The sequence below is a fragment of the Caenispirillum salinarum AK4 genome (assembly GCF_000315795.1).
GTDB lineage: Bacteria > Pseudomonadota > Alphaproteobacteria > Rhodospirillales > Rhodospirillaceae > Caenispirillum > Caenispirillum salinarum.
The window spans coordinates 1-55,575 of sequence record NZ_ANHY01000009.1; the positions used below are offsets into that span (position 1 = coordinate 1).

The 55,575-nt window shown below is 69.0% G+C and carries 54 protein-coding genes (1 of these 54 only partly in view); 21 read left to right on the plus strand and 33 right to left on the minus strand.

The window, feature by feature from the left end; translation table 11 throughout:
• From C882_RS10825 to C882_RS10835, 3 genes are all read left to right on the plus strand, one after another.
• Positions 1-756, plus strand: a 756-nt coding sequence (locus tag C882_RS10825; RefSeq protein ID WP_043645023.1) for a UDP-glucose dehydrogenase family protein, incomplete at its 5' end; no start/stop codon positions are given.
• A 113-nt stretch (positions 757-869) separates the two neighbouring features.
• Positions 870-2,501 (plus strand): alpha-D-glucose phosphate-specific phosphoglucomutase, encoded by a 1,632-nt coding sequence (locus tag C882_RS10830; RefSeq protein ID WP_009540637.1) that lies wholly within the window; start codon positions 870-872, stop codon positions 2,499-2,501.
• Positions 2,502-2,885: 384 nt separating this feature from the next.
• Entirely contained in the window at positions 2,886-3,083 is a 198-nt protein-coding gene (locus tag C882_RS10835) for a hypothetical protein (protein WP_009540638.1), read from the plus strand.
• Between the two features lie 121 nt (positions 3,084-3,204).
• Here the strand turns inward: C882_RS10835 and C882_RS10840 are convergent, their stop codons facing one another.
• The 9 genes from C882_RS10840 to C882_RS10880 all read right to left on the minus strand — a co-directional run bounded on the left by C882_RS10840 (position 3,205) and on the right by C882_RS10880 (position 11,212).
• Positions 3,205-4,248, minus strand: coding sequence for an Acg family FMN-binding oxidoreductase (locus C882_RS10840; RefSeq protein WP_009540639.1), 1,044 nt, complete (start codon positions 4,246-4,248; stop codon positions 3,205-3,207).
• Between the two features lie 182 nt (positions 4,249-4,430).
• Positions 4,431-4,718 carry a hypothetical protein gene (locus C882_RS10845; RefSeq protein WP_009540640.1) on the minus strand — a complete coding sequence of 96 codons (288 nt, stop codon included), beginning with the start codon at positions 4,716-4,718 and terminating at the stop codon, positions 4,431-4,433.
• 146 nt (positions 4,719-4,864) lie between these two features.
• Positions 4,865-5,203, minus strand: coding sequence for a HesB/IscA family protein (locus C882_RS10850; RefSeq protein WP_009540641.1), 339 nt, complete (start codon positions 5,201-5,203; stop codon positions 4,865-4,867).
• Between the two features lie 57 nt (positions 5,204-5,260).
• Entirely contained in the window at positions 5,261-5,731 is a 471-nt protein-coding gene (locus C882_RS10855; RefSeq protein WP_009540642.1) for an SUF system Fe-S cluster assembly protein, read from the minus strand.
• Positions 5,728-7,005, minus strand: a complete 1,278-nt coding sequence (locus C882_RS10860) for a cysteine desulfurase (protein ID WP_009540643.1) — start codon at positions 7,003-7,005, stop codon at positions 5,728-5,730. Before C882_RS10860 ends, C882_RS10855 begins: the two co-directional genes overlap by 4 nt.
• Before the next feature lie 24 nt (positions 7,006-7,029).
• Entirely contained in the window at positions 7,030-8,382 is a 1,353-nt protein-coding gene (gene sufD / locus C882_RS10865) for a Fe-S cluster assembly protein SufD (RefSeq protein ID WP_009540644.1), read from the minus strand.
• A 43-nt stretch (positions 8,383-8,425) separates the two neighbouring features.
• Positions 8,426-9,193, minus strand: coding sequence for a Fe-S cluster assembly ATPase SufC (gene sufC, locus C882_RS10870; RefSeq protein ID WP_009540645.1), 768 nt, complete (start codon positions 9,191-9,193; stop codon positions 8,426-8,428).
• A 14-nt stretch (positions 9,194-9,207) separates the two neighbouring features.
• Positions 9,208-10,701 carry a Fe-S cluster assembly protein SufB gene (gene sufB / locus C882_RS10875; protein ID WP_009540646.1) on the minus strand — a complete coding sequence of 498 codons (1,494 nt, stop codon included), beginning with the start codon at positions 10,699-10,701 and terminating at the stop codon, positions 9,208-9,210.
• Between the two features lie 82 nt (positions 10,702-10,783).
• Positions 10,784-11,212, minus strand: a complete 429-nt coding sequence (locus C882_RS10880) for an SUF system Fe-S cluster assembly regulator (protein WP_009540647.1) — start codon at positions 11,210-11,212, stop codon at positions 10,784-10,786.
• 182 nt (positions 11,213-11,394) lie between these two features.
• Between C882_RS10880 and C882_RS10885 the strand changes: the two genes are divergently transcribed.
• The gene (locus C882_RS10885; protein WP_009540648.1) at positions 11,395-11,838 is read left to right on the plus strand and encodes a SufE family protein; all 444 of its coding nucleotides are present in this window, start codon (positions 11,395-11,397) and stop codon (positions 11,836-11,838) included.
• A gap of 226 nt (positions 11,839-12,064) precedes the next feature.
• Here C882_RS10885 and C882_RS10890 read toward each other — a convergent pair whose 3' ends face one another.
• From C882_RS10890 to C882_RS10925, 8 genes are all read right to left on the minus strand, one after another.
• Positions 12,065-13,744 (minus strand): methyl-accepting chemotaxis protein, encoded by a 1,680-nt coding sequence (locus tag C882_RS10890; protein WP_009540649.1) that lies wholly within the window; start codon positions 13,742-13,744, stop codon positions 12,065-12,067.
• Between the two features lie 239 nt (positions 13,745-13,983).
• Positions 13,984-14,493 carry a chemotaxis protein CheW gene (locus C882_RS10895; protein WP_009540650.1) on the minus strand — a complete coding sequence of 170 codons (510 nt, stop codon included), beginning with the start codon at positions 14,491-14,493 and terminating at the stop codon, positions 13,984-13,986.
• Between the two features lie 205 nt (positions 14,494-14,698).
• Entirely contained in the window at positions 14,699-15,625 is a 927-nt protein-coding gene (locus tag C882_RS10900) for a hypothetical protein (RefSeq protein ID WP_009540651.1), read from the minus strand.
• Positions 15,626-15,654: 29 nt separating this feature from the next.
• Positions 15,655-16,821, minus strand: coding sequence for a transglutaminase family protein (locus tag C882_RS10905; protein ID WP_009540652.1), 1,167 nt, complete (start codon positions 16,819-16,821; stop codon positions 15,655-15,657).
• Positions 16,818-19,427, minus strand: a complete 2,610-nt coding sequence (locus C882_RS10910; RefSeq protein WP_009540653.1) for a circularly permuted type 2 ATP-grasp protein — start codon at positions 19,425-19,427, stop codon at positions 16,818-16,820. The genes C882_RS10905 and C882_RS10910 overlap by 4 nt, the downstream gene beginning before the upstream one ends.
• Before the next feature lie 72 nt (positions 19,428-19,499).
• Positions 19,500-22,820 carry a transglutaminase family protein gene (locus C882_RS10915; protein ID WP_009540654.1) on the minus strand — a complete coding sequence of 1,107 codons (3,321 nt, stop codon included), beginning with the start codon at positions 22,818-22,820 and terminating at the stop codon, positions 19,500-19,502.
• 52 nt (positions 22,821-22,872) lie between these two features.
• The gene (locus C882_RS10920) at positions 22,873-24,144 is read right to left on the minus strand and encodes an alpha-hydroxy-acid oxidizing protein (RefSeq protein ID WP_009540655.1); all 1,272 of its coding nucleotides are present in this window, start codon (positions 24,142-24,144) and stop codon (positions 22,873-22,875) included.
• Between the two features lie 106 nt (positions 24,145-24,250).
• The gene (locus C882_RS10925) at positions 24,251-25,816 is read right to left on the minus strand and encodes a malonate--CoA ligase (protein WP_009540656.1); all 1,566 of its coding nucleotides are present in this window, start codon (positions 25,814-25,816) and stop codon (positions 24,251-24,253) included.
• 508 nt (positions 25,817-26,324) lie between these two features.
• Between C882_RS10925 and C882_RS10930 the strand changes: the two genes are divergently transcribed.
• From C882_RS10930 to C882_RS10950, 5 genes are all read left to right on the plus strand, one after another.
• Entirely contained in the window at positions 26,325-26,525 is a 201-nt protein-coding gene (locus C882_RS10930; protein ID WP_009540657.1) for a (2Fe-2S)-binding protein, read from the plus strand.
• Positions 26,526-26,670: 145 nt separating this feature from the next.
• Positions 26,671-27,153: a bacterioferritin gene (gene bfr / locus C882_RS10935; protein WP_009540658.1), complete on the plus strand. Its 483-nt coding sequence runs from the start codon at positions 26,671-26,673 to the stop codon at positions 27,151-27,153.
• 124 nt (positions 27,154-27,277) lie between these two features.
• A complete protein-coding gene (gene dgcN / locus C882_RS10940) occupies positions 27,278-28,276 on the plus strand; it encodes an N-acetyltransferase DgcN (protein WP_009540659.1) in 999 nt (332 codons plus the stop codon).
• Between the two features lie 4 nt (positions 28,277-28,280).
• Positions 28,281-29,264, plus strand: a complete 984-nt coding sequence (dgcA, locus tag C882_RS10945; protein ID WP_009540660.1) for an N-acetyl-D-Glu racemase DgcA — start codon at positions 28,281-28,283, stop codon at positions 29,262-29,264.
• Between the two features lie 74 nt (positions 29,265-29,338).
• Entirely contained in the window at positions 29,339-30,559 is a 1,221-nt protein-coding gene (locus C882_RS10950; RefSeq protein WP_009540661.1) for a GGDEF domain-containing protein, read from the plus strand.
• 55 nt (positions 30,560-30,614) lie between these two features.
• Here C882_RS10950 and C882_RS10955 read toward each other — a convergent pair whose 3' ends face one another.
• From C882_RS10955 to rpsF, 6 genes are all read right to left on the minus strand, one after another.
• Positions 30,615-31,772: an iron-containing alcohol dehydrogenase gene (locus C882_RS10955; protein WP_009540662.1), complete on the minus strand. Its 1,158-nt coding sequence runs from the start codon at positions 31,770-31,772 to the stop codon at positions 30,615-30,617.
• 346 nt (positions 31,773-32,118) lie between these two features.
• Complete coding sequence (locus C882_RS10960; RefSeq protein ID WP_236262635.1) at positions 32,119-32,490, minus strand: HigA family addiction module antitoxin; 372 nt, start codon at positions 32,488-32,490, stop codon at positions 32,119-32,121.
• A complete protein-coding gene (locus C882_RS10965) occupies positions 32,474-32,749 on the minus strand; it encodes a type II toxin-antitoxin system RelE/ParE family toxin (RefSeq protein WP_009540664.1) in 276 nt (91 codons plus the stop codon). Before C882_RS10965 ends, C882_RS10960 begins: the two co-directional genes overlap by 17 nt.
• Positions 32,750-32,939: 190 nt before the next feature.
• Positions 32,940-33,545, minus strand: coding sequence for a 50S ribosomal protein L9 (rplI, locus tag C882_RS10970; RefSeq protein WP_009540665.1), 606 nt, complete (start codon positions 33,543-33,545; stop codon positions 32,940-32,942).
• 22 nt (positions 33,546-33,567) lie between these two features.
• The gene (gene rpsR, locus C882_RS10975; protein WP_009540666.1) at positions 33,568-33,798 is read right to left on the minus strand and encodes a 30S ribosomal protein S18; all 231 of its coding nucleotides are present in this window, start codon (positions 33,796-33,798) and stop codon (positions 33,568-33,570) included.
• Positions 33,799-33,800: 2 nt separating this feature from the next.
• Positions 33,801-34,271, minus strand: coding sequence for a 30S ribosomal protein S6 (rpsF, locus tag C882_RS10980; protein WP_009540667.1), 471 nt, complete (start codon positions 34,269-34,271; stop codon positions 33,801-33,803).
• 288 nt (positions 34,272-34,559) lie between these two features.
• Here rpsF and fabD point away from each other — a divergent pair, with 288 nt between their 5' ends.
• From fabD to C882_RS11010, 6 genes are all read left to right on the plus strand, one after another.
• Positions 34,560-35,504, plus strand: coding sequence for an ACP S-malonyltransferase (gene fabD / locus C882_RS10985; RefSeq protein ID WP_009540669.1), 945 nt, complete (start codon positions 34,560-34,562; stop codon positions 35,502-35,504).
• Positions 35,505-35,552: 48 nt separating this feature from the next.
• Positions 35,553-36,290, plus strand: coding sequence for a 3-oxoacyl-[acyl-carrier-protein] reductase (gene fabG / locus C882_RS10990; protein WP_009540670.1), 738 nt, complete (start codon positions 35,553-35,555; stop codon positions 36,288-36,290).
• Positions 36,291-36,456: 166 nt separating this feature from the next.
• Positions 36,457-36,693 carry an acyl carrier protein gene (locus C882_RS10995; protein WP_009540671.1) on the plus strand — a complete coding sequence of 79 codons (237 nt, stop codon included), beginning with the start codon at positions 36,457-36,459 and terminating at the stop codon, positions 36,691-36,693.
• Between the two features lie 99 nt (positions 36,694-36,792).
• The gene (gene fabF / locus C882_RS11000) at positions 36,793-38,058 is read left to right on the plus strand and encodes a beta-ketoacyl-ACP synthase II (RefSeq protein ID WP_009540672.1); all 1,266 of its coding nucleotides are present in this window, start codon (positions 36,793-36,795) and stop codon (positions 38,056-38,058) included.
• Positions 38,059-38,172: 114 nt separating this feature from the next.
• A complete protein-coding gene (gene mltG, locus C882_RS11005) occupies positions 38,173-39,177 on the plus strand; it encodes an endolytic transglycosylase MltG (RefSeq protein WP_009540673.1) in 1,005 nt (334 codons plus the stop codon).
• A gap of 124 nt (positions 39,178-39,301) precedes the next feature.
• On the plus strand, positions 39,302-39,670 hold the full coding sequence (locus C882_RS11010) for a hypothetical protein (protein ID WP_009540674.1): 369 nt from the start codon (positions 39,302-39,304) through the stop codon (positions 39,668-39,670).
• Positions 39,671-39,773: 103 nt separating this feature from the next.
• On the opposite strand, the gene C882_RS11015 is transcribed toward C882_RS11010, so the two are convergent.
• The 3 genes from C882_RS11015 to C882_RS11025 are packed head-to-tail and all read right to left on the minus strand — an operon-like array spanning position 39,774 to position 41,408.
• On the minus strand, positions 39,774-40,565 hold the full coding sequence (locus tag C882_RS11015; protein ID WP_009540675.1) for an SDR family NAD(P)-dependent oxidoreductase: 792 nt from the start codon (positions 40,563-40,565) through the stop codon (positions 39,774-39,776).
• Positions 40,562-40,942, minus strand: coding sequence for a HepT-like ribonuclease domain-containing protein (locus C882_RS11020; protein ID WP_009540676.1), 381 nt, complete (start codon positions 40,940-40,942; stop codon positions 40,562-40,564). Before C882_RS11020 ends, C882_RS11015 begins: the two co-directional genes overlap by 4 nt.
• 1 nt (position 40,943) lies before the next feature.
• Positions 40,944-41,408, minus strand: a complete 465-nt coding sequence (locus C882_RS11025) for a nucleotidyltransferase family protein (protein ID WP_236262637.1) — start codon at positions 41,406-41,408, stop codon at positions 40,944-40,946.
• A 113-nt stretch (positions 41,409-41,521) separates the two neighbouring features.
• Between C882_RS11025 and C882_RS11030 the strand changes: the two genes are divergently transcribed.
• The 3 genes from C882_RS11030 (at position 41,522) to C882_RS11040 (ending at position 43,948) form a co-directional block, all read left to right on the plus strand.
• Positions 41,522-42,436, plus strand: a complete 915-nt coding sequence (locus C882_RS11030; protein WP_009540678.1) for a YicC/YloC family endoribonuclease — start codon at positions 41,522-41,524, stop codon at positions 42,434-42,436.
• A 154-nt stretch (positions 42,437-42,590) separates the two neighbouring features.
• On the plus strand, positions 42,591-43,202 hold the full coding sequence (gmk, locus tag C882_RS11035; RefSeq protein WP_236262641.1) for a guanylate kinase: 612 nt from the start codon (positions 42,591-42,593) through the stop codon (positions 43,200-43,202).
• 266 nt (positions 43,203-43,468) lie between these two features.
• Positions 43,469-43,948, plus strand: coding sequence for a VOC family protein (locus C882_RS11040; RefSeq protein WP_009540681.1), 480 nt, complete (start codon positions 43,469-43,471; stop codon positions 43,946-43,948).
• 47 nt (positions 43,949-43,995) lie between these two features.
• Here the strand turns inward: C882_RS11040 and C882_RS23200 are convergent, their stop codons facing one another.
• The 6 genes from C882_RS23200 to lptF form a co-directional block, all read right to left on the minus strand.
• Positions 43,996-44,955 carry a response regulator gene (locus tag C882_RS23200; protein ID WP_009540682.1) on the minus strand — a complete coding sequence of 320 codons (960 nt, stop codon included), beginning with the start codon at positions 44,953-44,955 and terminating at the stop codon, positions 43,996-43,998.
• A 162-nt stretch (positions 44,956-45,117) separates the two neighbouring features.
• Entirely contained in the window at positions 45,118-45,990 is an 873-nt protein-coding gene (rsmA, locus tag C882_RS11050) for a 16S rRNA (adenine(1518)-N(6)/adenine(1519)-N(6))-dimethyltransferase RsmA (RefSeq protein WP_009540683.1), read from the minus strand.
• Entirely contained in the window at positions 45,987-47,027 is a 1,041-nt protein-coding gene (gene pdxA / locus C882_RS11055) for a 4-hydroxythreonine-4-phosphate dehydrogenase PdxA (RefSeq protein ID WP_009540684.1), read from the minus strand. Before pdxA ends, rsmA begins: the two co-directional genes overlap by 4 nt.
• 49 nt (positions 47,028-47,076) lie before the next feature.
• Entirely contained in the window at positions 47,077-48,417 is a 1,341-nt protein-coding gene (locus C882_RS11060) for a peptidylprolyl isomerase (protein WP_009540685.1), read from the minus strand.
• Positions 48,418-48,489: 72 nt separating this feature from the next.
• A complete protein-coding gene (gene lptD / locus C882_RS11065; protein ID WP_009540686.1) occupies positions 48,490-50,964 on the minus strand; it encodes an LPS-assembly protein LptD in 2,475 nt (824 codons plus the stop codon).
• Complete coding sequence (gene lptF, locus C882_RS11070) at positions 50,961-52,091, minus strand: LPS export ABC transporter permease LptF (RefSeq protein WP_236262639.1); 1,131 nt, start codon at positions 52,089-52,091, stop codon at positions 50,961-50,963. The genes lptD and lptF overlap by 4 nt, the downstream gene beginning before the upstream one ends.
• Before the next feature lie 523 nt (positions 52,092-52,614).
• On the opposite strand from lptF, the gene C882_RS11075 reads away from it, so the two are divergent.
• The gene (locus C882_RS11075) at positions 52,615-52,992 is read left to right on the plus strand and encodes a hypothetical protein (RefSeq protein ID WP_009540689.1); all 378 of its coding nucleotides are present in this window, start codon (positions 52,615-52,617) and stop codon (positions 52,990-52,992) included.
• Here the strand turns inward: C882_RS11075 and C882_RS11080 are convergent.
• On the minus strand, positions 52,971-54,107 hold the full coding sequence (locus C882_RS11080) for a COX15/CtaA family protein (RefSeq protein WP_043645035.1): 1,137 nt from the start codon (positions 54,105-54,107) through the stop codon (positions 52,971-52,973). The two genes, C882_RS11075 and C882_RS11080, sit on opposite strands and share 22 nt — an antisense overlap.
• A 208-nt stretch (positions 54,108-54,315) precedes the next feature.
• Here C882_RS11080 and C882_RS11085 point away from each other — a divergent pair, with 208 nt between their 5' ends.
• A complete protein-coding gene (locus C882_RS11085; protein WP_009540691.1) occupies positions 54,316-55,104 on the plus strand; it encodes a glycosyltransferase family 2 protein in 789 nt (262 codons plus the stop codon).
• 10 nt (positions 55,105-55,114) lie between these two features.
• Positions 55,115-55,575: the 5' portion of a TVP38/TMEM64 family protein gene (locus C882_RS11090; protein ID WP_009540692.1), read on the plus strand. Its footprint extends 295 nt past the window's final position; the window shows 461 of its 756 coding nt (coding positions 1-461); its start codon is at positions 55,115-55,117; the stop codon falls past the right edge of the window.

A 55,575-nucleotide genomic window follows, 5' to 3' on the forward strand; every position in this document is an offset into this window, starting at 1 on the left:
ACGCCGATCCTGTTCACCAACCTGGAAACGTCGGAGATGATCAAATACGCCGCCAATACCTTCCTGGCGGCGAAGATCACCTTCATCAACGAGGTCGCCGATCTGTGCGAGAAGGCCGGCGCCGACGTCCACGACGTCGCCAAGGGCATCGGTCTGGACAACCGCATCGGGCGCAAGTTCCTGCACCCCGGCCCGGGCTACGGCGGATCGTGCTTCCCCAAGGACACGCTGGCCCTGGTGCGCACCGCACGCGACCTCGACAGCCCGCTGCGCATCATCGAGACGGTGGTCGACATCAACGCCAAGCGCAAGAAGGCCATGGCCGAGCGCATCATCGCCGCCGCCGGCGGCAGCCTCGCGGGCAAGACGGTCGCCATTCTGGGCCTGGCCTTCAAGCCCAACACCGACGACATGCGCGACGCCCCGGCGCTGGACATCGTCCCCGCGCTTCTGGAGGCCGGCGCGGAAGTGCGGGCCTTCGACCCCGAGAGCATGGACGAGGCGAAAAAGCTGCTGGACGGTATCACCTACTGCGACAATGCCTACGACACCATGGAAGGGGCCGACGTGCTGGCGATCCTGACCGAGTGGAACGAGTTCCGCTCGCTGGACCTGGCGCGGGTGAAGCGCCTGATGGCGGCGCCGGTGATGGTCGACCTGCGCAACATCTACGAGCCCGAGATGATGGCCGACGCCGGCTTCACCTATTCGTCCGTCGGCCGCCCCTGGCCCTACGGCCGCAAGGGCGAGGCCTGATCCTGCCTTGCGGGGCCGCGTCCTGCGGCCCCTTTTCGCGCGTTGAACGAACGGGCGGCGGGCTGTCTGCCGCCGCGCCACCCTTCATCCACCCCGACCGTGGAGGATGTTCCATGTCCGTCAAGACCGTCGCCACCACGCCCTTCGACGGCCAGAAGCCCGGCACCTCGGGCCTGCGCAAGAAGGTGTCCGTCTTCCGGCAGCCGAATTACCTGGAGAATTTCGTCCAGTCCATTTTCGACAGCCTGGAGGGGTTTGCGGGCAAGACGCTGGTGGTCGGCGGGGACGGCCGCTTCTACAACCGCACCGCCGTGCAGACCATCCTGAAGATGGCCGCCGCCAACGGGTTCGGCCGGGCGAAGGTGGGGCAGGGGGGCATCCTGTCCACGCCGGCGGTGTCCTGCGTCATCCGCGAACACCAGGCCTTCGGCGGCATCGTCCTCTCGGCCAGCCACAATCCTGGCGGGCCGGACGAGGACTTCGGGATCAAGTACAACGTCTCCGCCGGCGGGCCGGCGCCCGAGAAGGTGACCAACGCCATCCACGCCCGCACTCAGGAGATCAGCGCGTACCGCATCCTGGACGCCGGCGACGTGGACCTGGACGTGCCAGGCGAGCAGACGCTCGGCGACATGGTGGTGGAGGTCATCGACCCCGTGGCGGACTATGCGGCGCTGATGGAAAAGCTGTTCGACTTCGATGCCATCCGCGCGATGTTCCAGGGCGGCTTCCGCATGCGCTTCGACGCCATGCACGCGGTCACTGGTCCCTATGCCCGCGAGATCCTGGAAAACCGCCTGGGCGCCCCGGCCGGCACGGTGATGAACGGCGAGCCGCTGGAGGACTTCGGCGGTGGTCACCCGGACCCCAACCTGGTCCACGCCAAGGAACTGGTGGAGATCATGTACGGCCCCGACGCGCCCGACCTGGGCGCTGCGTCCGACGGTGACGGCGACCGCAACATGATCCTGGGGCCGCACACCTACGTCACGCCGTCCGACAGCCTGGCGATCCTGACCGCCAATGCGCATCTGGCGCCGGGCTACGCCAAGGGCGTGGCGGGTGTGGCGCGCTCCATGCCCACCAGCCGCGCCGCCGACCGGGTGGCGGAAAAGATGGGCATCGCGGCCTACGAAACGCCGACGGGCTGGAAGTTCTTCGGCAACCTGCTGGACGCCGGCAAGGTGACGCTGTGCGGCGAGGAGAGCTTCGGCACGGGCTCCGACCACGTGCGCGAGAAGGACGGCCTGTGGGCGGTGCTGATGTGGCTCAACGTCCTGGCCGCGCGGAAGGAGGGTGTCGCCGACATCCTGCGGGCCCACTGGGCGGAATACGGCCGCACGTTCTATTCCCGCCACGATTACGAGGGCCTTGAGGGCGCGGCGGCGGAAGACCTGATGAATGCCCTGCGCGGCAAGCTGTCGGGGCTGTCGGGCACCACGCTGGGCGGCCGCACCGTCGCGCTGGCCGACGATTTCGCCTACACCGATCCGGTGGACGGCTCGGTGGCCGAGAAGCAGGGCATTCGCATCGGGTTCGAGGACGGCGCGCGCATCGTCTACCGCCTGTCCGGCACGGGCACCGCCGGCGCGACCCTGCGGGTCTACATCGAGCGGTACGAGCCCGATCCCGCGAAGCACGAGGGTGACACGCAGGAGGCCCTGGCTGACCTGATCGGCCTGTCCAAGGAAATCGCCGACATTCCCGGCAAGGTCGGCCGCGACGCGCCCACCGTCATCACCTGAGCCGCCACAATCCTTCTGCCCGAGTCGAAGCGACTCGCAAAACACCCCCGCCGGCTTCCGGCGGGGGTGTTTTCGGTGCGACTCGGCTTAATCCGGGGCGTTGGAGCGCATCGCCGGATGGCGTGCGACCAAGGCTCTACGACAACCCTTTTCGCGCCCGCCGGCCCAATATTTTGCGATCTGTGGATAAAACTGTGCAAGAACCTGTGCAGAGGGGTCAGGTTTAAGCAAGAGGAGGTAGGCTGGATCGGTGGTAGAGACATATCGAAGGAGGTAAAACCACCGCCTAGACCAAAGAATGCCCCAATGAACTCACTTTTTTGTCACGGCGATGGAACCCACCGTGTTATCAAGGCCTCAGTCACGTTCTTGGGGTTTCGTGTCATGCCGTTCGACTCAGTTCTCTATACAGCCGCCGACATCATGGTCGCCCCCGCCACCGGTCCCGACGGGGCGATCCTTGGATACCGCGTCACCACCATGGGCGGAGACGTCATCGCGGTCGTTCGCCACCGTGAGATCGCCATCGCCATCGCCGATGCGCAGCACCAGGAAGAGCGCCTTTCGCGCCATTTGCACTGAAACTTTTCAGTGACCGCGTCGCGACTGTCGTAGCAGCCGCGGAGCTGCGATCCAAGCCGGACTCGCACTCTTACCACGCATGAACTGCCCTCTCGGGGCTCCTCAACGCCACAGCGCCGACTCACTCCGCCCTTCGCACGAAGGCGGGGACGGGCAGTCGCGGCCCCGGCGGAGGGGCGGCAGGGCGGGCGTACCCGGTTCTCAGCACCATCTGCACCGTGTCCCGCGGCGCCTTCAGAAGGGCCGCCACGCGATCGCGCACGGCTGGTTCCTCCAGCATCTGGCTCATGGGATGCAGGCCGATGCCGTGACGCACGCCCCGCAGGCCAAGCCGCTGATACCGTTGCCCGGCATCGATGAGCGCGGGCGCCGAGGCATCGGGCGTGAACACGACGAACCATCCGGCCCCCTCCTGCGCCTGTCGGGTGGCCAGCGCCGTGCCCTGTTTGCGGAAGCCGGACGACAGCACCGTCGCTGGGGTGAAGACGGCGTGGGCGAGCCATCGAAGCGGCGCCGGCATCTCCATGCTCTCCGGCGTCAGACCCGTGGGCCTGCGGGCTTCCTCGGAGCGGCGCCAGCGGATCCAGTGCGACAGTTCCTCCTGCGCATCGTCCCGGGCGGTCTGGTGGCGCGCGCCCTCGGCCGCCGCCTCGGCCAGCCCGTCGGCCTCGTGGGTGCCGCGGCCGATGAAGCGCACGTCGGGCATGTCGTCGAGCAGGTCCGCGACCACATCATCGGGCAGCGGGTCCGGCCGCAGGCCACGGCGCCGGGTGCGCCGCGCCCAAATGGCTTCAAGGCCTGCCGGGTCGTCGGCGCGCGGGCCGTCCACCACGGAAAGGCGCACCTCGGGCCCGGGCGCGACCTCCACCTCGCGGACCGCCAGCCCCAGCGCCGGTGCGGCGGTTTCCAGCGTTTCGAGAAAGGCGCCGAGCGAAATGACGGCCTCCCGATCCTCGGGGTCCACGGCAGGCAGGCGGCGGTCCGGCGCGATGTCGAGCGTCCAGTGCCGCGCATCCCGCAAGGTGACACGCCAGGGCTGGGCGTTGTGCCCGCTGGGCGCGCGGGCGGCGGTTTCCAGCAGGGACAGACGGGCGTCGTCGAGCCCCAGGGCCCCGGCGTCGGTCGCGGAAGGGGAGGCGGTGGGGAGGCGGGAAGTTGACGGCATGGCGGGCCTCGTCTCGCGGGGTGGCACTGCGTCCGCTCGGTCACGATGCCATCCCTGACCGCGTCCGCCAACAGCGGCGCACGAAAAAGGCCGGCACCCATGAGTGCCGGCCCTGGCCGCGTCGCTCCCGCGGAGCCGAAGGCGTGTGCCGAGCACACGGTACGGCCCCGCGCGTATTCCCGTCAGGCGGCGAGCGCCCGCCGGTCGATCGACTTGTTCCGCCCCGCAACGGACATGGCCGTCCAGATCAGGCAGACCGGCCATGTGATCAGAAGCCCGAATCCCAGGGTGAACGTGCCGACGGCGAGGGTGACGACCAGCATGATGATCGCGCCGAGGATCGTCGCATAGATCATGCCCAGCGGGCCGAACAGCAGGGTCAGCAGCAGCGCCATGCCCATGCTCTTTTTCTGGGACAGCAGGACCTGGGCCCGGATGGCGCGATCGCTCGCGCCCGCATCATTCGACATATCTTCTTTCCCTTCTTCCGCTGTCCCGCGACAGCGTCACGATCTCGTGCCCGCCTTTTCCAGGCGGGCACCAGTAGTGATAAAGGGACAAGAAGAAAAGGGGAATAGGCCGAAGGGCATAAGCGCCTTCGAAGAAAGGACTCCGCTCAGCCGACCGAGAAGCTTTCGCCGCAACCGCAGCGCGCGGTCTCGTTCGGATTGGTGAAGGTGAAGCCGGACCGCAGTTTCCCTTCCTCGTAGTCCATGGTGGAGCCCAGCAGAAACATGAAGGCAGCGGGGTCGATGAAGATCTTCACACCCTTGTCTTCGATCATGTCCTCGAACGGCTTCTTCTCCTCGGCGTATTCCACCACATAGGACATGCCGGAACATCCGGTGGTCTTGACGCCCACGCGCAGGCCCTCCACGGGCTTGTCCGACTTGGCGATCAGGGTCTTCACGCGATCGGCGGCGGCGTCGGTCAGGGTGAGGACCGGAGCGCTCATGCCAACTCTCCTAAAACCAGGGTTCGTTCTCTCGTTGCCCACGATATGGGCCGCAAATCAGAACATATCCAGGGCGATCTTGGCCTCGTCGCTCATGCGCTCGGGCGTCCAGGGCGGCTCCCAGGTCAGTTCGACGTGGACCTTGCCCACGTTGTCGACGGCGGCCACGGCCTCGGCCACCTCGCCCGGCATCTCGCCGGCGACGGGGCAGGCCGGGGCGGTCAGGGTCATGACCACCGAGACGTCGCCGTCGGGCTTGATGTCGACGTTGTAGATCAGGCCCAGGTCATAGATGTTGACCGGGATTTCCGGGTCGTAAACGGTGCGCAGGGCCTCGACGATCTGGTCGTCGGTGGCCGGCTGCGTGCCCTCGGGCAGCTTCTCGCCGGCGTCGGCCGACAGGTCGCCTTCCGGCGGCGGCGGCTCGGGAGCCATCATCGGGGGACGCATCACGCTCATGTCGCTTGCCTCGTTGTCCTGCTGCGGGTCCTGCGGTCGGTTCGGGGTCAGAATGAAGTCGCGGGTCATCCGAAAATCTTGCGCACGCTGCCAAGGCCCTTGATGAGCCGGTCGATGTCGTCACGGGTGTTGTACATGCCCAGCGACGCGCGGCCCATGGCCGGTACGCCGAAGCGCTCCATCACCGGCTGCGCACAGTGGTGGCCGGCGCGGATGCACACGCCGGACTGATCCAGGATGGTGGCGATGTCGTGCGGATGGGCGCAGTCCATGGTGAAGCTCATCACCGCGCACTTGCCCGGCGTGGTGCCGTAGAGCGTCAGCCCCTCCACGCTGGCGAGCTGCTGCTGGGCGTAGTTGAGCAGGGCGTGCTCGTGCGCGGCGATCTTTTCCAGGCCCAGGGCCGAGACGTAGTCCATGGCCGCGCCCAGCGCAATGGCGGCGGAAATGGGCGGGGTGCCGGCCTCGAACTTGGCCGGCAGTTCGGCCCAGGTGGATTTCTCGAAGGTGACGGTGGCGATCATGTCGCCGCCGCCCTGCCAGGGGGGCATGGCGTCGAGCAGGGCTTCCTTGCCGTACAGGATGCCCACGCCGGTGGGGCCGTACAGCTTGTGACCGGAGAAGACATAGAAGTCGCAGTCCAGGTCCTGCACGTCGACGGGGATGTGCACGGCGCCTTGGCAGCCGTCGACCAGCACCCGCGCGCCGACGGCATGGGCGGCCTGGGTGATTTCCTTCACCGGCAGGACGGTCCCCAGTACGTTGGAAACATGCGCCACCGAAACGATCTTGGTGCGCTCGGTCAGCAGGCCCTTGAACGCCTCCAGGTCGAAGGCGCCGTCGTCGGTGATGGGCACGACCTTCAGCACCAGCCCCTTCTCGTCGCGCAGCATCTGCCACGGCACGATGTTGGAGTGATGTTCCAGTTCCGAAATGATGACCTCGTCACCCTCGGACAGGAAACTGCGACCGTAGGTGTTGGCGACCAGGTTGATGGCTTCCGTCGCGCCCTTGGTGAAGACCACCTCGCGGGTGCTCTCGGCGTTGATGAAGCGCCGGGCGATCTCGCGCGAACCCTCGTACAGGCTGGTGGACTTCTCCGACAGCGAGTAGGCGCCGCGGTGGACGTTGGCGTAGTCGTGCGTATAGAGGCTGGTAATCGCGTCTATCACCGCCTTGGGCTTCTGCGCGCTGGCGCCGCTGTCCAGGTAGGTGAGCGGCTTGCCGCGCACGGTCTGGGCCAGGATGGGGAAGTCGGCACGCACGGCCGCCACGTCGAAGCCGGGGGCCTCGGGCGCGATCGTTGCGGTTTCGGTACGGTCGACTGCATTCGCAGTTGTCATGGTTGCTCGTCCCCTAAACCTGTCTCAGCCCAGCGCCGGGTCGATGGTGTCGACCTGGCGGCGCTGCCAGCGATGGATGACCTCCTTGAAGGCCTCGCGGTTGGCCTCGCCGGGAATGCGCTCCACCACGTCGTCCAGGAAGCCCTCGATCAGCAGCATGCGCGCCGTCTCCGGGTCGATCCCGCGCGAGCGCAGGTAGAACAGCGCCACCGGGTCCAGTTCGCCGGTGGTGGCGCCGTGGCTGCACGTGACGTCGTCGGCGTAGATTTCCAGCTCGGGCTTGGTGTCGACCTCGGCCCCGCGCTCCAGCAGCAGCGCCTTGTGGAGCTGGTTGCCGTCGGTCTGCTGGGCCTCGCGGCGGACCAGGATCTTGCCCTGGAAGACGCCCTTGGCCTTGCCCGCCAGCACGCCCTTGTAGATTTCATTGGACGTGCACTCGGGCACGGCATGGTCGATGAAGCTGGTGGTGTCCATGTGCTGCGTGCCGGACGCGCCGTAGGCGCCGTTGAGGCGGCACTCGGCATGCCGGCCGGCCAGTTCCACCCGCAGGTCGTGGCGCGAGAGCTTTCCGCCCACCTGAAGCACGAAGCTGTCGTAGACGCCCTTGGCCTCCACCTTCACCGCCGTCGCCGCCACGTTGTAGGCCCTCTCCGGCAGGTTCTGGAGGATCTGATGGGTGAGCACCGCGTCCTGCGCCACATGGATTTCCGTCACCGCATTGCGCAGGCTCGGGGTGTCCGAGGTGGTGCCGATCCAGCTTTCCAGCACGGTCGCCACCGCACCGTTCTCCAGCACCACCACGTTGCGCGGCTGGTGGGCGGTCGGCTCGTCTTCCGCAGCGCTCACCTGCACGATGTGCAGCGGCTTTTCCAGCGCCGTGCCGGTCTTGACCCGCACGACGAAGCCGTCCTCCAGCGCGCCCTGGTTCAGGGCGGCGAAGGGCAGGTCGGCGGCATCCGCCAGGCGCCCGATGAAGGGCTCCACCGCGTGCGGCTCGGTCTCCAGCAGGGTGGCGAGGGTGGACACGGCGACACCCTTGGGCAGGGTGTCCAAGTCCGACATCTCGGCCGAGAAATGGCCGTTGACGAAGACCAGCACATGGGCGTCCAGTGTCAGTGCATCGCCGGCCGGAATGGTCTCCAGGCCGATTTCGTGCGCCGGGCGGGCCGGACGGAAGGGCACCTTCAGCATCTCGCGCAGGTTGGTGTACTTCCACTGCTCCACCTTCACCGTCGGCGCGCCGTGGGCCTGCCAGAGCTTGGCGCCTTCCTCGCGGGCGTGGCGCACCCAGGCGATTTGGCCGCCGGGCAGGGCGGAGCCGGCGCCGGGCAGGGTGTCGCTCAAGGCGGCGGGGGTGATGGCGTTGGTCTCGGCCATGATGTCTCTCTCGTCCTTCGTCCTCGCGGCGCGCGGCGTGTGCTTACGCGGCCTGCTCGGTGAACTCGGCGTAGCCCTTCTCTTCCAGCTCCAGCGCCAGTTCCTTGCCGCCCGACTTGACGATGCGGCCACCGGCGAAAACGTGCACGTAGTCGGGCACGATGTAGTTGAGCAGGCGCTGGTAGTGGGTGATGACCAGGAAGCCCCGGTCCGGGCTGCGCATGGCGTTCACGCCGTCCGACACCACCTTCAGCGCGTCAATGTCGAGGCCCGAGTCCGTCTCGTCCAGGATGCAGAAGGCGGGCTCCAGCATGGACATCTGCAGGGTCTCGGCGCGCTTCTTCTCGCCGCCGGAATAGCCCATGTTGACCGGGCGCTTGATCATCTCGTCGGGGATGTCCAGTTCCTTCTGCTTGGCGCGCAGCAGCTTGAGGAACTCCATGGGCTCGATCTCGCCCTCGCCACGGGCGCGGCGGCGGGCGTTGATGGCGGCCTTGAGGAACGTCGTGGTGCCGACGCCGGGGATCTCCACCGGGTACTGGAAGGCCAGGAAGATGCCCGCGACGGCGCGCTCGTCCGCCTCCATGTCGGCGATGTCCTTGCCGTTCAGCAGCACCTGGCCGCCGGTGACCTCGTAGCCCTCGCGCCCGGCGACGACGGCCGAGAGGGTCGACTTGCCCGCACCGTTGGGGCCCATCAGGGCGTGAACCTCGCCTGCGTTGATGGTCAGCGAGAGACCCTTGATGATCTCCTTGCCGTCGACGGAGGCGTGCAGGTCCTTGATCTCGATAAGCGGAGCCATATTCTTCATTCCCGTCCGTGTGATTACCCGACGCTGCCTTCGAGCGAAATGTTGACCAGCTTCTGTGCTTCCACGGCGAATTCCATGGGAAGCGTCTGGAGCACGTCCTTGCAGAAGCCGTTGACGATCAGGCCGACGGCCTCTTCCTGGTTGAGCCCGCGCTGCATGCAGTAGAACAGCTGGTCGTCGCTGATGCGGCTGGTGGTCGCCTCGTGCTCCACCTTGGCCGAGGGGTTCTTGCTCTCGATGTAGGGCACCGTGTGGGCGCCGCAGTCGCTGCCGATCAGCAAGGAGTCGCACTGCGTGAAGTTGCGCGCGTTCTCCGCCTTCGGCAGCACGCGCACCAGCCCGCGGTACGTCTGGTCGGCGCGGCCGGCGGAAATACCCTTGGAGATGATCTTCGACGACGTGTTCTTGCCGATGTGGATCATCTTGGTGCCGGTGTCGGCCTGCTGCATGTTGTTGGTGATGGCGACGGAATAGAACTCGCCCACCGAGTTGTCCCCCTGCAGGATGCAGGACGGATACTTCCAGGTGATGGCGGAGCCCGTCTCCACCTGCGTCCACATGACCTTGGAGTTGTTACCCCGGCAGGCGGCGCGCTTGGTCACGAAGTTGTAGACGCCGCCGCGCCCGTCCTCGTCGCCCGGATACCAGTTCTGCACCGTGGAGTACTTGATCTCGGCGTTCTCCAGCGCCACCAGCTCGACCACGGCGGCGTGCAGCTGGTTCTCGTCGCGCTGCGGGGCGGTGCAACCCTCCAGATAGCTGACGTAGCTGTCATCGTCGGCGATGATGAGCGTGCGCTCGAACTGGCCGGTGTTCTTCTGGTTGATGCGGAAGTACGTCGACAGCTCCATGGGGCAGCGCACGCCCTTGGGGATGTAGACGAAGCTGCCGTCGGTGAAGCAGGCCGAGTTCAGGCAGGCGAAATAGTTGTCGCCCTGCGGCACCACGCTGCCCAGGTACTTCTTCACCAGCTCCGGGTGATTCTGGATCGCCTCGGAGATGGAGCAGAAGATGACACCCTTCTCCTCCAGCTTCTTCTTATAGGTCGTGGCGACCGAGACCGAGTCGAACACCGCGTCCACGGCCACGTTGGAGCCCATGTCGGGCACGTCCGGCTGTCCGGCGCCCTCGACACCCGCGAGGATTTCCTGCTCCTTCAGCGGGATGCCCAGCTTCTCGTAGGTTTCCAGAAGCTTGGGATCGACCTCGTCCAGGCTTTTCGGCCCGGCCTTCTGGATGGGCGCTGCGTAGTAATACGCATCCTGATAGTCGATGGGCGGGAACTTGACCTTCTGCCAGCTGGGCTCCTCCAGGGTGAGCCACAGGCGATAGGCCTTCAGGCGCCATTCCAGCATCCATTCCGGCTCGTTTTTCTTGGCCGAAATGAACTTGATGATGTCCTCGTTCAGGCCCTTGGGCGCCGTCTCGACCTCGATGTCGGTCTCGAAGCCGTACTTGTAGCGCTCCATCTCGCGGACGGTCTTGACGGTGGATTCGGTCGCCGCCATGGCTGCTACGTCCCTTCAGAGTTCCAAGTGCTGGCGCGGTTCAAGCGCCGGTGTCGTTCGTCGATCGGGCGGGGCGGGCGGCCTATTGGGCCGGCACCCCGAACATGGGCTGGTCGGCCGCCATGTCGGCCAGGGAGACGGTGGCGAGCGCGCCGCGCACGGCGGTGTTCACCTGCGTCCAGTGGCCGTGCATGGGGCACAGGCTCTCGATCCCGCATTCCTCCTCGGCCTCCTCCACGCAGGAGGTCAGCGCGATGGGGCCCTCCACGGCCTGGATCATGTCCGCCACCGTAATCACGCCGGGCTCGCGCCCCAGCGCATAGCCGCCGCCGGCCCCGCGGACCGAGGTGACCAGCCCGTCGCGCGTGAGCGTCTTCATGATCTTGGACACGGTGGGCAGCGGCACCCCGGTTTCGGCGGCGATCTGCTGCGCCGAGCGAACCGTGCGCTTGCGCGCCATGTCCACCAGAAGCACTACGGCGTAGTCGGTCATGCGGTTGATGCGAAACATGCCGTTCCAGCCTTTCCCGGAGCCCGCCTTGCGGAAGCTCCTTGCATTACGGACTAATTCGGTCCCTTTTTAATAGGACCGCTCGGGTCCCATTTCAAGGGGAAACGCCGGTTCGCGGTTGAGGGTCGCGCCGTATTCCTTATGTTGGGCGCAACGACAGACGCATTCGGAGGATCAGTGGCATGGCGGGGACGCCGCAGGAAACCATCGACGAACTGGCGGAAAACTTCGCGCTGTTCGACGAGATGGAGGACAAATACGGCTACATCGTCGACCTGGGCCGCCAGATGGACGCCCTGCCGGATTCCGAGAAGGGCGACGAGACCAAGGTCACCGGCTGCATGAGCCAGGTGTGGATCAAGCCGACGGTCGACGACGGCGATCCGCCGCGCCTGCATTTCCGCGGCGACTCGGACGCCTTCATCGTGAAGGGCCTGATCGCCATCCTGCTGAAGGTCTATTCCGGCCGCACGGCCGAGGAAATCCTGTCCGTCGACCCGGCCGAGATGATGCACCGGCTGGAACTGGAAAACCACATCAGCCCCAACCGCCGCAATGGTCTGGTCAGCATGGTGGAGACCATTCGCAATTACGCGAAGCGCCTGCGGGAGAAACAGGAGGCGTGAGGCGGGCGGCCGCATTCCGGGGGGCAGGCGGCGTGCGTGAGCGCCTGCTTTCGCAGGGGCGACGGTTTTTTAGGTTTTTGTTATAGAACAAAAATGTATTCGTCATTCCTGCGAAAGCAGGAATCCGTAGACGCTGCAGGCCATCCTGCCGCGCTCTCCGAATGAGAAAAGGGCGCCCGGCCTGAGCCGGACGCCCTTTTTCGTGCCTGGGCCGCGAGACCCGCCGTCAGGCGGCGCGCACGTCGTGCAGGAAGCGCTTGACGATGCCGTTCAGGCTGTCGGCCTGTTCCGACATCTGGTGAGAGGCGTCCAGCACCTGCTGGGCGGCGCTGCCGGCCTCGTGGGCGGCTTCCGTCACGCCGGAGATGTTGCGCGACACCTCCTGCGAGCCGGCGGCGGCCTCCTGGACGTTGCGGCTGATCTCCGACGTCGCGGCGTTCTGCTCTTCCACCGCGCTGGCGATGGCCGACGCCACCTCGTTCACTTCCTCCACCGTGCGCACGATGCCCTCGATGGCGGACACGGCCGACTTGGTCTCGCCCTGGACCTGGGAAATCTGCTGGCTGATCTCTTCGGTCGCGCGGCTGACCTGGCCGGCGAGGTTCTTCACCTCGTTGGCGACCACCGCGAAGCCCTTGCCGGCATCGCCCGCACGCGCGGCCTCGATGGTGGCGTTGAGCGCAAGCAGGTTGGTCTGGTCGGCGATGTCGTTGATCAGGCTGACGACCTCGCCGATGCGTTCGGCCGACTGGGCGAGGCCCGTGACGATCTCGTTGGTGCGGCGCGCCTCGTCGGCGGCCGACCGGCTGATGGCGCTGGAGTGGTTGACCTGACGGCCGATCTCGGAGATCGAGGCCGACAGTTCCTCGGCCGCCGTCGCAACCGTCTGCACGTTGGAGGACGCCTGGTCCGAGGCCGCGGAAACGGCAGTGGCCTGGCGCGTGGTCTCCTCGCCGATGGCCGACATGCTTTCGGCGGTGGCGTTCAGTTCCGTGGCGGCCGAGGCGACCACCTCCAGAAGCTGGTCGATGTCGTTGCCGAAGCTCTTGGTCAGTTCGTCGACGCGGGCGGCGCGGCGCTCGCGGGCCTCGCGCTCCTTGGCCTGATCGGCCGACAGCTGGTCGGCCTTGATCATGCTGTCCTTGAAGACCAGCACGGCGCGGCTCATGTCGCCGATCTCGTCCTTGCGCTCGGTGCCGATCACCTCGACGCTCTTGTTGCCGCCGGTCAGGGCTTCCATGACGCCCGTCAGCCCGCGCACCGGCGTGGTGATGCTGCGCGAGACGTAGGTGGACAGGACCACCATGGCGACCAGCAACAGCGCGGCCACGATGCCGAAGGTGGCGGTCTCGCGCCAGAAGGCGGCGGACACGTCATCCAGGTAAATGCCGGTGGCGATCATCCAGTTCCACTGGGGCACGCCCTTGGCGTAGGACAGCTTTTCGATCGGCTGGTCGCTGCCCGCGCGCGGCCACATGTAGTTGACGTAACCCTGGCCGTTGCTCTTCACCACCTGGATCATGTCCTGGATGAAGGCCTTGCCGTTGGGGTCCGTCAGGTCGGAGACGTTGGTGCCCACCAGCGACTGCGTGGGATGCGACACCATGGTGCCGTCGGTGCGGGTGATGAAGAAATACTCGGAACCGCCGCGATAGCGCATGGCGCCGATGGCCTCGGCGGCGCGGGCCTTGGCCTCGTCCTCGGTCAGCTCGCCGGCCTCGGCCTTGGCCATGTACTCGGTGGCGACACCGTGGGCGGCCTCGATCAGGTCGCGCGTCTGCAGGCGGCGGTCGTCCATCAGCGTGCTGTTCAGGCTGGACAGGCCGACGCCCACCAGCACCACCAGGCCCGCCAGGGCCGTGGCAACGATGAGCAGCAGTTTCTTGCCGATCTTGATATTCTTCATGTCACTCACTCCACGCCGGTTCGTGCCGCGCCCGGCTCCGGCGTCCGTTGTGGCGCGTCCTTCGGCCGCCGGTTTTTTGGCGGTGGACGGTGCCGTGGTTCCCGCAAATCGTTCTTAATTCGAATACAGCAATATGATAATCACCTAATTAGAAGTGCTACTGCTTACCTTGTGAATAGTAAATCGCCCCGAAGCCGGCCAGGAACGTGCGGACGGCTCCGGGGCGGAGGCAACCGGTGTTAATTGCCGAAGTCCAGGAAGGCGTCGATGTCCAGCACCACCATCAGCTCGCCCTCCAGCCGCACGACGCCCGAGGAAATGCCGCGCCAGCGCGGGTCCAGGGTCGACGGGTTGGGTTCGATGCGGCTGACCGGCAGGCTTTGCACGTTGCCCACGCTGTCCACCTGGAGGCTGTAAAGCTCCTGCCCCTGCTCCACGGTGACGCACATGATGTTGCCCTTGCTTTTCTTGGGCGGCAGGCCGAGGCGGGTGCGCACGTCGATGACGGTGACGATGCGGCCGCGCAGGTTGATGGAGCCCGCCACTTCCGGCGGCGCCAGCGGAATGCGCGCGACCTTTTCGGGGATCAGGATGTCCTGGACCCGCTCCACCGCCAGGCCGAACAACTGGTCGGCGACGTAGACCGTCACGAACACCTGTTCGTCGGCCGACTGCATGGCGTTGGCCTGGTGCTGGGCGTCGGTGCTCGCCACGGCTCGGCTCTGGGTCGCCGGGGTCATCTCGGTCATCTCGTGCCTCATCACTCGCAAGCGTCGGCGCGCGCGACCCGGACAGGGCCATGGCCTGTGCCGGCCGGTCCGGGTGGCGCGCCGGTGTCAGCCCCGCGAAAAGGGGGTATCCGGATGAGGGGAGTGTGCCCCTTTTTGCCCCGCGCTTCCAGACATTTTGCGCCGACGGGTCCGCCTTTCGGATGAGGCGTTGGCCGCCCGGTCGCTACTGCCGGGCGGTACCGTCTGCGTCGCAGCCCGCGTCATAGAACAGGTAGCCAGAAACCGCCTCGCCCTGCGGGCCGGACACCCGCTCCAGGCGGCCGCAGTCTATCTCGGGCGGCGTCGCGCGACCGGGCAGGTAAACCGGTTCGCCCTGGTCGGGCAACGGCTCGGCGGTCTGCGGCAGGGCCTCGACGCTGTCGACCTTTCCGCCGCTGGTGGCGACGCAGTCCTGCAGGGTGTCGTCGGCCGTCTTCATCCGCACGCCCACCATGCCCCGGTTCATGGGCCAGGCCTTGAGCACCGACTGCACGGCAGCGTCGGCCTCGTCGACGCAGGTCTGGATGGCGGGCAGCAGGTCGGGCAGCACGCGGCTCCAGTCGCCGACCGGCTTGCCGCCGAAGTCCGCGAAGGGCACGCCGTCGCCAGTAACGGCCGGCGCGGCGAGGGCGGCGCCGAGGGTGCAGCAGCCGTCGACCGTGCCGCCGCCGGGCAGGGCCACCACGGCGCGCGCGTCGTGCAGGTCGCCGCGCATGGTGTCGCGGCAGGCCTCCTCGCGCGCGACCACCACGAGGCCGCCGGTGGGCGCGTCGGTCACGCCGTCGCCGCTGGCGGCCTCGCCGCGCCAGACGTGCCAGGCGGGGTCCAGGTGGTCCAGGCTGTCGAGCGTGCCGGTGAAGGTGGTCTTTTCCACCTCTTCCCCGGCCGGTCGCTGAAGCTGCGCCGTTCCGGGACCCATGTCGATGCGCCAGAACGGTTCGTTGCCGCTGCATTGCAGGGCGGTGACGGGCGGCTTGCTGGCGGCGCCGTCGCCGGACTGCGGCGTTCCCGGTGCCTCCTGGGCCGGGGCGGGCGAGCCGGAGGCGGCCACAAGCGCGGCGGCAACGGCGGCGGGCAGGGCTGGGAAGCGGATGCGCGGCACGGTGGTCATGGCGTCTGTCGGCTCCTGCACGTGGGTCGTCACGGAGACAACGGGTCGGCCCCGCCCATGCGTTGCTGTTGCTGTTGTTCGGCCTGGAGCGTGGGCTCGGGTCGCTCCGCCCGGCGCTGGTGGGCGGGCGGCGCGGCGGCCTCGGCCGCGTCCGCCGGGACCGGTGCCACGGTGACGCCGACGCTGACGGTGTGCGCCCCGCCGCCCATCATCACCCCCTTGAGCGGGCTGACGTCGCTGAAATCCCGCCCCCAGGCGACCGTGACATGCTCGCGCGTCGGCAGCTTGTCGTTGGTGGGGTCGACGTCGATCCAGCCGCCGTCGGGCAGGTAGACCGACACCCAGGCGTGGCTGGCGTCCGCGCCTTCCAGCACGCGGTCGATCTCGTCCAGCGAGCGGCTGAGCACGTAGCCCGAGACATAGCGTGCGGGCAGGCCCAGCGCTCGCAGGCAGGCGATCTGCAGATGGGCGAAGTCCTGGCAGACGCCGCGCCGCTCCGCCAGCACCTCGGCCAGCGGCGTGGCGACGGTGGTGGCGGCGGGATCATAGGAAAAGTCGGCATGGATGCGCGCCGTCAGGTCCAGCACCGCCTCCAGCAGCGGCCGGTCCGGCGGGAAGCTCTCGGCCGCCAGGTCCCGCACCTCCGCCGGCAGGGGCACGTTGGGGCTGGCGAAGGTGTACTGGCAGGCGTCCAGCAGGTCGCGGCGGCGGGTGTCGCGCACCATATCGCGCACGCTTTCCCAGGGCGGCGTGCCGTCGGGGTCGGGCAGACGCGGCGGCGCGACGGTCACCAGGCTGTCGGCGACGGCGCGCAGTTCATCGTGCGTTTCCTCCAGCGTGAAATAGCACGCCGCGTTGCCGAAGTAGTCGCGCCGCTCCGTCATGGTGCTGGGGCGGGGCGTGACCGACAGCCTGTGGCGGTGGACCTGCTGGGTCGCCAGGTTGCGCGGACGCAGGTGGGCCAGGTGGTGGCTGATGGTCACCGGCTGCGAATAGTCGTAGCGCGTTTCGTGGGTGACGCGATAGGTCACCGCCGCGCGCGGATCGGCCGCCGCCGCCGCGGCGGCCCGGGCGGCATCCGAGGTCGCGGCATCGGAGGCCGCCGCATCCGACGGCGCGGCGCCGGGTGGTGCGCCGGTGGCCGTCGCGGAGGCGGCCGCCCTGGTCGGCGTCTTTTTTTCGTCGGCCCCGCTCATGCGCCGCGCTCCTTGGTCGCCAGCAGTTCCACGAAGGCCGACGGCGGTTCGGACACTTCGGCGGCATGGACGAAATACTGCCGCGTCAGCGTCTCGGAAAAGTCCCACAGGCCCGACCGCATGGTGCCGATCAGGTCGCCCAGCCGCACCTCGCCCGGCGCGGCGTCGTCCTCCAGGGTCAGGACCGACAGGTCCAGCGTGCGCACGCCGGTGAGCAGGCTCATGATGATGCGCTGTTCGGGCGTGAACATGCGGTCGGGGCGGTAGGCGGACAGGGCGTCGCAATGCTCCATCAGGCGCGCAAGCTGGAAACCGAGCGAGCGGGGATTGCTCTCGTCGCTCAGCAGCAGGTCGGCCACCGGCATCACCTGCGGCGCCGCCAGATAGCGTGCGCGGTAGGTCATGATGCTGTCGGACACGTCCAGCACCAGGTCCAGCGCCGGACCCAACTCGCCGTCCGGGGCCAGCAGCAGGGTGGAGGCCAGGTCCAGGGCGTGCAGGGCGCGTTCCAGGCGGCGGCCGATGTCCATGAAGCGCCAGCCGGGGCCGCGCGTCATGTTCTCGCTGGCCAGCCCCGACAGCGCCGACAGCAGCATGATGGTTTCGTTGAGCGCCGCCAGAGCGTCGTCGGGGTCCACGTTCTCGCCGGGGCCGAGCGCCAGCAGGCGGTCGTCCAGACGATTGATGCCGCGCCAGGTGTCCAGCGACAGGCGGTCGCGCACGATGGTGGCCGTGCGCTGCATGTTGTGGATGGTGCCGCGCAGCCCGATGAAGGCGGCGTCGTCCATGTTGCGGATCAGCAGCTCGCGGACCCGCTCGTCCTGGGCCTCGTGGTCGGCACGGGGGTCGTCGAGGCCGATGTGCCCCATCACCGCGAACAGGCCCAGCACGGTTTCCAGTTCCGGGTCGCCGCCGCCGGCTGCGCCCTCGGCGGTGCGGCTGATGGCGGCGCGCAGCAGGCGGGTGGTGTCCTCGCACCGCTCCAGGTAGCGGCCGAGCCAGAAGGTGTTGTCGGCCACGCGCGAGGGCAGGTCGCGGCTGCCGCGCACCGTCTTGGCGGGCGCGGCGCGGCTGGACAGCAGGGACACGGCGGGCACGGGCTCGTCCGACAGCACCCATGTGTCCTTCGATCCGCCGCCTTCCTGCATGGACACCGACAGCGAGCCCGGCGCGGCGGTGCGGGTGAGGCCGCCGGGCAGCACCTCGGGCCCGTTGCGGGTCAGCACCACATGGGCGCGCACCGTGACGGCGCGGGTTTCCAGCCGGTCGCCGGTCCAGGCCGGCGCGGTCGACAGGGTGACGCTTTCCTGCGCCACCCAGCGGATGGGGTCGGCCTTGATGCGGTCGGCCAGTTTGGCGCGCTCGGCCTTCGACAGGCGCCCGGCGTTCACCACCGGCGCCTGCACGCTGAACGCCGGGCGGATGGCGAGGCGGTGGAGGTTTTCCAGCACATAGGCCAGCTCGCGCTCTTGGCCGCACCACCAGGACGCCACGCCGGGCAGCTTCAACGGCTCCCCCAGCAGGTGCCTGCACAGGCCCGGCAGGAACGGCATGAAAGCCGGGCTTTCCACCAGGCCCGATCCCAGGCCGTTGGCGACCGCGACCGTGCCGGCCTGCACCGCACCGACCAGACCGGGCACGCCAAGGGTGGAGTCTCCGCGCAGGTCCAGCGGATCGCAGAACCCGCCGTCGGTGCGGCGCAGGATGACGTCGACGGGCTTCAGGCCTTCCATGGTCTTGAGGTAGACGCGGTTCTCGCGCACCGTCAGGTCCTCGCCCTCCACCAGCGTCAGGCCCATGTAGCGCGCCAGGTAGGCGTGCTCGAAATAGGTTTCGTTGTAGGGGCCGGGGGTCAGCAGCACCACGCGCGGGTTGTCGGGATTGCGCGGCGCCATGCCGATGAGCGCGTCGCGCGCCTTGAGGAACCAGCCCGCCAGCCGGTGAACGTTGGTGCCGCGATAGAAGTCGGGCAGCACGCGGCTGACGATGATGCGGTTTTCCAGGGCGTAGCCGGCGCCGGAGGGGGCTTCCGTGCGGTCGCCCAGCACCCACCATCCGCCGTCGGGGCTGCGGGCCAGGTCGGCGGCGTAGAACTGCAGCGGCCGGACGGCACTCGCGCCCGATCCCACGCCGGCACCGTGCAGGGGGCGCAGGAAGCCGGGATTGCCGAACACCAGCGCCGGCGGCAGCTTGCCGTCGGTCAGCAGGCGCTGCGGGCCGTAGAGGTCGGCCAGGATGAGCGTCAGAAGCGTCGCGCGCTGCTTGAGCGCCGCCTCGATGCCCGCCCATTCCTTGCCGTCCATGAGCAGCGGCAGCGGGTCGAGCTGCCAGGGGCGGTCCATGCCCTCGGGGTCGCCGTAGACGTTGTAGGTGACCCCGTTGTCGCGGATCAGCCGCTGGCCGCGGTCCCAGCGGGCCCGCATCTCGGGGCGCGACAGGTCCGACAGGTTTTCGGCGAAGTCCCGCCAGTGGGGGCGCAGGGCGCCGTCGGCGCCGGTCATCTCGTCGAAGCCGCCGCGGCTCGGCGCATAGGCCAGGTGGGAGAAGCCGGGCAGCATCCCCTGTCCGCCGCGCATCCGGCGCCCGGTGTTCTCCAGTAGGGGCATGATCTGAGCGTCCTCCGCGCGGGCCCGGCCCCGATGATCCGGGACGATGACACCCATCATCCCGGCTGCGGGTTACCCCGCAGTTAAGCGCATATCCAGCGTGCAAGGGAAGTCGGGATTATGCTCCGCCGGCGGAACGGAGACCGGCCCCGCCGTATGCCCGATGGGAAAGAAGCGTGCCAGCCGCCGCGCCTCCGCCTCGTAGTGGTTGACGGGGGCGGTATCGTAGTTGCGTCCGCCCGGGTGCGCCACGTGATAGGTGCAGCCGCCCAGCGAGCGGCCGTTCCACGCATCCACCAGGTCGAAGGTGAGCGGTGCGTGGACGTCGATGGTCGGATGCATGCAGGCCGCCGGCCGCCATGCGCGGAACCGCACGCCGGCCACGTATTCGCCCGGGGTTCCGGTGGGCTGAAGCGGCACGCGGCGGCCGTTGCAGGCGATGACGTGACGGTCGGGGCGCAGGTTGCGGACCTTGACCTGCACGCGCTCCACCGAACTGTCGACATAGCGCACCGTGCCGCCCACACCCGGTTCCTCGCCGAGCACCAGCCAGGGTTCGAGGGCGTTGCGGATCTCGATCTCCACACCGTCGTGGACCACATGGCCGTGGCGCGGGAAGCGGAACTCCACGTGCGGCGCGAACCATTCGGGGTCGAAGTCGAAGCCCGCCCGCCCCAGGTCGGCAAGCACGTCGCGGAAGTCCTGCTCCACATAATGCGGCAGCATGAAGCGGTCGTGCAGGGCGGTGCCCCAGCGCACCAGCGGGCGCTCGTAGGGCGTGTCCCAGAACCAGGCGATAAGCGCGCGCAACAGCAGTTGCTGGGCCAGGCTCATGCGGGCGTGGGGCGGCATTTCGAAGGACCGGAACTCCACCAGACCGAGACGCCCGGTCGCGCTGTCGGGCGAGAACAGCTTGTCGATGCAGATTTCGGATCGATGCGTGTTGCCGGTGGAGTCCGTCAGGATGTCCCGCAGCGCCCGGTCGACGATCCACGGCGCCGGATCGCTGCCGCGCTTGGGCAGTTGCGACAGGGCGATGCTCATCTCATAGACGCTGGCGTCGCGGGCCTCGTCGATGCGCGGCGCCTGGCTGGTCGGGCCGATGAACAGGCCCGAGAACAGGTACGACAGGCTGGGATGGGTCTGCCAATAGCGGATCAGGCTGCCCAGCACGTCCGGCCGGCGCAGGAAGGGGCTGTCGGCCGGCGTGGCGCCGCCGACGACGATGTGGTTGCCGCCGCCGGTGCCGCTGGCGCGGCCGTCCACCAGGAATTTCTCCGTTTCCAGCCGCGCCTGGCGGGCGTCCTCGTAGAGGCCTTCGGTGATGGCGACGGCCTCCGCCCAACTGGCGGCGGGATGGATGTTGACCTCGATGACGCCGGGATCGGGCGTGACCGAGATGCCCACAAGCCGCGGGTCCTTGGGCGGCGGGTAGCCCTCGATGGTGACCTTCAGCCCCGTCTCGCGCGCCGCCGCCTCCACCTGCGACACAAGCTCCACGTAATCGTCGGCGCTTTCGGTCGGCGGCATGAAGACGTGCAGCCGCCCGTCGCGCGGCTCGATGGCCAGCGCGGTGCGCACCGGCCCGGCGCCGAGCCCCGCGCCGCTGCCGGCCCGCGTCAGGCGCTGCGGGACCTGCGGCGGCACCACCGGGGCAGCGGCGCCCTGGATGCGCGGCTGGTTCAACTGGCGCGGCTCCGGCAGGTCGCCGCGCGGGGTGAAGGGGTCCATCTCCACCACGTAGGGGAACCGGCTGGCCGGCACGTAGGGCAGGGCGTCGAGCGGCATGCGCAGGCCGAGCGGCCCGTCTCCGGGATGGAGCAGCATGGCGCCCTTGCGGAAGCGCCACACCTCCGTCTGCCAGCGCGGCGCCTCGGCCGCCGCTTGCGCGCGCTGGACGGGCAGGGCGTAGCCGACCGGCGCATCAAGCCCGCGCGCGAAGACGCGGGCGAGGCGGGCGCGTTCCTCGGCGTCTTTCAGCTTGCTGTCGAAGGGGTCAACGTTGTCGGGCAGGCGGGCCTCGCGCTCCAGGAAGTGGATGGGGTCCTCATACGCCTCCTGGATGGCGGCGGGGTCCAGGTTGAGGGTGTCGGCGACAGCCTCCATCAGGCGCCTGGCGTCCTCAACCGTATGGCCAGGGTGTTCGCCTTCCTGGGCGTATGTCTCCAGGTTCGGCCAGAGCGGTTTGCCGTCCTTGCGCCAGTACAGGTGGAAGGCCCAGCGCGGCAGGCTTTCGCCGGGATACCACTTGCCCTGGCCGTAGAGCAGCATCCCGCCCGGCGCGAAGCGGTCGCGCAGGCGGCGGATGAGGTCGCCGGCATAGAGCCGCTTGGTCGGGCCGACGGCGGCGGTGTTCCACTCCGGCGCGTCCATGTCGGATGCGGCGATGAAAGTGGGCTCGCCGCCCATGGTCAGGCGCACGTCGCCGGCGGTCAGGCGCTCGTCCACCGCGCGGCCGAGGCTGAGAATTTCCTGCCATTGCTCGTCGGTGTAGGGCCTGGTGACGCGGGGCGTTTCGTGGATGCGGGTGACCGACATCTCGAACCCGAACTCCACCTCCGCCTCGTCGACGGCGCCGGAGATGGGCGCGGCAGAGGGCGGGTCGGGCGTGGCGGCCAGCGGAATGTGCCCTTCGCCCGCCAGCAGGCCGGAGGTGGGGTCGAGGCCGATCCACCCCGCGCCGGGCAGGTAGACCTCCGCCCAGGCGTGCAGATCGGTGAAGTCATGGTCGGTGCCGGCGGGGCCGTCAAGCGGCTTTTCGTCCGCGACAAGCTGGATCAGATAGCCCGAGACGAACCGCGCGGCGAAGCCAAGATGGCGCAAGATCTGCACCAGCAGCCATCCCGAGTCGCGGCACGAGCCCGAGCCCAGCAACAGGGTTTCCTCGCAGGTCTGCACGCCGGGCTCCATGCGCACCAGGTACTTGATGCGGTGCTGGAGCTTCTGGTTCAGGTCCACCAGGAAATTGGTGGTCTGTGCCGCCTCGCGCGGGACGGCGGCCAGCAGGTCGCGCAAGAGCGGCCCCGGCTCCTCGCAGCGGCGGAAGGGGGCGAGTTCCTCGGCCAGCACGGGGTCGTAGTCGAACGGCCAGTGCTCTGCCTGGGGTTCCAGGAAGAAGTCGAAGGGGTTCACCGTCTCCATCTGGGCGACCACGTCGACGTCGATGGTGAAGGCGCGGACCTTCTCGGGGAGCACCACGCGGGCGAGCCAGTTGGACTGCGGGTCCTGCTGCCAGTTGAGGAAGTGCGTGCCCTCGCCGATCTTCAGCGCGTAGGACAGGATTTTCGCGCGGCTGTGCGGCGCCGGCCGCAAGCGGATGATCTGCGGCGACAGGGTGACGGGGCGGTCGTAGTGGTACGAGGTGCGGTGGCGCAGCGCGACGCGAATGCTCATGACCCTGGCGACTCCCCGGTCTGCCCATGGAAAGGTCAAGCCTGCCCGATGCTTAACGGTTGGGCAATGGGGAAAGGGTGTCCACCCCCAGCTCCGCGACCGACCGGCAGCCAATGAGGCCGAGCGTCAAGTCCATCTCCGCCAGCAGGTTTTCCAACACCGCGCGCACCCCGGCCTCGCCGTCCAGTGCCAGTCCGTATACGTAGGGGCGGCCCACCAGCACCGCCCGCGCGCCCAGGCACAGCGCCTTCAGCACATCCGCGCCGGTGCGCACGCCGCTGTCGAACAGCACCGGCGCGCGGCCGTCGACCGCCGCGACCACCTCGGGCAACGCATCCAGCGCCGCCACGCCGCCGTCCACTTGGCGGCCGCCGTGGTTGGAGACGATCAGGCCATCCACGCCCAGGTCCATGGCGCGGCGGGCGTCGCCCTCGTGCAGCACGCCCTTCAGCAGGATCGGCAGGCGGGTCATCTGGCGCAGGCGCGGGATGTCGTCCCATGTCAGGTTGGGCCGGGAGTAGACGGCGATGAACTTGCGCACCGCCTCCAGCGCCTCGCCCGAGCGCAGGGCCTGAAGCGGCGCCGTCGGCCACGCCCGCAGAAGCTCCAGCACGCTGCCGAGCGCCCCCAGCCCGGCGGCCGGGCGTTCAGCGGTGGCCGCTTCGGCCGGAAGCGCGCGGAACACCGGGTCGCTGATGTAGTTGGCGATGCCGCGCGCCCGCAGGAAGGGCAGATATCCCAGGTCGAGGTCGCGCGGGCGCCAGCCGAGGAGGGTGGTGTCCAGCGTCAGCACGATCGCCTCGTAGCCCGCCTTCTCGGCCCGCTGCACGAAGCTTTCCGCCAGGTCGTCGCGCACCGACCAGTAAAGCTGGAACCAGCGCGGCGCGTTCCTTCCGCCGGCCTCGGCAATGGCTTCCATGGGGCGGCTGGCCTGGCTGGAGGCGATCAGGGGCAGGCCCAGCGATGCCGCCGCCCGCGCCGCCGCAAGGTCGGCCTCGCGGTGCGCCATCTCCAGCACGCCGATGGGCGCGACCAACAGGGGAGCGGGGAGGCGGCGGCCGAACAGTTCCACCGACAGGTCGCGGGTGGAGACGTCGCGCAGCATCCGCGGCACCAGCCGCCAGCGGTCGAAGGCGGCCCGGTTGGCGGCCATGGTGCGCTCCGCTCCCGCACCGCCCGCCACATAGGCCCCGGCGCGGGCCGACATCTTGCGCAGGGCCGCCTGCTCCAGCCTGTCGGGATCGACGGGCACGCGCGGGCGCCGCCCGGCCATGCCGGCGAGGTAGATGGAGGCCTGGCGCTTGCGGCCAGGGGACGTGGTCATGGCGCCTCCCGCGTGCGTGTCCTTCGACTGTAGGCAACGCGCCGGCACAGCAAAAGGGCCGGAGGCGCACCCGCCACCGGCCCCGTCTCCATGCCCTTTGGGCCGCTCAGCCCTTGAACAGGTCCTTGTGCTTTTCGCGCAGCGCGGCCTTCTGCACCTTGCCCATGGTGTTGCGCGGCAGTTCCGGCACGAAGTAGGCCGCCTTGGGCACCTTGTAGTTGGCCATCTTTTCCTTCACGCGGCCCAGCACGGCGTCCGCGGTCAGGTCCGAGCCCTCGCGCTTGACGATGACCGCCACGCCCACTTCGCCGAAGTCGGGATGGGGCACGCCGACGATGGCGCTTTCCACTACCCCGTCGATGTCGTCGATGAGGCTTTCGATCTCCTTCGGGTAGACGTTGTAGCCGCCCGAGATGATCATGTCCTTGGCGCGGCCGACGATGTGGATGTAGCCGCGGTCGTCCACCTTGCCCTGGTCGCCGGTCTTGAACCAGCCGTCCTCGGTGAACTCTTCCGCCGTCTTTTCGGGCAGCTTCCAGTAGCCCTTCATGACGTTGGCGCCGCGCACCTGGATGTTGCCCACCTCGTTGGCCGGCAGGGGCGCGTTCTCGTCATCGACGACGCGCGCCTCCACCCCCGGCAGCGCCATGCCGACGGAGCCCGGCACCCGGTCGCCGTCATAGGGGTTGGAGGTGTTCATGCCCGTCTCGGTCATGCCGTAGCGCTCCAGGATCATGTGCCCGGTACGCTGGCTGAACTCGCGGTGCGTCTCGGCCAGCAGCGGCGCGGAGCCGGAGACGAACAGGCGGATGTTGCGGGTCTGGTCCTTGCCGAAGTGGGGCAGGGCGAGCAGGCGCGTGTAGAACGTGGGCACACCCATGAAGACGGTGGCGCGCGGCAACAGCTCCATCACCTTTTCGCGGTCGTAGCCCGGCATCCAGATCATGCGCGCGCCCGACAGCAGCACGCAGTGGCAGGCCACGAACAGGCCGTGGGCATGGAAGATGGGCAGCGCGTGCAGCAGCACATCGTCGGCCGTGAAGCGCCAGCTTTGCACCAGCGCCAGGCCGTTGGCTCCCAGGTTGCGGTGCGTGAGCATCGCCCCCTTGGGCTTGCCCGTGGTGCCCGAGGTATACAGCATCGCCGCCAGGTCGTCGGGCGCGCAGTCGACGGTGTCGAAATCGGCCGAGGCGCTTTCGGCGTGATCGGTGAAGCTGCCCGAGCCGTCACCGGCCAGGGTGAAGACGTTGGCCGTGCCGTGCTTGGCCGCGATGGTTTTGGCGGTGGCCTCGAAGTCCGGCCGGCAGACGAAGGCCGACGGTTCGGCGTTGCCGATCAGGAAATCGACCTCGTCCTCGCGGTAGGCGGTGTTCATGGGCAGGAACACGAATCCGGCGCGCAGGCAGGCCAGGTAGAGGAACAGCGCCTGCGGCGACTTTTCCACCTGCACCGCCACGCGATCGCCGCGCTTGACCCCCATGTCCGTCAGGAAGCGCGCGTAGCGGCCGGCGCTGGCGTGCGCGTCGGCGTAGGACCACTTGTCGCCTTCCGGCGTCTCCAGAAGAAGCTCGTTGGGGTCCTTGGGAAAGCGGCTCTCGATCAGGCGGTAGAGCGACTGCTCGGCATCCGCCGGCGCGGCCGGGGCTTCGGTGGGTTTGGAGACGGCGGTCATGGACGGTTCCCTGTGTCGGTCATTTCATTGTCGGTGCGTTTGTATACAAAACGCTTGTCCAATGAATAAACCGAAACACCCATGGAAGGCAAACGCCGCATTCCGCCGCGCGCGTACTGGCGTACTGGTCGTGCTGGCAAGGCGCGCGCGTCAGCCCTCGCGGACCGGCCACGGCCGGCGGGGCGGCGTGCCGCCGGTTCGGCGGCTGGGCTCTGTCTCTCGCGCGGTGCGGGCCATAGAGCGTTCGGCGGCGGTTTCCGCAGGGGCGGCCGTCCGCCCGCGGCCGACCGGGGGCGTGCGCCGCGCCGCGTCTTGCAGGACCGCCAGCAAAGTCGCCGGCTTCAGGGTGCGCCAGAGGAACAAGGGCCGTCTCCCGTCCGGTGGGGCCTTGGCGGATTTCCCTTGCGGGGCCGCTCTCCAGGCACTATACGGAAAGGAGCTGCGAAAGAAAATGAGAATTAGTCTCAGACTGCAGCGCTCGGGTATTCGCCTCAGCCGGGATCGCGCCATGTACGTCTGCATCTGCAACGGCCTGACCGACAAGGACTTCACCCGCGCCGCCCGCGCCGGCGCCACCACCGTGGGCCAGGCCTTCGGCGTGCTGGGCGAGCGGCCGCAGTGCGGCAAGTGCTTCGGCTGCGCCCGCCAGTGCATCGCGGAAGCGCGGCTGGACATGGCGCAGGAAAACATACAGGAAGCGGCGGAGTAGCGGCATCCGCCGGCGGTTCCCGCGTTGCGGGTGGTGTTTCGGCTTGTTCCTCCCTCAGGGCGTGTGCATGATCGGGTGTCCGGCGGAAAAGGCCGAGGCGCCGGCTCCGCCATTGCCAGACTCCGGACCCTGAGGAGGATGCTGCATGAAGGGGAACAAGGCGATCATCGCCCAGCTCAACCGAATCCTGCGCAACGAGCTGACCGCCATCAACCAGTACTTCCTGCACGCCCGCATGATGCAGGACTGGGGCTACGCCGACCTGGGCAAGCACGAATACGACGAATCCATCGAGGAGATGGTCCACGCCGACAAGCTGATCAAGCGCATCCTCTTCCTGGAGGGCCTGCCCAACCTGCAGGACCTGGGCAAGCTGCTGATCGGCGAGGACGTGCCCGAGATCATCAAGAACGACCTGACGCTCGAGCGCACCAACCGCGACATGATCGTCGAGGCCATCGCCGCCTGCGAGGCGGAGCAGGACTACGTCAGCCGCTCCATCCTCACCGAAATCCTGGACGACACCGAAGAACACATCGACTACCTGGAAACCCAGCAGGGCCTGATCGACCAGGTGGGCCTGCAGAACTATCTGCAGACCGCCATGGGATCGGTGGACGGCGACTGACAGCCGGGTCCGTTCCAACCGTTGCAGACGGGGCCGCGCCACGACAGGGTACGAGGCGCGGCCCTTTGGCGTTATAGTCGCCCCCACGACACATCCGTTCCGTTTCCATTCAGGAGAAACCACCGTGCAGCTCCAGCACCCCTACCTGCTGTTCCTCGGCGATGCCCACGACGATCTGGCGGCCAAGACCGCCGCCGGCGTGTACCAATGGCGGCCGGACTGGTGCGTCGGCCAGTTGCGCCTGCCGGGATGCCAGACCACGCTGGGCCTGCCCGACATGACCCTGGAAGAGGGCCGCAAGGCCGGCGCCCGCACCCTGGTGGTGGGCGTGGCCAACCGCGGCGGCGTCATTTCCGACACCTGGCAGGAAACCTTCGTCAATGCGCTGGCCCAGGGCTACGACATCGCCGCCGGCCTGCACCAGCGCCTGTCCGACGTGCCCGCCGTGCGCGAGGCCGCCGAGGAGCATGGCCGCCTGCTGGCCGACGTGCGCCACCCGCGCGAGCGCTTCGGCGTGGGCACCGGCGAGCCGCGCTCCGGCCGCCGCCTGCTGGCCGTCGGCACCGATTGTTCCGTCGGCAAGATGTACGCCACGCTGGCCATCGAGGCCGAGATGAAGAAGCGCGGCATGAAGGTCGACTTCCGCGCCACCGGCCAGACCGGCATCTTCATTGCCGGCACCGGCGTGTCGGTGGATGCCGTGGTGGCCGACTTCATTTCCGGTGCGGTGGAAAGCCTGGCCCCGGCCAACGAGCCCAACCACTGGGACATCATCGAGGGCCAGGGCTCGCTGTTCCATCCCAGCTTCGCCGGCGTGTCGCTCGGCCTGCTGCATGGCGCCCAGGCCGACAGCCTGGTGCTGTGCCACGAGCCCGAGCGCGCCCACATGCGCGGCCTGCCGCAGCAGCCGCTGCCGGAAATCCGCGAGTGCATGGAACTGAACCTGCGCTGCGCCCACCTGACCAATCCCAAGGCCAAGTTCGTCGGCATCTGCCTGAACACCAAGCGCATGGATGACGCCCAGGCCGACCGGGTGCTCAAGGAGACGCAGGACCGTTACGGCCTGCCCGCCTGCGATCCCGTGCGCACGGGCGTGGCGGCCATCGTGGACAAGCTGGGCTGACCCCATGACCACGCTCACGGTTCTCAAGGAAACCTGGCCCATCGCCGGCAGCTTCACCATCTCGCGCGGCTCCAAGACCGCCGCCGAGGTGGTGGTGGCGCAGGTGGAGCGGGGCGGCGTGATCGGGCGCGGCGAATGCGTGCCCTACGCCCGCTATGGCGAGAGCGTCGACGGCGTGGCGGCGGCGCTGGAGGCCCTTCGCGACGACCTGGCGCGGCCCGGCTTCGACCGCGCCGCCCTGCGGGCCCAAGTGCCCGCGGGCGCCGCCCGCAACGCGCTGGACTGCGCCCTGTGGGACCTGGAGGCCAAGGAAAGCGGCGTGCCGGCCTGGAAGACGGCCGGCGTGCCCGAGCCCGCACCCGTTGTCACCGCCCAGACCGTCAGCCTGGGCACGCCCGACGAGATGCGCGCAAGCGCCGCGAAGCTCGCCGACCGGCCGCTCCTCAAGCTGAAGGTCGGGGCCGAGCAGGTGGTGGAACGGGTGCGCGCCGTGCGCGAGGCGGCGCCGAACGCCGCCATGATCGTCGACGCCAACGAGGCCTGGACGCCCGCCATGCTGGCCGAGACCTCCGCCGCCATGGCCGAGCTGAAGGTAGACCTGATCGAGCAGCCCCTGCCGGCCGGGGCCGACGAGGCGCTGGAGGGGTTCGACAGCCCGGTGCCGCTGTGCGCCGATGAAAGCGCGCACACGGCCGAGGGGCTGGAGGCGCTGGCGGCGCGCTACCAGTTGGTCAACATCAAGCTGGACAAGACCGGCGGCCTGACCGAGGCCCTGGAGATGGCGCGCAAGGCGCAATCTCTTGGGCTCGTGATCATGGTCGGCTGCATGGTGGGCACCTCGCTCGCCATGGCGCCGGCGGTGGTGCTGGCCGGGATGGCGCGGTTCGTCGACCTGGACGGTCCGCTGATCCTGGCGCAGGACCGCGACGGCGGCATCACCTTCGACAAGGGCATCCTGCATCCGCCGATGGGGCGCCTCTGGGGCTGAGGCGACGGCATTTTTCTTGAAACTTTCGGCGTAGCGTTCTATCCCGAGACCGAGGTGTTGGGGGAAATAGAACGATGCGGGACGATTCCATTCAGACGGGCGGTGTTGAAACCGGCGGCGCACCTCTGCGCAGCCGGCAATCCGCCCGCGCCGACAGCGCCCTGGCCCGCCTGTCCCGGGACGTCACCGGCGCGCTGCTCCACGATCTGGCGGTGCCTACCGGGCACTCGCCGCTGGTGCAGCGCCGCCGCGCCGGACTGATCGTCTCGCGCGTGCGCTGGGTGGCGGCGGTGTTCGCCATCCTCACGCCGCTGTGGATCGGCGTCGACCTGACCATTTTCCCCGAGCCGCTGGCGTGGTGGCTGGCCGGTCTTCGCGTGATGGCCTCGGCCGCCTTCGCCGCCGTGGCGCTCGGCTTCCGCAACACCGAAAGCATGCGCACGGCCAACCTGGCCCTGGGTGCGCTGCTGGCGGTGCCGACGGTCTTCTTCCTGATATCCGACCCCCTGGTCTCGGGCTACGAGATCACCGGCTATGCCCAGGCGCTGGCGGCCGGCTATGCCTTCCTGCCCTTCGTGATGGTCGCCGGCCTGTCGGTGTTCCCGATCACCGCGTCCGAGGGGGCGATCTTCTCGGCGCCCCTGATCCTGGCGACCATCGGCATCGTGCTCGGCGACTTCGAACTGCTGCCCTTCCGCACCTACCTGGGCGCGCTGTGGCTGCTCGGGCTCATCGCCGTGGTGGCGACGCTGGCGGGGATGAGCCAGCTGCACTTCATGATGCAGCTGGTCAACCAGGCCAGCCACGACGCCCTGACCCAGGTCTACACCCGCCGCGTCGGCGAGGAGCTGCTGGACAGCCAGTTCTCCACCGCCGCCCGCTCGGGCGTGCCGCTGGCGCTGGCCTTCCTGGACCTGGACAACTTCAAGATGGTCAACGACCGTTACGGCCACGAGGAAGGCGACAACACCCTGCGCAAGGCCACCGAGCAGATCCGCAAGGTGGTGCGCCGGGGCGACATCGTCATCCGCTGGGGCGGCGAGGAGTTCCTGGTGGTCATGCCGGGCACGGACGGCCCCGGTGCCCGCGTCGCCATCGAGCGGCTGCGCGCCGAAGGCCTGGGCACCCGCCCGGACGGCGCCCGCCAGACTGCCTCCATCGGCGTGGCCGAGCGCCTGTCCGACAACACCACCGACTGGGGTGATCTGGTCGAACGGGCCGACCAGCGCATGTACGTCGCCAAGAAGGGCGGCCGCGACCGTGTCGTCACTATCGGCGACGAGATGTTCCAGTAAGCGAAAACGTCCGAGGGGGCCGAAACACAGCCCCCTCGCGCTTTGCCAGCCGACCCTATTTGTAGGCCTGCCGGTAGAGGTGCTCCACCTGCTCGGCGGACGCGACCGCCGGGGCGCCCGGTACCGGGGCGAGGGCGGCGTTCGCCATGCGGCCGAGGGCGTCCATGTATTCCTCCTCGTCGATGCCGAAGGCGCGCGGGCTGGGAACCTCCAGTTCGGCACACAGGCGGCGCAGGAAGCCCACCAGCTTGGCGCCGGCCATGTCGTCTTCATCATCTTCAGTGGCGATGCCCATGGCGCGGGCGGCCAGCGCGTAGCGTTCCGGCGCCATGGCGAGGCCGAAGCTGGCGACGGCCGGCAGCAGCATGGCGCTGCCGATGCCCTGCGGGACGCGGAAGAACAGGCTCATGGCGCGGCTCATGCCGTCGGTCAGGCCAGACGAGACGTCGGAGAACGCCATGCCGGCCTCCATGGCGCCCAGCATCATGTCCTCGCGCGCCTTGGCGTCGCGGGGCTCGCGCACGACCTTGGGCAGGGCGCGGCCGATCAGCCGCAGGGCCGACAGCGCCAGCGCGTCCGACAGGGTGGAGGCGCTGCGGCTGACGTAGGCTTCCAGCGCGTGGGTGAGGGCGTTCAGGCCGGCATCGATGGTCTGGCGGCGCGGCAGGTCCAGCGTCAGTTCGTAATCCACCACCGCGCCCTCGGGCACGCAGGCGAGGCCGGAAAGCAGCAGGTGCTCACCGCTCGCCTCCTCGGTGACGGCGCAGAAGCGGCTGGCCTCCGAGCCCGTTCCGGCGGTGGTGGGCACGCACAGCAGCGGCAGCACGCGCATGTCGGCCAGATGGTCGGGCAGGGCGTGGTCCCGCAGCGATCCGCCGCCGCAATAGAGCACGTTCATGGCCTTGGCGGTATCCATGACGCTGCCGCCGCCGAAGGCGACGATGCCGTCGAAATCGCCCGCCTTGAGCATCTCCAACCCCTTGGCGACGACGCCGTCGGTGGGGGTGGACACGGTGTCGGCGAACACCTGGACGCAGCGCCCGCTGTCGCGCAGGGTCTGAAGCGCGGCGTTGAACATGGGAGTCTCGGCCAGAGCGGCGTCGGTAACCAGCAGCGGCCGGTCGACGCGCATGCGGCCCAGCACCTCGGCAATACGCCCGGCAGTGCCGCCGCCGACCAGCATGAAACGGGGGCAGGTGAGCAGGTTGGTCATGGCGCCCTCCTTGGACCAGTCGTTTCCTCGACCGGGAGGGCCGCCCCGTCTTCACGCGAGGGCTTCGGCCAAGCCCCGGTACTTGTGCCAGTGTAAGGGCGAATGCGGCGCGCCAGCCCTGCGAAAAAGGCATACCCCGAGTGGGGTTGGGCGATGGAACCGAGGTGGGGGCTGGCGACCTGCGCCGCTTCCCGGTATCAAGACGGGGAAGCGGCGATGACCAAGCATCGCGGCATTGAGGCGTGGCAGTTGCAGGACATCCGCGAGGCGGACGCCGGCGAATTCGCGGCGGATGAGGAGATGGCCGCGATTTTCTCCAGGTACGACGACGCGGCCCCCGCCCCGGTCAAGCGGCGGGTCCGTCGTCGCCGTTGCCGGCGAACCGCCGCCGCTGGATCGACGGATCATCCTTCAGCGCCTGCCGCGCATCCCACAGCGCCACAGCCGTCTGGAGGTTCAACCAGTACTCCGGGCTCGTGCCCAGCACTTCCGCAAAGCGCACGGCCGTGTCCGGCGTGATGGACGCGCGGCCGTGGATGACCGAGCTGATGTGCTTGCGCGTCAGCCCGGTCGCGGCGGCGAAATCCGTCTGCGTGATGCCCTTGGGCTTCAGATAGTATTCCGCCAACAGGTAACCTGGTTCCCGAGGGCGGCGGCGACGGATGTAGGGGCCTTCCATGGCGTCTCTCTTGGTCGGCGTCTCAGTGGTAGTCTTCATAGTTCAGGTCGGTGACGTCCTGATCTTCAAAGCGAAAGGTCAGGACGTAGTTTCCTGTGACGTGAATGGAATAGCTGCCCTTCCTGTTCCCCTTCAAAGGGTGAAAATCAGGCGCTGCGGCAAGGTCTTCCGGCTCGGTGGCGCCGTCCAGCATGTCCAACAGGTCGATAAGCTTGTTGTGAAACCGCTTGTCGATGCGCCGGGTCGTACCATTCTCAAAAAGATCCACAAGGCCCTTGTGGCGAATTTTCCGAAGCATGATCGTTCATGGCCTGGAAATGGGTTCAATAAGAATGGGTTCCGCCGCAGGTCCGCGGTGGGATATGTAACCTACCCGGTTACACGCCGCATCGTCAAGACCCCACAGAAAACCCCCGCCACCTTGCGGTGACGGGGGTTTCTCAAGCCTTTCGCACCACCCGAAGGCGGCGCGGGCAGGGGCTGGCGGTTTACGCCTGCTCCTCGCCCTCTTCGGCTTCGGCGGCGGCCATCTCGGCTTCCTCGGCCTCGACGGATTCCGGCGTGTTGTCGAAGCCGAGGACCTCGTCCTCGATGTCCACGTCGGCTTCCACCAGATCGGCGGCGTTGACCTGGTTCTCGCCCTCTTCCTGAGAGCGGGCCACGGTCACCGGCACGTTGAGGGTCACCTCGGCGTGCAGCATCACCGGCACCTCGTAGCGGCCCAGCGACTTGATCGGCTGGTGCATTTCCACCATGCCGCGCTCGATGCTGTAGCCCTGCTCCTTGATGGCGTCCGCGACGTCGCGGGCGGTCACGGAGCCGTAGAGCTGGCCACCCTCACCGGCCTGACGGACCATGATGAGGTTGAGGTCCTTCATGCGCTCGGCCACGTCCAGAGCTTCCTTGCGGCGCTCCAGGTTGCGGGCCTCGATCTGCGCCTTCTGGCTCTCGAAGTACTGCTTGTTCTTCTCGGAAGCGCGCAGCGCCTTGCCCTGGGGCAGCAGGTAGTTGCGGGCGTAGCCGGGCTTCACCTTCACGGTGTCGCCCATCTGGCCCAGCTTCACGATGCGCTCGAGCAGAATGACTTCGGTCATGTCGATGTCCTCCTGACCCGGCTTATTTCAGAACGTACGGCAGCAGGGCCAGGAAGCGGGCGCGCTTGATGGCCTGGGCCAGCTTGCGCTGCTTCTTGGTCGAGACAGCCGTGATGCGGGACGGGACGATCTTGCCGCGCTCGGACACGAAGCGCTGCAGCAGCTTCACGTCCTTGTAGTCGATCTTCGGCGCGTTGGCACCGGAGAACGGACAGGTCTTGCGACGGCGGAAGAACGGACGACGGGCAGCCATGCTTACGCTCCTTCGGCTCGGTTCTCGGTGCGGCGCTCGCCACGCTCGCCACGGTCGCCGCGGTCACCACCACGGTCGCCGCGATCACCACGCTCGCCGCGGTCACGGCCACGGCCGCCACGCGGGCCACGGTCGCGGTCGCCGCGCTCGTTGCGGGTCTGCAGGATGGCCGACGGGCCTTCCTCCAGCTCCTCGACGCGCACCACCATGTGACGCAGGATGTCCTCGTTCAGGCGCATCAGGCGTTCCATCTCGTGGACAGCCGGAGCCGGGGCGTCGACGTTCAGCAGAACGTAGTGACCCTTGCGGTTCTTCTTGATGCGGTAGGAGAGGTTGCGCAGGCCCCAGTACTCCTTCTTGGAGACCGAGCCGCCACCCTGGCCGAGGATGTTGGCCAGTTCGTCCGCCAGCTGCTCCACCTGAGAGGCGGAGATGTCCTGGCGCGCGATCAGGACGGTTTCATACAAAGGCATAGTCTATAAGACCCCTTATGGCTTGTCTCATCCCGCACGGCCACCACGGCCGACGGGCATAGCCGGGACCTCGCCGGCACAGGGCCGACGCGGTGACCCGGCAAGGGACACTTTCGTGAAGGCGCGTAAGATAACGGCTCGCGGTCAGGATGCAAGGACTTTCACCGGCTCCGGCGCGTTTGTCCCCTGCTTTGGCTTGACACGGGCGCGCGGCCTGCGCACTTTCGCCCGAATTCGCGCCCGCCAGGGCGCCGAACGGTTGTACAACACGGTGGAGGAAGACGCACCATGGCGCGCGCACTGGTGTTCCCCGGCCAGGGATCGCAGGCCGTCGGAATGGGCAAGGATCTGGCGGAGGCGTTTCAGGCCGCCCGCGAGGTCTTCGAGGAGGTCGACGAGGCCCTCTCGCAGAATCTGTCCAAGCTGATGTTCGAGGGGCCGGAAAGCGACCTGACCCTGACCGAGAACGCCCAGCCGGCGCTCATGGCCGTCAGCCTGGCCGTGGTCCGCGTGTTGGAGCGCGAGGGCGGCATGGACGTGGCGAAGGTCGCCGCCGTCGTCGCCGGCCACTCGCTCGGCGAATACTCCGCCCTGTGCGCCGCCGGGGCGCTGGAGGTGGGCGACACCGCCCGACTCCTCAAGACCCGCGGGCAGGCCATGCAGAAGGCCGTGCCGGTGGGCGAGGGCGCCATGGCCGCCCTGCTGGGCCTGGACATCGACGACGCCCGCGCCGTCGCGGAAGAAGCCGCGCAGGGCGATGTGGTCACCGCCGCCAACGACAATGCGCCCGGCCAGGTGGTCGTCTCCGGCCACAAGGCGGCCGTCGAGCGCGCCATCGAGATCGCCAAGGAGAAGGGCGCGAAGAAGGCGGTGCTGCTGCCCGTCTCCGCCCCCTTCCATTGCCCGCTGATGCGCCCGGCCGCCGACGCCATGGCGCAGGCGCTGGCGAACGTCGACATCCGCGCCCCGCGCGTGCCGCTGGTGCCCAACGTCACCACCCAGCCGACCACCGATCCCTCGGCCATCCGTGAGCTTCTGGTGGAGCAGGTGACCGGCGCGGTGCGCTGGCGCGAGAGCGTGCTGGCCATGAAGGGCATGGGCGTCGAGGAGCTGGTGGAACTGGGCTGCGGCAAGGTGCTGACCGGGCTGGCCCGGCGCATCGATCGCTCGCTGTCGGCCACCGCCGTCAACGGCCCGGCCGACATCGAGGCCTTCCTCAAGACCATCGGCTGAGCGCGCTCGCGCCACCGGCCTCATAATAAGGAAAGGGACTGAAACGGCATGTTCGACCTGACCGAGAAGACCGTCCTGGTCACCGGCGCCTCGGGCGGCATCGGCGCGGAGATCGCCAAGACCCTGCACGCGCGCGGCGCCGTCGTCGGCCTGTCCGGCACCCGGAAGGAGGCGCTGGACGCCCTGGCGGTCACCCTGGGCGACCGCGTCCACGTTCTGCCCTGCAACCTGGGCTCGGCCGAGGACGTGGAGCAGCTGATCCCCGCCGCGACCGAGGCCATGGGCGGCATCGACATCCTGGTCAACAACGCCGGCCTGACCCGCGACGGCCTCATCCTGCGCATGAAGGACGAGGACTGGGACCAGGTGATCGCTGTCAACCTGTCGGCTGCCTTCCGCCTGTGCCGCGCCGTCGCCAAGCCCATGATGAAGAAGCGCGCCGGGCGCATCATCAACATCACCTCCATCGTCGGCCACACCGGCAACCCGGGGCAGGCCAATTATTGCGCGTCCAAGGGCGGCATGACGGCCATGTCCAAGTCGCTGGCGCAGGAACTGGCCAGCCGCGGCATCACGGTCAACTGCGTGGCGCCGGGCTTCATCGAGACGGCCATGACCGACAAGCTGTCCGACGACCAGAAGGCGAAGCTAAACGCCGGCATCCCCGCCGGTCGCATGGGCACGCCCGAGGACATCGCCGCCGCCGTGGTGTTCCTCGCGAGCGACGAATCCGCCTACATCACCGGCCAGACCTTGCACGTCAACGGCGGCATGGCGATGATCTGACACCTGTTTCGGCCGCGGCTGCGCTTGACTCCCGGTTCGGGCGCGTTACGTGTGGTCAAGGCCGGACAAGTGTGCTACCAAACGCCGATCCCCGGCTTGTTTCCGGGTATTTGGCGTACCCGATCGTACCGACACACAACACTTTGTGAATTTGAGGATTGACGACATGAGCGACGTCGCCGAGCGCGTTAAGAAGATCGTTGTGGAACACCTCGGTGTCGAGGAGTCCAAGGTCACCGAAAACGCCTCCTTCATCGACGATCTGGGCGCCGACAGCCTGGACACCGTCGAGCTGGTCATGGCCTTCGAGGAAGAGTTCGGCGTCGAGATTCCCGACGACGCGGCCGAGAAGATCCTGACCGTCAAGGACGCGATCGAGTTCATCGAGAAGAACTCGAAGTAAGGGCGGGCGCGCTGCCGCGATACGGTCCGGCGGCGCCACCCTCCTTGAGGCCCTGGCGCACCGCGCGGGGCCGTTTCAGAGGTAGATATCGAGAGAGCCATGAGACGAGTTGTCGTCACCGGCGTCGGCCTTATCACGCCGCTGGGTAGCGGCGTCGAGGGCAACTGGACGCGCCTGATCAACGGCGAGAGCGGCATCCGCGCCATCGAGAGATTCGATGTGTCGGATCTTCCGGCCAAGATCGCCGGACAGGTGCCGACCGACGAAAACGAGCCCTACAGGTTCAACGCCGACGATGTCGTGCCCGCGCGCGACCGCCGTCGCATGGACCCCTTCATTGTCTTCGGCATGGCTGCCGCCATCCAGGCCATCGAGGATGCCGGCTGGACGCCGGAGGACGAGGACGAGCGCGAGCGCACCGGTGTCATCATCGGGTCGGGCATCGGCGGCCTGGGCAGCATCGCCAACGCCGAGGACACGCTTTCGGGCGGTGGTCCGCGCAAGCTGAGCCCGTTCTTCATTCCGTCCTCGCTGATCAACCTCGTCTCGGGCCACGTGTCCATCAAGTACGGCTTCAAGGGGCCGAACCACTCGGTGGTCACCGCCTGCTCGACCGGCGCCCACGCCATCGGCGACGCCAGCCGCATCATCAAGTACGGCGATGCCGACGTGATGATCGCCGGCGGCGCCGAAGCGGCCATCTGCCGCCTGGGCATCGGCGGGTTTGCCGCCGCCCGCGCCCTGTCGACAGGCTTCAACGACACGCCGGAAAAGGGCTCGCGCCCCTACGACAAGGACCGCGACGGCTTCGTCATGGGCGAGGGCGCCGGTGTCCTGGTGCTGGAGGAGTACGAGCACGCCAAGGCCCGTGGCGCCAAGATCTACGCCGAGGTGCTGGGCTACGGCATGTCCGGCGACGCCTACCACATCACGGCCCCGGCCGAGGATGGCAACGGCGGCTTCCGCGCCATGCGCAACGCGCTCAAGGACGCCAAGCTCGACCCCAGCCAGATCGACTACGTCAACGCCCACGGCACCTCCACGCCGCTGGGTGACGAGATCGAGCTGGGGGCGGTGAAGCGCCTGTTCGGCGACCACGCCTACAAGCTGTCGATGTCGTCCACCAAGTCGGCCATCGGCCACCTGCTGGGCGCGGCCGGTGCGGTGGAAGCCATCTACTCCATGCTGGCGCTGCAAAACCAGATCGTGCCGCCGACGCTGAACCTCGACAATCCGTCGGAGTCCTGCGACATCGACCTGGTGCCGCACAAGGCCAAGGAACGCGAGGTCACCTACGCGCTGTCCAACAGCTTCGGCTTCGGCGGCACCAATGCCTCGCTGGTGATGGGTCGCGCTCCGTCCTGACGACGGCTTCGCGAGGCCCTCGTGCCAAGCACTCTGCCGACGGGGCGGGCGAGTTGGATCGTCCGCCCCGTTCGCGTCTTCACCTGACCGCAGTCCGCCGAGGATCGGCCACCGATGAAACGCGTTCTTCTTGCCCTCGTTCTTCTCGTCATCCTGGCCGGCGCGGGGCTCGCCTACGGCCTCTACTGGTTCGCCGGCGAAACCTTCACGGCCCGGGGCCCGCTGGAGGAGCCGGTGATCGTGGAGGTCCCCAAGGGCTCGGGCCTCGCCCGCATCACCGAGAATCTGGCGGATGCCGGCGTCATCGCCGACCGTGACGTCTCCAAGCTGATCTTCAAGCTCAAGGTCCGCGAGAGCGGCAAGGCCGCCAGCCTGCACGCCGGCGAGTTCCAGTTCGAACCCGGCGTCTCCATGGCCGAGGTGACGGAGATCCTGGCCTCGGGCAAGGTCGTGGCGCGGTTCCTGACGGTGGCGGAAGGCCTGACGTCGCCCGAGGTCATGGCGCTGGTGAGCAAGGCCGAGGCGCTGACGGGTGCCGTTCCCGACCCGCCGCCGCCCACGGGGACGCTCCTGCCCGAGACCTATCACTACACCCGGGGCGACAGCCGCGCCGACGTGGTGGCGCGCATGGAACAATCCATGGACAAGGCGCTGGAGGACCTGTGGCCGACCCGCGCCGAGGACCTGCCCATCGACACGCCGGAGGAGGCCGTCATCCTGGCCTCCATCGTCGAGAAGGAAACAGCGCTGGCATCGGAGCGCCCGCGGGTGGCGGCGGTGTTCGTCAACCGCCTGCGGCGCGGCATGCGCCTGCAGTCGGACCCTACCGTCATCTACGGCCTGGACCCCGAGGACGGCGATCTCGGGCGGCCGCTGCGCAAGTCCGAGCTTGAGAGGGAAACGGCCTACAACACCTATGTCATCGGCGGCCTGCCGCCCGGACCGATCGCCAATCCGGGGCGGGAGTCCCTGGCGGCGGTGCTGAACCCGGCGGAGACGGATGACCTGTACTTCGTCGCCGACGGCACGGGTGGCCACGCCTTCGCCAAGACCCTGCGCGAGCACAATCGCAACGTCGCCAACTGGCGGCGCATCGAGCGCCAGCGGGCGGGCGAATAGCAGTTTTTCCCGCAGGCCTAAACGTTACGGTATCAATCCCATTGCCAGTGGCGGCGGATTGCGGCATGATTCCCGTCAAAAGTGCGGCACGCACCAGCGAACGAGAGAGCGGGAGCATCCGGAAATGCGCAAGGTCCTGATGAGCATGGCGCTCACGGGCCTGATCCTGGGGGTGGCGCTGAGCACCCAGGTCGGGCTGTTCGTCGTCCAGCCGCGCCCCGCCGAGGCGGCGGGGGCCGCTGGCGGTTTGACGCCGGTGTCGGCGGAGCGTGCGAAGCCGGCCGAGACGCCGGCGGGCATGGTTTACCTAATGACGCGGGCCGCGGACATGCGTTTCCTCGACAGTCCCGACGCCATCTGTCGCCGCCAGTTCGATCGCGACAACGACGCCTGCCGGGGCCTCGTGCAGGGCTGGGTGATGCGCGAAAGCCGCGTGCTGGCAACGCTTCCCTATTCGGAAGCCCTGTGGCGCATGGCGAGCGGCGGCGGGTGAAAACGTCGAGATAATCTCGACGTTTTATCGACGTTCTGAGTGCGGGCTGCGCGAGCATCCGGTCATCCGGGCCGCGGTGGACGCCTTTAGACCTGCGATCGGATCATCCGCCCTTCGCCGGCATCCGCCGGGTGATGGCGTCCACCAATCCATCGGGCAGCGCGCCGGCCAGCCAGCTGCCCATGTAGGTGGGCAGGGGGAAGGCGATGCGGCCCCGGTCGCGGGCCAGCTTCCGGCGGATGATGCGGGCGGCCTTCTCGCCGGACATGAAGAACGGCATGGGGAAGTCGTTGGCGGCCGTGATGCGGCTTTCCACGAAGCCGGGGCAGATGACCGACACCCGCACCCCTTCCGGCCCCAGCCAGCCGCGCAGGGCCTCGCCCCAGGTCTTCACGGCTGCCTTGCTGGCGCAGTAGGCCGGTGCGCCGGGGAAGCCGCGAAAAGCGGCCATGCTGCTCACCAGCGCGATCTGACCCGCCCGGCGTTCGCGGAAGCGGGGGATGAGGGGCAGCACGGTGTTCATTACGCCGTCGACGTTTACCGCCATGATCCGCCGCGTCTGTTCGGCGCTCTCGCCCATCAGCCCGCCCTGGCCGCCGGATGCCGTGCCGGCGGAGATGCCGGCGTTGGCCACCACCAGGTCCAGCGGGCGGACCGCGTCGGTCTCCAGCACGAACGCTTCCATGGCGTCGCGGTCGGCGACGTCGACGATCCGCCCTTCGGCCTCCGCGCCCTTGGCCCGGCAGGCATCCACCGCGTCGTCCAGGCGCGCAGGGTCGCGGCCGGTCAGCGTCAGCCGCACGCCCGGCGCCGCGTACTCCAGCGCCAGCGCCCGGCCGATGCCCGACGAGCCGCCGGTGATGAGGATGTGGCGGGGAGTGGGGGCGCGGGTCATGGGTGGCGGGACTCCTCGTCGGTTTCGGCGGGCAGGCTGTCGTCGTCGAGCACGGCGCGCAGCATGACCTCCAGCGGCGGCAGGTCGCCGGTCACCGTGCGCCAGAGGATCTCCGGGTCCACCGAGTGGTACTCGTGGATGAGCACGTGGCGGATTTCCGCCAGGTCCTGCCACGGCACGCGGGGGTGGGCGGCACGCACCGGTTCCGGCACGCGGGCGGCGGCCTCGCCGATGATTTCCAGGTTCCGCGCCACGGCGTCGATGGTCCTGGTGTCGGCGACGAAATCGTCTTCCGTCAGGCCGGCGATGTAGTGGCGGCAGCGGTCGATGGCCTCCAGCATGTCGTCCAGGCGCACGCGCCAGTCCTTGTAGCTCATGTCAGAGGACCCTCACCGATTCGGTCAGCACGCGCTCGCGGATGCGGGGCTTGAGGTTGGCGGGCGTGACCAGATCCACGGGGCGCTGCAGAATGCCCTCCAGCAGGTGCTTCAGTTCCACGAACTCCAGCATGCCGTCCGGGCGGCCGGGCTGGAACTCCACCAGCAGGTCCACGTCGCTCTCGCGCCGGGCGGCGTTGCGCACCACCGAACCGAACAGCGACAGCCGCGCGATGCCGAATCGCTCCAACTCGTGCAGGTGGCGCTTGAGGTGCCAGAGGACCTCCTCGCGCCGGGCGGGGTTGGACTTGCGCAGCCGGGCCGCATAGCGCTTGAGGGCGCCGGCGCGGTCGCGCGGGACGGTGACGGTCAGCTCTGTCATTTCGGTGTCGTCGGAGCCGGTGCGCCGGGGACGTGGATGGCGGTGGCGGGGGGTGCGGCTCTTGCGGTGGGATGCTCTGCTCATGATGCCAGTCTACGCCGGCGCCGGCGGTGTGGGGAAGGGCCATGCGCGGGTTGTTGCACGGGCCGCGCGGGGCTATAACCGGCGGACGAACGAGGACCGAAAGGACGTTATCCGTGCCCATCGCCAGCATGACAGGCTTCGCCCGCGCCGAAGGGGCTGACCCCACGCGGTCCGGCACCACCTGCATCTGGGAGGTGCGCAGCGTCAACGGCAAGGGGCTGGAGACCCGCTGGCGCATCCCGCCCGGCTACGACGGGCTGGAGATCGCGGTGCGGGAGACCGTGGCGAAGCGGCTCAAGCGCGGCAACGTCTCGGTCACCCTGACGGTCTCCAGAGGCGACGAGCAGCCGTCCTACCGCGTCAACGAGGCGCTGCTCGACCAGATCATGGACGCCGCCCGCCGCTGGCAGATCAAGACCGGCGATGTCGCGGGCGTGCAGATGCCGCGCCTGGACGGCCTGCTGGCGCTCAAGGGCGTGCTGGAGCAGGTCGGCGAGGCGGAACCGGACGCCCAGGCCCGAGAGGCCCGGGATGCCGCCCTCATCGTCATCCTGGACGACGCCCTGGTGAAACTGGCCCAGGCCCGCGCCGACGAGGGCGCGCGCATGGAGGCCGTTCTGGTCGAGCATCTGGATGCCATCGCCGACCTGGTGGAGCAGGCCGCCGGCACCGCCGCCCTGCGGCCGGAGGCCGTGAAGGCGCGGCTGCGGGAACAGGTGGCGGCGCTGGTCGACGCGCAGACGCAGCTCTCCGAGGACCGCCTGGCGCAGGAACTGGCGCTGCTGGCGGTCAAAGGCGACGTGCGCGAGGAACTGGACCGCCTGCGCGCCCACATCGCCCAGGCCCGCGAACTGATCGCCGAGGACAAGGGGCCGGTGGGCCGGCGGCTGGACTTCCTGTGCCAGGAGTTCAACCGCGAGGCCAACACGCTGTGCTCCAAGGCCCAGGACGTGGCGCTGACGCGCATCGGCCTGGACCTGAAAGCCGTCATCGACCAGTTCCGCGAGCAGGTCCAGAACATCGAGTGAGAGAACGGCCGCCAAGGCCTCCGAGGGGGAAGCAATCATGTCCGTCGTCGCGTCGTCGCCTTCATCGTCCTCCCAGTCCACCGCCTGCGCCGTCGACCAGGGCGCGGGCGCCGGCGGCGGCCAGCCGTCGGGCGGCATCCGGCGCCGCGGGCTGATGCTGGTGCTGTCCTCGCCGTCGGGCGCGGGCAAGACCACCATCTCGCGGTCCATGCTGGAGCGGGACGACAACATCGCCATGTCCGTTTCGGTCACCACCCGCCCGCCCCGCCCGGGCGAGGAGGACGGCCGCGACTACCACTTCATCGGCGTGGAAACCTACAAGCGCATGGTCGACCGGCAGGAACTGCTGGAGCACGCGCGGGTCTTCGACAACTTCTACGGCACGCCCAAGGGGCCGGTCATGGACAGCCTGGCCGGGGGGCGCGACGTGCTGTTCGACATCGACTGGCAGGGCACGCAGCAACTGGCCGCCAACGCCCGCCAGGACCTGGTGAGCATCTTCATCCTGCCGCCCTCGGTCGACGAACTGGAGCGCCGCCTGCGCGGCCGCGCCCAGGACAGCGACGAGGTGGTGCGCAAGCGCATGGCCAAGGCCGCCGACGAGATGAGCCACTGGCCGGAATACGACTATGTGGTGGTGAACAACGACGTGGAGCAGTCCATCGCCAGCGTCACCGCCATCCTTCATGCCGAGCGCCTGAAGCGCACCCGGCAGGTGGGGCTGGCGGAGTTCGTCAACGGCATGCGTGGCGCTGAGGCCGAGTGATCGCTCCCGGTGCCGGTGGCCTTCTTGAAGGCATCGGCACCGGGAGCATCGCCATGACCGGGCGCAAGCCCGCACCCCGCACCGTGACCGTCACCCCGACCGAGGAGCAGGCGGCATTCGTCGACGCCTTCGCCCGACGCGCCGCCATTCGTCCGGCCGGTGTGCCGTAGCGCCACCGTCCCACCGCAAATGGCGCTTTTCATCTGCCGTCCGGCGTCCTAGGTGGAGGGCATCGTCCCATTCACCGTTCACTGGAGGCCCGCCCGATGGAATACCTGCACACCATGGTCCGCGTCAGCGATCTGGATGCCTCGCTGGACTTCTACTGCGACAAGCTCGGCATGGTCGAGGTCACGCGGAAGGAGAGCGAGCAGGGCCGCTTCACTCTGGTGTTCCTGGCGGCGCCGCAGGACCTGCAGGAGGCCGACCGCGAGAAGGCCAAGGGCGAGGCCGCCGCCAGCGCCGTCAGCTTCAACACCCCCATGATCGAGCTGACCTACAACTGGGACCCCGAGGAGTACACCGGCGGCCGCAACTTCGGTCACCTGGCCTTCCGTGTCGACGACATCTACGGCACCTGCCAGAAGCTCCGGGATGGCGGCGTGACCATCAACCGCCCGCCGCGCGACGGCCGCATGGCCTTCGTCCGCTCGCCGGACGGCATCTCCATCGAACTGTTGCAGAACGGCGAGGCCAAGGCCCCCGCGGAGCCCTGGGCGAGCATGGAGAACACCGGCTCCTGGTAAGCTGCACCACCGCCGGGCCGGCGGCCCTCTGACGCGGCTGGCCCGGCCTATTCCGCGGCGACGCGCGGGGCACGGTCGGTGCCTGCGGCGGCATCGCCCGCAGCCGGCTTGTCCAGCAGCAGGGCCGTGTCCAGGTCGAAGGCATCGGCAAGCCTGCCGGCCAAAGCTTCCAGCTCGGCGATGCTGGCGATGCGGCCGAACTCCTGGGCGTCGCGGCACAGGCGGGCGTGCCGCGCCACGTCGGCCATCATGTCCTTGGCGCAGGTCGTATCCCGCATGAGCCGGCCCTGAAGGTGCGCTTCCTCGGCCGCGCGGGTCAGACGGGCAAGGTCGCGGGCGTTGGCGTCGTCCATGACCATGCCGCGGGCGTAGCGCCCGTTGATGTCACCGATCAACCCGACGATGAGGCCCGCCAGCGCCCGCACCCGATGGGCGCTCAGGGCCCGCCGGCAGGCCTGCTGGTCGCCGGCAACGGCGTCCGCGTCCTTGCGCTTGAGCGCCTTGGCCTCCAGAACGTTGACCGGCGTGATGGTCGGCGCCTGCGGCCCTGGACGGGGGACGGCGCGGCGTTCCGGCCCGACATAGCTGGACGTGACGACGAAGGGTTTGCGCGCGTGGATCAGGTTGTGCAGCCGCTGGTCCAGATAGCCCTCCGACCACGGATGGATCAGCAGATCGTCGGCGCCGCTGTCGACGCCCCGGCGCACGGTGTCCGGCGCCGCTTCCGACAGCACGGCGATGATGGGCGTGAAGGGGTCGACTCGGCTCATGCCCGTGCGGATCCGCCGGAAGTAGGCGCCGGCGTCGCCGCCCGGCAGGTCCATGGCGGCAATGATGATGTCGGGCTTTACCCGCTCCGCCACCTCTTCCAGGTCCTGCACCGTCTCCGCCCATTCGGTGTCGCGGAAGCCCATGTAGTACAGGCTGGACCGCAGCACCTGCAGGCGCGGCTTGCGCGCGTCCGCAACGACGGCGGTGACGTTGTTGAAGAAATACGTGTGAGCCATGGCGCCTTACCCCTCTTCCGGCGCCGCCACCCGTCTCCCCCGGGACGACCGCGCCGCATACCCTTTCGGCGTTAAATCGTAAGACTCATAAGACGCTCGGTGCAGGTATAGGGTCGAGGTGTAAAAAAGGATACCGGCAGCGCAAAGGTGTGTTGCGCTGCCTCAAAGGCAGCGCGCCAGCGCGCAGAAATCCTCGACCGACAGTTCTTCCGCCCGTGCGGTCGGGGCGAGGCCGGCGCGGGCGCACGGGGCCTCGCCGTCGCCGCCGGCCAGTGTTTTCAGGCTGGCGCGCAGCATCTTGCGGCGCTGCCCGAAGGCGGCCGCCGTCACCTTTTCCAGCGTGGCGAAATCGGCGTCGCACAGGGGCTGGCTGCGCGGCGTCAGGTTGACCACCGTCGAGACGACCTTGGGAGGCGGCGTGAAGGCGCGCGGGTTGATGTCGAACACCGGTTCCACATGGCACAGCCATTGGGTGATGACGGACAGGCGACCGTAGTCCTTGGTGCGCGGCTTCGCCACCAGTCGGTCCACCACCTCCTTCTGGAACATCAGCGTCATGCCGGCCAGGGTGTCCAGGCGCTTGAGCCAGCCCAGCAGCAGGGGGGTGGCGACATTGTAGGGCAGGTTGGCGACGATCCGCCGGGGGCCGTCGCCCAGGGCCGTGACGTCCACTTCCAGCGCGTCGGCCTCGATGACCTCCAGCCGCCCGGGCCAGCGCTCTGCGATCTCGGCCAGGGCGGGCAGGGCGCGGGGGTCGCGCTCGATGGCGATGACCTTGCGGGCACCGGCGTAGAGCAGGGCGCGGGTCAGGCCGCCGGGGCCGGGTCCGATCTCGACCACCGTGCCGTCGTCGATGGCTCCGGCAGCGCGGGCGATGCGGCCGGTCAGGTTGAGGTCCAGAAGGAAGTTCTGCCCCAGGCTTTTGCGCGCCGCCAGGTCGTGGCGGGCGATGACGTCGCGCAAGGGCGGCAGGCCGTCGGCGGCCAGGGCTTCGCCCGGAGCGGCGTCGTGCAGGGTGGTCTGGCTGCGGGTCATGCGGGCGTTTCCCGGCGCAGGGCGGCCATCTCGCCGGCCATGCGCAGGGCGGCGCACAGGCTGGTGTCGTCGGCGGCACCGGTGCCCGCGATATCGAAGGCCGTGCCGTGATCGGGCGAGGTGCGCACGAAGGGCAGGCCCAGCGTCACGTTGACGCCGCCGGCGAAATCGATGGTCTTGAGCGGGATCAGGGCGTGGTCGTGGGTCATGCACAGCGCTGCGTCATAGCGCGTGCGGGCGGCTTCGTGGAACAGGGTGTCGGCGGGCGCCGGGCCGAAGGCGTCGATCCCCAGGGCGCGCAGGTCGGCGACGGCGGGGGCGATGATGTCGATCTCCTCGCGCCCCATGACGCCGCCCTCGCCGGCGTGCGGGTTGAGCGCGGCGACGGCCAGCCGCGGGCGCGCGATGGCGAAGTTCCGGCGCAGTCCGTCGGCGGTGAGGCGGCCGATCTCCACGATGGTCTCGCGGCGCAGGGAGTCCACGGCCTCGCGCAGGGACAGGTGGACGGTGACCGGCACGACGCGCAGGCCAGGACAGGCCAGCATCATCACCGGGGTTGCGCCGCCCGCCAGTTCGCCCAGGAACTCCGTATGGCCGGGGTGCCTGAAACCGGCCTGCTTGAGCACCGCCTTGTTGATGGGGTTGGTCACCACGCCGCCGGCACGGCCTTCGGTCGTGAGGGTGACCGCCCGCTCGATGGCGGCGACCACGGCGGGGCCGTTGGCGGGATCGGGCTGGCCCGGTTCCACGGCGGCGGGCACGTCCTGGCGCAGCACGGGCAGGGCGTCGGGAAAGACGGCCAGGGCCTCTTCGGGCGCGGCGATCTCGCGCACGGCCACCGGCACGCCCAGCCGGGCCGCCAGGGCTTCCAGGCGCTCGGGGCTGTCGATGACGAAGAACGGCGGCAGCCGGCGCGCCCCCGACGCGGCACCGGAGCGCCGGGCGTACGCGGTCAGGGTGATGTCGCCGCCGATGCCCGCCGGCTCGCCCATGGTCACCGCCAGCGGTGGCGCGGGCAGGGGCGTGGGCTCGGTCATGTCGGCCTCCCGGGGGTTGGAGCGGGGCGCCCGGCGCCGCCGCCGCGCATCAGAGTCGAACGTCAACGATGGCGGCGCGGCGCAGGTCGCGCAGGCGGCGCTGGGACAGCGATTCCACCTTCTCCTGCTTGATCTGCTGACGGACCGCCTCGCGGTCGGGCAGGCCGCCGGAGCCCCCGCGGTCGCAGATCATCGCGACCACTTCGCCGCCGGCGACGGGCACCGATCGGCTGGCCTGCTCCTCGGGCAGGTTGGAGACGGCGGCGGCGACCGCCTCGGGCAGGTCGCCGAGCGTCACCGAGCCCACGCGGCCCGAGCCCGGCGTGCCGATGTCTTCGGCCAGCGCCACGAATTCCTCGCACGAGCGCGTCGCCTGGGCGCGTTCGGTCAGGGCGGCGCGGCGTTCCTCGGGCATGGCGTTGGCGCCCGTGTCGGGCAGCATGATCTGCGCCAGCTCCAGCCCCTGCCGCGCCGGGGCCTGCGCGCCGGCGACACGCTTGCCGCGCACCAGCAGGATGGTGTAGCCGGCGGCGGTGCGGATGGGCGGCGTGATGCGGTTTTCCGGCGTCTCGGCGATGGCCTGCCGCAGCTCGGGCTCCAGCGTCGGCAGGGGGATCCAGCCCATGTCGCCGCCCCGCGCCGCCGAGGGATCGCGGCTGAACTGCTGGGCCAGCGCCCGGAAGTTGGCGCCCGAGGCGATCTGCTGGGCCAGCCGCTCGGCCGCCTGGCGCACCTCGGCCTCGCGCGTCGGGTCCTCGACGGGCAGGTAGATCTGGGCCAGCAGGGCTTCGGGCTTGCCCTGGGCTTCCTTCAACTGCTCCAGCCGCGCGTCGACTTCGGCCTCGCTGACGGTCACGCGCCCGGCGAGGGAGGACTGCACCACCTTGATCCAGGCGATCTCCGCCCGGACCTGGCGCTCGAAGGTGCCGAAGGGGATGCCGGCCTGGGTCATCTGCTGCCGGAGCGCCCCGGGCGCCAGGTTGTTCTGGGCCTCCACCTGGCGGATGCCCTCGGCCATGTCCGATTCAGAGACCTCGATCCCCAGGCGCTCGGCCTCCTGCATGCGCAGGGCCTCGCCGATCAGCCCCTGGAGGACCTGCGGCAGCAGGCGCTGCCGGGTTTCCTGGCTGTCGGGCAGGTTCGACGTCGCGATGATGAAATCCATGCGCGTGATGATGTCGCGCAGGGATACCGCGTCCTGGTTCACCACCGCGGCGATGCGCTGGATGTCCTGGGCGGCCGCCGGCGAGGCCGACAGGGGCAGGGCGCCCGGCGCCAGGGGCGTGGCGGACAGCAGCAGCGCGGCAGCAAGGCCGGCGGCGGCGATCCGGCGGGCGCGGTGGCGCGGCGCGGGCGCGGCGGAGCGGGGGCTGGCGGTGTGGATGCTCATGTGCTGTCTCGATACCATCGTGCGTGCATGCGGGCGTGGCGCGGGCGGGGCGGCCTACTGCTCGTCCTGAAGCTAGTTGGAGCCGATGTTCACTTCGCCCAGGGTCTTGAAGACGACGCGGAACAGGGCGGAGAACCCGCCCTCATAGTCGCGGTCGGCGGTGTAGTCCCGCGTCATCGTGGCCTGGAGGGAGAAGCACTCGTCGTCATAGAGGGCTCCGGCGTACCAGTTGATGGGCTCTTCCTCGTCGTCGAGGTTCCACCGGGTTCCGGCGAACAGGGTCCAGTACCGGCTGAAGCGGCTGTGCGCGCCGACCGTGATTTCCTCGCGGTCGCCGAACTGGTCGTCGACCGTGGTCTCGCCGACGGCCTGGAGGTAGTTGGCCGACAACCGCAGGACCGGAAGACCGCCCGAGGCCGTGATTTCGGTCAGCTTGGGCTCAAACTCCTCGCGGTCGAGGCGGAACCGGGTCGAGGCGTCGAAATAGGACGAAATGTTGACCGTCGCACGGCCCACGTAGTCGGAAAACTCGTCGTCCAGCCCGGATTCAGGGCCGAAGAAGCCGTCATCGTACATGTGCCAGCTCTGGCCGAACAGGACCGAGGCCGAACTGCCGTCGGGCCAGTAGCCGGCCCAGCGCATGCCGTAGTTGGCGCGCGGGCCGTTCTCGACGCGGTCCCAGCCGGTAAAGCGGTTGCGCGAGAACAGGTTGGTGGCGTCGAACTCGAAGTCTCGGCTGTCCTCGTTGGGGATCTCTTCCTTGTTCTGGCCGCGCGGGCTGATGTAGACGGAGGCCACCGGCTCCAGCACTTCGCGGAACCAGCCGTTGTCGCGGGTGAACGGAAACCGCCAGCTTGCGCCCACCGTCGGGATGACGCGCGCCACGGTGCCGGAATCGACGGTGCGGAAGGCGGCCTCTTCGGCGGTGTCGACGATGTAGGCGTCGGCGCGCAGGGCTGCCGACAGTTCGGTGACGTCGCCCAGCGAGCCGTAGTGGATGTAGTTCCACGAGCCTTCCGCCGCCACGCGCGTGGTGTCGGTGCCTTCGCTGCGGGTCAGCGACAGGCCGCTGGCGTCGAAGGTCCAGTAGACGCCGGCATCGGTGGGGGCGCTGGAGTGGCTGTAGGTCAGTTCGGGCAGCACCCGCGGCACGCGGCCGGGGTCGGTGCCGACGCGCAGTTCCTGGAAATAGAACCCGCGCGCCCGGGCATAGGTGCGGCGCCGGAAGCCCTCGACGTAGGCTTCGTTCACCAGCCAGGCATCGGTGCCGTAATCGTACTTGCGCATGTAGGTGTCGTCGGACGCCAGGTTGACGTCGATGCCGCCCCGCCAGGTGGGGTCGAAATACCATTCCAGGTTGGCGCGCAGGTGGTTGCGGATACGGTCGTTGCCGTCGACGTTGGTGTCGGGATCGACGTTGTTGTCCTGGGTGATGCTGCCCTGCACCTCCATCTTGCCCGACGTGTAGAGCCCGCGGTACTGCGCCTCCAGCACCGGCCCCTGAAGGTCGGTCCAGCGCACCGCGCTCAGGAGGTCCTGGCTGTCGTCGATGACCAGGTAGTAGGGCACGGTGACCTCGGTCCCCAGGTCCTTCGACGTCCCGTAGGACGGCGGCAGGAAGCCGCTCTTGCGCTTCACGGTGGGGTCGGGGTGCGACAGGTACGGCGTGTAGAACACGGGCAGCCCCGCCGCCTCCAGCCAGACGTCGCGGTAGTACACCGTCTTGTCGGCCTCGTCGTGCGTCACGCGCCGGGCACGCAGGCGCCACAGCGGCGCCGCGTCGGGGTCCTCGCACGGGTCGCAGGCCGTGTAGATGGCCAGGCGCATGGTGCTGACCTCGTTCTCGCGGGTCATCAGCTCGCCCGACGCCCGCGAGCGGTCGGCCAGCAGAAGCGTCGCCTCCCGCGCGAAGCCCGACTTCATGTCGCCGGTCAACTCGGTGTAGTCGAAGAAATAGACGGTGCCGTCGGTCTCCACCAGGCTGACGTTGCCCTCGGCGGTGACGCGATCGGCCACGGTGTCGTAGCGGACCGTGTCGGCGCGCAGCACGCGGCCCTCGTAGACCATCTCGACGCCCCCGGTGGCCGTGATGACCTCCTCGGTTTCGTCGTAGCTGAGTTCGTCGGCGACGACGGAGGCGCGCGGCTGCCCTTCCTCGGTCGGCGGAACGGCCGGTGGCGTGTAGGGCCGCGGCAGGTTGCGGAGCTGCTGCTGCGGAATGTCCGGCCCCAGCGCGCGCAGGGGCGCCAGCCGGTCGGGCGGGATCTCGGGGCTGACCAAAGGCCCGCCGCCTTCGGTGATGCGCTCGGAGACCGGCTCGCCCAGTTCGCCCGGCGGGTCGGCCGTCACGGCCGCCGGCGCCGGCTCCGGCGGTGCCGTGTCTTGAGTCGCCTGCACCTGGGCCGTCTCCCACAGCGGCGGCGAGGGCGTCCAGCCCGGCCCCACCGCCGCGCTCGCCGGTGCGGCGCCGAGCGGAAGGGCGGCGACGGCCAGCGACAGGCTGAGCGCCGCCGCCGAGGAAGAAAGCATGAGATGCCGGCGCTTCATGATGGTCCTCCGGCCGTGGTCGCGCGTGGGACGGGCGGCGCCTTTCCTCCCGAGGAGGCGCGCGCCAAGATGCCCAGCGCGATGAGCCCCGGGACGATGGCGGCCACGTAGATCAGGGGAATGAGTGTGAGGGAATCGCTCGCCAGGTTGACGGCGGCCAGCCCGAACGACTGGGCAAGGATCATGGCTGAGACGCCGCCGATGACGCGGCGGCCCTGGCCGTGACGGTTGAACGGGCCGGTCAGCATGGTGGCCAGCGCGATCAACGCGAAGCTGATGTTGAGCAGCGGTGAGGCGAGGCGCTGGTGCGCCTCCACGCGGAACTTGCGCGTTTCGCTTTCGTTGCTGGCGGTGGTCGTGAGCAACTCCAACAGCGGCCGTTCGCGCGCATCGCGGTAGCGCGGGCCGGCATCACCACCAAGACTGCCCAGCTCCATGACGTGGCGGTCGAAGTACAGCAGCGACAACTGCCCCGTGCCCGGCGTGACCTCCTGCCGGTTGCCGTTTTCCATGAGGATGCGCGGTGGGCCGCTGTCCGGTTGGACCAGGGCCCCGCGCTCGGCCATCACGGTCACCGGGGCCGCGACATCGCGCTTGTCGTGGATCAGAAGCCCGATCAGCGTGTCGTCCGGCCCGGTGTCGCGGACGTAAACGGTCAGGTTTTCCTCCAGTTCGTTGAAGGCGCCGGCTTCCAGCACCAGCCCGGCGACGTCGTTGCGCACCTTCCACCGGGTTTCGCGGAAGGTCTCCACCGACAGCGGCGCCACATACAGCGTCAGGCCATATGTGACGAGCATCAGGACGAAGGCCAGCAGCAGCGCCGGCCGGGCCAGTCCGAAAGGACCAAGGCCGACGGCGCGCATCACCACCAGCTCGCGGTCGCCGTTGAGGCGGTTGTAGGTGAACAGGATCACGGCGAACAGGGCGATCGGCAGCACGATGACCAGGAAGCTGGGCATCAGCAGCATGGTCATCGATATGAAGGTGCCCATGCCCAGGCCCTTGCTGATGATCGTTTCGATCAGCCGAAGGGACTGGGTCAGCCACAGAATGACGGCCAGCCCCGCCGCCACCAGCAGCGTGCCCGTCGTCAACTGTCGCAGGATGTAGCGCGTGATCATTCGCATGGCGGCGGATTATAGGGGGATGAAGGTGCGGGAAACCAGCGCGAAATATCCCCCGCGGCCCGGTCGCGGCCACGACTGCCGCGCGGCCCCTTCTCCGTCTGGTGAGGGGTATTCAGCCACTGCCTTCCGAGGGAGACGTGCACGTCTTGTGCGCGAGCAATTGGGCGGGCCGGGGACTGTTCCCGCGCCGATGTTCGGCTATAGTGGGAACAGGGTGCGGGCCGGGGGTGCGCACCATTTGCCGCTGCCGAATGATCCGGGGGACGTCATGTCGAGCCAGGACCACTTCCCGCCTGCCGCCCCAGTGGATGAGGACGATCCTCCCGCCGGCGGCACGGCTTTCCGTCCGCGCCGCTCCGACGCGGCATCGCCGGACGGCGGCCTTCATGACGCAAGCCATCATGCCGGGGATCATGCGGCACCGGACGATCCTGCGCCGTCGCGCCGCCGGCGCGGCTCGCGAACCGCCGGCGGCGGGCCTCCGGTGGAGCGGCGGCGGCGATCCCGGCGCCATCGGGGACGGGTGCATCGCAAGTCGGTTCTGGCGCTGGCCGGGGTGGTGGCGGTGATCGGTGCCGTGATCGGCGTCGGCGGCGGGTTCGGCATGGTCTGGCTGATGCGCGACAGCCCGTTCGCCGCTGTGGTGTCGCCCGCGGAGCAGGCGGCGCGCAGCGAGTTCATGGCGGCCTGCGTCAAAACGCTGCCGTCCATCGACTGCGGCTGCCTTTATGACGATGCCCGGCCGGCGTTCGTGCCGGAGTACCGCGCCGCGGTGCTGCGCCTGATCGACGAGCGCCGCGACCTGCCGGTGCGGCTCCAGCGCATCCGGTCGGAAAAGCTGCTGGGGCCGGACCTGGCGAAGACGGTCTGGGAGGCGGCCTACCGCTGCTCCGACGGCTGAGGCGCGGAAACGGCGGGGCGGCGCAGCAGCCGCACCAGGGTCACGGCCGCCAGGAAGACGATCAAGGCGCCCAACTGGTGCAGCACGCCCAGCGAGAGCGGGACGACCGCCAGAAGCGTGGCGATGCCCAGCGCCATCTGGCCCACGGCCAGGGCGCCCAGCACGGCGGCCGCGGTGCGGGCGCGGCGGGGCAGGGCGGCGCCGGTCCGCCAGGCCCAGGCGGCCAGGCCCAAAGCGAAGGCGACCAGCGCCGTCGCCAGGACGCGGTGCTGGAACTGCACGGTGGTGATGTTGTCCAGGTGGTTGACCCACCACGGCGCGTGCATGAGCAGCCCGTCGGGCACCAGGTCGCCGTCCATCAGCGGAAAGGTGTTGTAGGTCAGTCCGGCGTCCAGTCCCGCCACCAGCGCGCCGGACAGGATGACGACGAACACGTAGATCAGGAACGCCCGCGCGCCTGCCGCCAGCCGGCGGGCCGGGGGCGGCAGGGCGTGGCCCGGCTCCTCCAGCCACAGGTCCAGGGCCAGACGCCACAGCAGGCCCAGGATCAGCACGGCGAGGCCCAGGTGCGCAGCGAGCTTGACGGGGCTGACCATAGGCTGGTCGACAAGGCCGCTCTGCACCATGATCCAGCCCACCAGCCCCTGCATGCCGCCCAGCACGAACAGCCCGCCCAGCTTCAGGCCGAGGCGCGCGTCGATGGCGCCCTTGACCAGGAACACCAGGAAGGGCACCGCGAAGGCGACACCGATGATGCGGCCCCACAGGCGGTGCAGGTACTCCAGCCAGAAGATGCCCTTGAACGCCTCCAGGCTCATCCCCGCGTTCTGCAGCAGGTATTGCGGGGACTGGCGATAGGCGTCGAAGGTCGCCTGCCACTCGGCCTGGGACAGCGGCGGCAGGATGGTGAACACCTGCCACTCCACCATGGACAGGCCGGAGTCCGTCAGCCGCGTCGCCGCGCCCAGGCAGGCCATGAAGACGACCATGCCGCTCAAAGTGAACAGCCAGGCGGCCAGCGCGCGGCGGCGGGGCGAGGGGACGGCGGCGGTTCCCGGCGCGCCGGACGACGCGACGCCCCGGGGCAGGGCGACGGAGGGCGAGGACGACGGCATGCGGCGGTGGACCTCCCTGTTTCACCGATCTGTTTTCCAGGATGATGCGGCGGCGGCGGCGCGGCTTCAAGGTTAAAGCCGCAGCAGCGGAGTGGGACTTGACTGCCCGCCGAAGGCCCGTTTGCCGCGAAACCGTTTGCCGCGCGGCGGATGCGGCGTTACAACACGGCCTCGACGCTTATTCCTTACAGCCCCGGCCGGCATTTTGATGAACGAGTCCAGCAAGCCCGAAGCCCCGCTGTCGGCGGCCACGCCCATGGTCCCCGACCTGTCGGTGGTCGTGCCCGTCAAGAACGAGGCGGAAAACATCCTTCCCCTCATCACCGAGATCGACGCGGCCCTGAACGGCTTCATCGACTTCGAGATCGTCTATGTGGACGACGGCTCCGACGACGAGACGCCGGCCCGGCTGCGCGAGGCCAAGGACAAGTTCCCCAGCCTGCGCGTCGTGCGCCACCGGCGCAGTTGCGGCCAGAGCCAGGCCGTCGCCAGCGGCGTCAAGCATGCCCGCGCGCCCTGGATCGCGACCCTGGACGGCGATGGCCAGAACGACCCGGCCGACATCCCCGCCATGATCCGCCGCCGCGACCAGGAAGCCGCTGCGTCGGCCACCGACGCGGCGCTGGTGATGATCGCCGGTCACCGCCAGAAGCGGCAGGACACCTTCATCCGCCGCCTGTCGTCCAAGGTCGCCAACGGCGTGCGGTCGTTCATGCTCAAGGACAGCACGCCGGACAGCGGCTGCGGCCTGAAGCTGTTCGCCCGCCAGACCTTCCTGGACATGCCGCGCTTCGACCACATGCACCGCTTCCTGCCGGCGCTGATGATTCGCGCCGGCGGCAAGGTGGTCAGCGTGCGCGTCAACCACCGCCCGCGGGAGCGGGGCGTGTCCAAGTACGGCGTCTGGAACCGCCTTTGGGTGGGGATCGTCGATCTGTTCGGCGTCGCCTGGCTGCGCAGCCGTGCCCGCATCCCCGCCATCGAGCACCACGACTGATCCCGGCTCCGTGACCTCCGACCCGTCCGCCGCATCCCGCGATGACGCCGCGCCTGTCGAGGACGCCGACGCGCTCGACAGCCCCGGCGCCGAGGCGTCGTCGGGCACGAAGGGGCTGCTCAAGGGGCTGGTGATGATCGCCGGCCTGGTCGCCGTCGGCTACGCCGCACGGGCGCTTGGCCTTGTGGACCTTCTGGACCCGGCGTGGCTGGACGAGGAGGTGCGCGGTCGCGGCTTCTATGGCGAACTGGTCTTCGTCGCCGTCGGCGCGGCCTTGACCGGCATCGGTCTGCCGCGCCAGCTTGTCGCCTTCGGCGGCGGCTATGTCTTCGGCCTGTGGGAAGGCATTGGGTTCGCCCTTCTTGCGCAGATGATCGGCTGCATGGCCGCCTTCTGGTACGCGCGCCTGTTCGGCCGGTCCTTCGTGCGCCACCGCTTCGGCCGGCGCATCGGGAAGGTGGACGCCTTCCT

What these genes read in the sequence shown, in the direction of transcription:
- C882_RS10840 (WP_009540639.1), bottom strand. Translation starts at nt 4,248, where the DNA reads ATGCCGTCAACTTCCCGCCTCCCCACCGCCTCCCCTTCCGCGACCGAC.
- fabF (WP_009540672.1), top strand. Translation starts at nt 36,793, where the DNA reads ATGAGACGAGTTGTCGTCACCGGCGTCGGCCTTATCACGCCGCTGGGT.
- C882_RS10925 (WP_009540656.1), bottom strand. Translation starts at nt 25,816, where the DNA reads ATGACCGCCGTCTCCAAACCCACCGAAGCCCCGGCCGCGCCGGCGGAT.
- C882_RS10885 (WP_009540648.1), top strand. Translation starts at nt 11,395, where the DNA reads ATGGCGGGGACGCCGCAGGAAACCATCGACGAACTGGCGGAAAACTTC.
- C882_RS10835 (WP_009540638.1), top strand. Translation starts at nt 2,886, where the DNA reads ATGCCGTTCGACTCAGTTCTCTATACAGCCGCCGACATCATGGTCGCC.
- sufD (WP_009540644.1), bottom strand. Translation starts at nt 8,382, where the DNA reads ATGGCCGAGACCAACGCCATCACCCCCGCCGCCTTGAGCGACACCCTG.
- dgcA (WP_009540660.1), top strand. Translation starts at nt 28,281, where the DNA reads ATGACCACGCTCACGGTTCTCAAGGAAACCTGGCCCATCGCCGGCAGC.
- C882_RS11040 (WP_009540681.1), top strand. Translation starts at nt 43,469, where the DNA reads ATGGAATACCTGCACACCATGGTCCGCGTCAGCGATCTGGATGCCTCG.
- C882_RS10915 (WP_009540654.1), bottom strand. Translation starts at nt 22,820, where the DNA reads ATGAGCATTCGCGTCGCGCTGCGCCACCGCACCTCGTACCACTACGAC.
- bfr (WP_009540658.1), top strand. Translation starts at nt 26,671, where the DNA reads ATGAAGGGGAACAAGGCGATCATCGCCCAGCTCAACCGAATCCTGCGC.
- lptF (WP_236262639.1), bottom strand. Translation starts at nt 52,091, where the DNA reads ATGCGAATGATCACGCGCTACATCCTGCGACAGTTGACGACGGGCACG.
- rpsF (WP_009540667.1), bottom strand. Translation starts at nt 34,271, where the DNA reads ATGCCTTTGTATGAAACCGTCCTGATCGCGCGCCAGGACATCTCCGCC.
- C882_RS11015 (WP_009540675.1), bottom strand. Translation starts at nt 40,565, where the DNA reads ATGACCCGCGCCCCCACTCCCCGCCACATCCTCATCACCGGCGGCTCG.
- fabD (WP_009540669.1), top strand. Translation starts at nt 34,560, where the DNA reads ATGGCGCGCGCACTGGTGTTCCCCGGCCAGGGATCGCAGGCCGTCGGA.
- C882_RS10845 (WP_009540640.1), bottom strand. Translation starts at nt 4,718, where the DNA reads ATGTCGAATGATGCGGGCGCGAGCGATCGCGCCATCCGGGCCCAGGTC.
- C882_RS10900 (WP_009540651.1), bottom strand. Translation starts at nt 15,625, where the DNA reads ATGACCACCGTGCCGCGCATCCGCTTCCCAGCCCTGCCCGCCGCCGTT.
- mltG (WP_009540673.1), top strand. Translation starts at nt 38,173, where the DNA reads ATGAAACGCGTTCTTCTTGCCCTCGTTCTTCTCGTCATCCTGGCCGGC.
- C882_RS11010 (WP_009540674.1), top strand. Translation starts at nt 39,302, where the DNA reads ATGCGCAAGGTCCTGATGAGCATGGCGCTCACGGGCCTGATCCTGGGG.
- C882_RS11060 (WP_009540685.1), bottom strand. Translation starts at nt 48,417, where the DNA reads ATGAGCATCCACACCGCCAGCCCCCGCTCCGCCGCGCCCGCGCCGCGC.
- C882_RS10860 (WP_009540643.1), bottom strand. Translation starts at nt 7,005, where the DNA reads ATGACAACTGCGAATGCAGTCGACCGTACCGAAACCGCAACGATCGCG.
- C882_RS10965 (WP_009540664.1), bottom strand. Translation starts at nt 32,749, where the DNA reads ATGCTTCGGAAAATTCGCCACAAGGGCCTTGTGGATCTTTTTGAGAAT.
- C882_RS10910 (WP_009540653.1), bottom strand. Translation starts at nt 19,427, where the DNA reads ATGCCCCTACTGGAGAACACCGGGCGCCGGATGCGCGGCGGACAGGGG.
- C882_RS10920 (WP_009540655.1), bottom strand. Translation starts at nt 24,144, where the DNA reads ATGACCACGTCCCCTGGCCGCAAGCGCCAGGCCTCCATCTACCTCGCC.
- C882_RS10895 (WP_009540650.1), bottom strand. Translation starts at nt 14,493, where the DNA reads ATGACCGAGATGACCCCGGCGACCCAGAGCCGAGCCGTGGCGAGCACC.
- C882_RS10995 (WP_009540671.1), top strand. Translation starts at nt 36,457, where the DNA reads ATGAGCGACGTCGCCGAGCGCGTTAAGAAGATCGTTGTGGAACACCTC.
- C882_RS10930 (WP_009540657.1), top strand. Translation starts at nt 26,325, where the DNA reads ATGTACGTCTGCATCTGCAACGGCCTGACCGACAAGGACTTCACCCGC.
- sufB (WP_009540646.1), bottom strand. Translation starts at nt 10,701, where the DNA reads ATGGCGGCGACCGAATCCACCGTCAAGACCGTCCGCGAGATGGAGCGC.
- C882_RS23200 (WP_009540682.1), bottom strand. Translation starts at nt 44,955, where the DNA reads ATGGCTCACACGTATTTCTTCAACAACGTCACCGCCGTCGTTGCGGAC.
- rpsR (WP_009540666.1), bottom strand. Translation starts at nt 33,798, where the DNA reads ATGGCTGCCCGTCGTCCGTTCTTCCGCCGTCGCAAGACCTGTCCGTTC.
- rplI (WP_009540665.1), bottom strand. Translation starts at nt 33,545, where the DNA reads ATGACCGAAGTCATTCTGCTCGAGCGCATCGTGAAGCTGGGCCAGATG.
- C882_RS10955 (WP_009540662.1), bottom strand. Translation starts at nt 31,772, where the DNA reads ATGACCAACCTGCTCACCTGCCCCCGTTTCATGCTGGTCGGCGGCGGC.
- pdxA (WP_009540684.1), bottom strand. Translation starts at nt 47,027, where the DNA reads ATGACCGAGCCCACGCCCCTGCCCGCGCCACCGCTGGCGGTGACCATG.
- C882_RS10880 (WP_009540647.1), bottom strand. Translation starts at nt 11,212, where the DNA reads ATGTTTCGCATCAACCGCATGACCGACTACGCCGTAGTGCTTCTGGTG.
- fabG (WP_009540670.1), top strand. Translation starts at nt 35,553, where the DNA reads ATGTTCGACCTGACCGAGAAGACCGTCCTGGTCACCGGCGCCTCGGGC.
- C882_RS10830 (WP_009540637.1), top strand. Translation starts at nt 870, where the DNA reads ATGTCCGTCAAGACCGTCGCCACCACGCCCTTCGACGGCCAGAAGCCC.
- C882_RS10855 (WP_009540642.1), bottom strand. Translation starts at nt 5,731, where the DNA reads ATGACCCGCGACTTCATTCTGACCCCGAACCGACCGCAGGACCCGCAG.
- C882_RS11085 (WP_009540691.1), top strand. Translation starts at nt 54,316, where the DNA reads ATGAACGAGTCCAGCAAGCCCGAAGCCCCGCTGTCGGCGGCCACGCCC.
- C882_RS10850 (WP_009540641.1), bottom strand. Translation starts at nt 5,203, where the DNA reads ATGAGCGCTCCGGTCCTCACCCTGACCGACGCCGCCGCCGATCGCGTG.
- C882_RS10905 (WP_009540652.1), bottom strand. Translation starts at nt 16,821, where the DNA reads ATGAGCGGGGCCGACGAAAAAAAGACGCCGACCAGGGCGGCCGCCTCC.
- lptD (WP_009540686.1), bottom strand. Translation starts at nt 50,964, where the DNA reads ATGAAGCGCCGGCATCTCATGCTTTCTTCCTCGGCGGCGGCGCTCAGC.
- C882_RS11025 (WP_236262637.1), bottom strand. Translation starts at nt 41,408, where the DNA reads ATGAGCAGAGCATCCCACCGCAAGAGCCGCACCCCCCGCCACCGCCAT.
- C882_RS10960 (WP_236262635.1), bottom strand. Translation starts at nt 32,490, where the DNA reads ATGAAGACTACCACTGAGACGCCGACCAAGAGAGACGCCATGGAAGGC.
- C882_RS11020 (WP_009540676.1), bottom strand. Translation starts at nt 40,942, where the DNA reads ATGAGCTACAAGGACTGGCGCGTGCGCCTGGACGACATGCTGGAGGCC.
- C882_RS10890 (WP_009540649.1), bottom strand. Translation starts at nt 13,744, where the DNA reads ATGAAGAATATCAAGATCGGCAAGAAACTGCTGCTCATCGTTGCCACG.
- sufC (WP_009540645.1), bottom strand. Translation starts at nt 9,193, where the DNA reads ATGAAGAATATGGCTCCGCTTATCGAGATCAAGGACCTGCACGCCTCC.
- gmk (WP_236262641.1), top strand. Translation starts at nt 42,591, where the DNA reads ATGCTGGTGCTGTCCTCGCCGTCGGGCGCGGGCAAGACCACCATCTCG.
- C882_RS11080 (WP_043645035.1), bottom strand. Translation starts at nt 54,107, where the DNA reads ATGCCGTCGTCCTCGCCCTCCGTCGCCCTGCCCCGGGGCGTCGCGTCG.
- C882_RS10950 (WP_009540661.1), top strand. Translation starts at nt 29,339, where the DNA reads ATGCGGGACGATTCCATTCAGACGGGCGGTGTTGAAACCGGCGGCGCA.
- rsmA (WP_009540683.1), bottom strand. Translation starts at nt 45,990, where the DNA reads ATGACCCGCAGCCAGACCACCCTGCACGACGCCGCTCCGGGCGAAGCC.